The organism is Jiella flava (assembly GCF_017349315.1).
Taxonomy (GTDB): Bacteria; Pseudomonadota; Alphaproteobacteria; order Rhizobiales; family Rhizobiaceae; genus Jiella; species Jiella flava.
In genome coordinates this window covers 1-56732 of sequence record NZ_JAFMPP010000016.1, presented here as the reverse complement: position 1 = coordinate 56732, position 56732 = coordinate 1, and the positions used below count along the sequence as shown (strand labels likewise).

General features: G+C 64.4%; 51 protein-coding genes, 1 tRNA gene, 1 pseudogene and 1 riboswitch (1 of these 54 running past the window's edge). Of the genes and pseudogenes, 19 read left to right on the top strand and 34 right to left on the bottom strand.

The annotated features are described in order from the left end of the window. Both J1C48_RS16275 and rpsU read right to left on the bottom strand, forming a co-directional pair. Nucleotides 1-772 carry the 5' portion of a tetratricopeptide repeat protein gene (locus tag J1C48_RS16275; RefSeq protein ID WP_207259055.1) on the bottom strand. The gene continues 113 nt to the left of window position 1, outside the view, so the window shows 772 of its 885 coding nt (coding positions 1-772); its start codon is at nt 770-772; its stop codon lies beyond the left edge, outside the window. Between the two features lie 559 nt (nt 773-1331). After that, the gene (rpsU, locus tag J1C48_RS16270; protein WP_207259054.1) at nt 1332-1556 is read right to left on the bottom strand and encodes a 30S ribosomal protein S21; all 225 of its coding nucleotides are present in this window, start codon (nt 1554-1556) and stop codon (nt 1332-1334) included. 251 nt (nt 1557-1807) lie between these two features. Between rpsU and J1C48_RS16265 the strand changes: the two genes are divergently transcribed. Beyond that, nucleotides 1808-2617: a hypothetical protein gene (locus tag J1C48_RS16265; protein WP_207259053.1), complete on the top strand. Its 810-nt coding sequence runs from the start codon at nt 1808-1810 to the stop codon at nt 2615-2617. Between the two features lie 83 nt (nt 2618-2700). Further along, entirely contained in the window at nt 2701-3669 is a 969-nt protein-coding gene (locus J1C48_RS16260) for a hypothetical protein (RefSeq protein WP_207259052.1), read from the top strand. Between the two features lie 195 nt (nt 3670-3864). Here the strand turns inward: J1C48_RS16260 and J1C48_RS16255 are convergent, their stop codons facing one another. The 5 genes from J1C48_RS16255 to J1C48_RS16235 form a co-directional block, all read right to left on the bottom strand. Further along, nucleotides 3865-4584 carry a MotA/TolQ/ExbB proton channel family protein gene (locus tag J1C48_RS16255; RefSeq protein ID WP_207259051.1) on the bottom strand — a complete coding sequence of 240 codons (720 nt, stop codon included), beginning with the start codon at nt 4582-4584 and terminating at the stop codon, nt 3865-3867. 550 nt (nt 4585-5134) lie between these two features. Further along, nucleotides 5135-5683, bottom strand: coding sequence for a molybdenum cofactor biosynthesis protein B (gene moaB, locus J1C48_RS16250; RefSeq protein WP_207259050.1), 549 nt, complete (start codon nt 5681-5683; stop codon nt 5135-5137). Next, nucleotides 5680-6594: a 4-(cytidine 5'-diphospho)-2-C-methyl-D-erythritol kinase gene (locus J1C48_RS16245; RefSeq protein WP_207259049.1), complete on the bottom strand. Its 915-nt coding sequence runs from the start codon at nt 6592-6594 to the stop codon at nt 5680-5682. Before J1C48_RS16245 ends, moaB begins: the two co-directional genes overlap by 4 nt. A 40-nt stretch (nt 6595-6634) precedes the next feature. Then, nucleotides 6635-8485, bottom strand: coding sequence for a tetratricopeptide repeat protein (locus tag J1C48_RS16240; RefSeq protein ID WP_207259048.1), 1851 nt, complete (start codon nt 8483-8485; stop codon nt 6635-6637). A gap of 197 nt (nt 8486-8682) precedes the next feature. Next, nucleotides 8683-9699, bottom strand: a complete 1017-nt coding sequence (locus J1C48_RS16235) for a polyprenyl synthetase family protein (RefSeq protein ID WP_207259047.1) — start codon at nt 9697-9699, stop codon at nt 8683-8685. Between the two features lie 297 nt (nt 9700-9996). Here J1C48_RS16235 and J1C48_RS16230 point away from each other — a divergent pair, with 297 nt between their 5' ends. The 4 genes from J1C48_RS16230 to J1C48_RS16215 all read left to right on the top strand — a co-directional run bounded on the left by J1C48_RS16230 (nt 9997) and on the right by J1C48_RS16215 (nt 12467). Continuing rightward, nucleotides 9997-10224, top strand: a complete 228-nt coding sequence (locus tag J1C48_RS16230) for a putative signal transducing protein (protein WP_207259046.1) — start codon at nt 9997-9999, stop codon at nt 10222-10224. Nucleotides 10225-10232: 8 nt separating this feature from the next. Beyond that, entirely contained in the window at nt 10233-11051 is an 819-nt protein-coding gene (locus tag J1C48_RS16225; protein ID WP_207259045.1) for a tRNA1(Val) (adenine(37)-N6)-methyltransferase, read from the top strand. A 102-nt stretch (nt 11052-11153) separates the two neighbouring features. Continuing rightward, the gene (locus tag J1C48_RS16220; RefSeq protein ID WP_207259044.1) at nt 11154-12023 is read left to right on the top strand and encodes a S49 family peptidase; all 870 of its coding nucleotides are present in this window, start codon (nt 11154-11156) and stop codon (nt 12021-12023) included. Between the two features lie 249 nt (nt 12024-12272). Then, complete coding sequence (locus tag J1C48_RS16215; RefSeq protein ID WP_231081849.1) at nt 12273-12467, top strand: hypothetical protein; 195 nt, start codon at nt 12273-12275, stop codon at nt 12465-12467. A gap of 139 nt (nt 12468-12606) precedes the next feature. On the opposite strand, the gene J1C48_RS16210 is transcribed toward J1C48_RS16215, so the two are convergent. Further along, complete coding sequence (locus tag J1C48_RS16210) at nt 12607-13062, bottom strand: winged helix-turn-helix transcriptional regulator (RefSeq protein WP_425523516.1); 456 nt, start codon at nt 13060-13062, stop codon at nt 12607-12609. 196 nt (nt 13063-13258) lie between these two features. On the opposite strand from J1C48_RS16210, the gene J1C48_RS16205 reads away from it, so the two are divergent. Further along, the gene (locus J1C48_RS16205; RefSeq protein WP_207259043.1) at nt 13259-14104 is read left to right on the top strand and encodes an SDR family oxidoreductase; all 846 of its coding nucleotides are present in this window, start codon (nt 13259-13261) and stop codon (nt 14102-14104) included. A 287-nt stretch (nt 14105-14391) separates the two neighbouring features. Here J1C48_RS16205 and J1C48_RS16200 read toward each other — a convergent pair whose 3' ends face one another. From J1C48_RS16200 to J1C48_RS16185, 4 genes are read right to left on the bottom strand one after another with little or no spacing between them, the layout of a single operon-like run. Continuing rightward, nucleotides 14392-14754: a hypothetical protein gene (locus tag J1C48_RS16200; RefSeq protein WP_207259042.1), complete on the bottom strand. Its 363-nt coding sequence runs from the start codon at nt 14752-14754 to the stop codon at nt 14392-14394. A gap of 11 nt (nt 14755-14765) precedes the next feature. After that, on the bottom strand, nt 14766-15230 hold the full coding sequence (locus J1C48_RS16195) for a hypothetical protein (RefSeq protein WP_207259041.1): 465 nt from the start codon (nt 15228-15230) through the stop codon (nt 14766-14768). Beyond that, nucleotides 15227-16597, bottom strand: coding sequence for a hypothetical protein (locus tag J1C48_RS16190; protein WP_207259040.1), 1371 nt, complete (start codon nt 16595-16597; stop codon nt 15227-15229). Before J1C48_RS16190 ends, J1C48_RS16195 begins: the two co-directional genes overlap by 4 nt. 6 nt (nt 16598-16603) lie before the next feature. Beyond that, nucleotides 16604-16918, bottom strand: a complete 315-nt coding sequence (locus tag J1C48_RS16185; protein ID WP_207259039.1) for a PAAR domain-containing protein — start codon at nt 16916-16918, stop codon at nt 16604-16606. A 417-nt stretch (nt 16919-17335) separates the two neighbouring features. Here J1C48_RS16185 and J1C48_RS16180 point away from each other — a divergent pair, with 417 nt between their 5' ends. From J1C48_RS16180 to J1C48_RS16145, 8 genes are all read left to right on the top strand, one after another. Beyond that, complete coding sequence (locus tag J1C48_RS16180) at nt 17336-18358, top strand: glycine--tRNA ligase subunit alpha (protein ID WP_207259038.1); 1023 nt, start codon at nt 17336-17338, stop codon at nt 18356-18358. After that, complete coding sequence (locus J1C48_RS16175) at nt 18346-18726, top strand: hypothetical protein (protein WP_207259037.1); 381 nt, start codon at nt 18346-18348, stop codon at nt 18724-18726. The genes J1C48_RS16180 and J1C48_RS16175 overlap by 13 nt, the downstream gene beginning before the upstream one ends. Continuing rightward, nucleotides 18716-18907 carry a hypothetical protein gene (locus J1C48_RS16170; protein WP_207259036.1) on the top strand — a complete coding sequence of 64 codons (192 nt, stop codon included), beginning with the start codon at nt 18716-18718 and terminating at the stop codon, nt 18905-18907. The genes J1C48_RS16175 and J1C48_RS16170 overlap by 11 nt, the downstream gene beginning before the upstream one ends. 136 nt (nt 18908-19043) lie before the next feature. Continuing rightward, nucleotides 19044-22358, top strand: coding sequence for a helicase-related protein (locus J1C48_RS16165; RefSeq protein WP_231081848.1), 3315 nt, complete (start codon nt 19044-19046; stop codon nt 22356-22358). Nucleotides 22359-22496: 138 nt separating this feature from the next. Then, complete coding sequence (locus J1C48_RS16160; protein ID WP_207259034.1) at nt 22497-22943, top strand: RNA-binding S4 domain-containing protein; 447 nt, start codon at nt 22497-22499, stop codon at nt 22941-22943. A 214-nt stretch (nt 22944-23157) separates the two neighbouring features. Beyond that, nucleotides 23158-23496, top strand: a complete 339-nt coding sequence (gene fdxA / locus J1C48_RS16155) for a ferredoxin FdxA (protein WP_207259033.1) — start codon at nt 23158-23160, stop codon at nt 23494-23496. Nucleotides 23497-24101: 605 nt separating this feature from the next. Further along, on the top strand, nt 24102-24695 hold the full coding sequence (locus tag J1C48_RS16150) for a CarD family transcriptional regulator (protein ID WP_207259032.1): 594 nt from the start codon (nt 24102-24104) through the stop codon (nt 24693-24695). Between the two features lie 424 nt (nt 24696-25119). Beyond that, nucleotides 25120-25986, top strand: a complete 867-nt coding sequence (locus tag J1C48_RS16145) for an RNA polymerase factor sigma-32 (RefSeq protein WP_207259090.1) — start codon at nt 25120-25122, stop codon at nt 25984-25986. Between the two features lie 178 nt (nt 25987-26164). On the opposite strand, the gene J1C48_RS16140 is transcribed toward J1C48_RS16145, so the two are convergent. The 16 genes from J1C48_RS16140 to J1C48_RS16065 form a co-directional block, all read right to left on the bottom strand. Continuing rightward, nucleotides 26165-27301: a D-alanyl-D-alanine carboxypeptidase family protein gene (locus tag J1C48_RS16140; RefSeq protein WP_207259031.1), complete on the bottom strand. Its 1137-nt coding sequence runs from the start codon at nt 27299-27301 to the stop codon at nt 26165-26167. 154 nt (nt 27302-27455) lie between these two features. Beyond that, the gene (locus J1C48_RS16135; protein ID WP_343217706.1) at nt 27456-28931 is read right to left on the bottom strand and encodes a M48 family metalloprotease; all 1476 of its coding nucleotides are present in this window, start codon (nt 28929-28931) and stop codon (nt 27456-27458) included. Nucleotides 28932-29174: 243 nt separating this feature from the next. Further along, entirely contained in the window at nt 29175-29852 is a 678-nt protein-coding gene (locus J1C48_RS16130) for a thiamine ABC transporter ATP-binding protein (protein ID WP_207259089.1), read from the bottom strand. A 74-nt stretch (nt 29853-29926) separates the two neighbouring features. Next, on the bottom strand, nt 29927-31552 hold the full coding sequence (locus J1C48_RS16125) for a thiamine/thiamine pyrophosphate ABC transporter permease ThiP (protein ID WP_207259029.1): 1626 nt from the start codon (nt 31550-31552) through the stop codon (nt 29927-29929). 60 nt (nt 31553-31612) lie between these two features. Then, entirely contained in the window at nt 31613-32653 is a 1041-nt protein-coding gene (thiB, locus tag J1C48_RS16120; protein WP_207259028.1) for a thiamine ABC transporter substrate binding subunit, read from the bottom strand. Nucleotides 32654-32705: 52 nt separating this feature from the next. Beyond that, a riboswitch (TPP riboswitch) is annotated at nt 32706-32805 on the bottom strand. A gap of 62 nt (nt 32806-32867) precedes the next feature. After that, a complete protein-coding gene (gene edd, locus J1C48_RS16115; protein WP_207259027.1) occupies nt 32868-34685 on the bottom strand; it encodes a phosphogluconate dehydratase in 1818 nt (605 codons plus the stop codon). A 137-nt stretch (nt 34686-34822) separates the two neighbouring features. Further along, a complete protein-coding gene (gene pgl / locus J1C48_RS16110) occupies nt 34823-35527 on the bottom strand; it encodes a 6-phosphogluconolactonase (protein WP_207259026.1) in 705 nt (234 codons plus the stop codon). A 24-nt stretch (nt 35528-35551) separates the two neighbouring features. Next, nucleotides 35552-37030, bottom strand: coding sequence for a glucose-6-phosphate dehydrogenase (gene zwf / locus J1C48_RS16105; RefSeq protein ID WP_207259025.1), 1479 nt, complete (start codon nt 37028-37030; stop codon nt 35552-35554). 303 nt (nt 37031-37333) lie between these two features. Then, entirely contained in the window at nt 37334-39937 is a 2604-nt protein-coding gene (locus J1C48_RS16100) for an HWE histidine kinase domain-containing protein (RefSeq protein ID WP_207259024.1), read from the bottom strand. After that, on the bottom strand, nt 39934-40617 hold the full coding sequence (locus tag J1C48_RS16095) for a biliverdin-producing heme oxygenase (protein WP_207259023.1): 684 nt from the start codon (nt 40615-40617) through the stop codon (nt 39934-39936). The genes J1C48_RS16100 and J1C48_RS16095 overlap by 4 nt, the downstream gene beginning before the upstream one ends. 414 nt (nt 40618-41031) lie before the next feature. Next, entirely contained in the window at nt 41032-42315 is a 1284-nt protein-coding gene (locus tag J1C48_RS16090; protein ID WP_207259022.1) for an NAD(P)/FAD-dependent oxidoreductase, read from the bottom strand. A gap of 4 nt (nt 42316-42319) precedes the next feature. After that, on the bottom strand, nt 42320-43750 hold the full coding sequence (locus J1C48_RS16085) for a glutamine synthetase family protein (protein ID WP_231081845.1): 1431 nt from the start codon (nt 43748-43750) through the stop codon (nt 42320-42322). 261 nt (nt 43751-44011) lie between these two features. Beyond that, nucleotides 44012-44236 carry a ribosome modulation factor gene (locus J1C48_RS16080; RefSeq protein ID WP_207259020.1) on the bottom strand — a complete coding sequence of 75 codons (225 nt, stop codon included), beginning with the start codon at nt 44234-44236 and terminating at the stop codon, nt 44012-44014. A 346-nt stretch (nt 44237-44582) separates the two neighbouring features. Next, nucleotides 44583-45632 (bottom strand): threonine aldolase family protein, encoded by a 1050-nt coding sequence (locus J1C48_RS16075; RefSeq protein ID WP_207259019.1) that lies wholly within the window; start codon nt 45630-45632, stop codon nt 44583-44585. Between the two features lie 389 nt (nt 45633-46021). Beyond that, nucleotides 46022-46339 (bottom strand): hypothetical protein, encoded by a 318-nt coding sequence (locus tag J1C48_RS16070; RefSeq protein WP_207259018.1) that lies wholly within the window; start codon nt 46337-46339, stop codon nt 46022-46024. A gap of 168 nt (nt 46340-46507) precedes the next feature. Further along, the gene (locus J1C48_RS16065) at nt 46508-46834 is read right to left on the bottom strand and encodes a hypothetical protein (protein ID WP_207259017.1); all 327 of its coding nucleotides are present in this window, start codon (nt 46832-46834) and stop codon (nt 46508-46510) included. 9 nt (nt 46835-46843) lie between these two features. Here J1C48_RS16065 and J1C48_RS16060 point away from each other — a divergent pair, with 9 nt between their 5' ends. The 4 genes from J1C48_RS16060 (at nt 46844) to J1C48_RS16045 (ending at nt 53405) form a co-directional block, all read left to right on the top strand. Continuing rightward, entirely contained in the window at nt 46844-46999 is a 156-nt protein-coding gene (locus tag J1C48_RS16060) for a hypothetical protein (protein WP_207259016.1), read from the top strand. A 594-nt stretch (nt 47000-47593) separates the two neighbouring features. Further along, on the top strand, nt 47594-52252 hold the full coding sequence (gene gltB, locus J1C48_RS16055) for a glutamate synthase large subunit (protein ID WP_231081855.1): 4659 nt from the start codon (nt 47594-47596) through the stop codon (nt 52250-52252). A 96-nt stretch (nt 52253-52348) separates the two neighbouring features. Further along, complete coding sequence (locus J1C48_RS16050; RefSeq protein WP_207259014.1) at nt 52349-52981, top strand: glutathione S-transferase family protein; 633 nt, start codon at nt 52349-52351, stop codon at nt 52979-52981. A gap of 334 nt (nt 52982-53315) precedes the next feature. Next, nucleotides 53316-53405 (top strand) — tRNA-Ser (locus J1C48_RS16045). Here the strand turns inward: J1C48_RS16045 and J1C48_RS16040 are convergent. From J1C48_RS16040 to J1C48_RS16015, 6 genes and pseudogenes are all read right to left on the bottom strand, one after another. Continuing rightward, entirely contained in the window at nt 53367-55025 is a 1659-nt protein-coding gene (locus J1C48_RS16040; protein WP_231081844.1) for a recombinase family protein, read from the bottom strand. The two genes, J1C48_RS16045 and J1C48_RS16040, sit on opposite strands and share 39 nt — an antisense overlap. Next, on the bottom strand, nt 55022-55537 hold the full coding sequence (locus tag J1C48_RS16035) for a GNAT family N-acetyltransferase (protein ID WP_207259013.1): 516 nt from the start codon (nt 55535-55537) through the stop codon (nt 55022-55024). The genes J1C48_RS16040 and J1C48_RS16035 overlap by 4 nt, the downstream gene beginning before the upstream one ends. Beyond that, nucleotides 55534-55824, bottom strand: a complete 291-nt coding sequence (locus J1C48_RS16030; protein ID WP_231081842.1) for a type II toxin-antitoxin system TacA family antitoxin — start codon at nt 55822-55824, stop codon at nt 55534-55536. The genes J1C48_RS16035 and J1C48_RS16030 overlap by 4 nt, the downstream gene beginning before the upstream one ends. A gap of 46 nt (nt 55825-55870) precedes the next feature. Further along, nucleotides 55871-56119 (bottom strand): hypothetical protein, encoded by a 249-nt coding sequence (locus tag J1C48_RS16025; RefSeq protein WP_207259097.1) that lies wholly within the window; start codon nt 56117-56119, stop codon nt 55871-55873. Beyond that, a complete protein-coding gene (locus J1C48_RS16020; RefSeq protein WP_207259011.1) occupies nt 56112-56333 on the bottom strand; it encodes a helix-turn-helix transcriptional regulator in 222 nt (73 codons plus the stop codon). The genes J1C48_RS16025 and J1C48_RS16020 overlap by 8 nt, the downstream gene beginning before the upstream one ends. Before the next feature lie 304 nt (nt 56334-56637). After that, nucleotides 56638-56732 (bottom strand): annotated as a pseudogene (locus J1C48_RS16015) (IS3 family transposase); the annotation flags it as partial.

Here is a 56732-nt window from a genome sequence, read left to right as displayed (position 1 = left end):
GCGCCTGATTGGTCCAGTATTCGGCCTTGGTGCCGTCCAGCCGCAGGGCGGTGTTGAAGTCCTCGAAGGCGTCGTCTTCGTCGTTCAGCGCTAGATAGGAAACGCCCCGTGCCGAATAGGGCTCGGCAGCATTTGGCTGCAGCGAGATCGCGCGGCTGAAGTCGTCGATCGCCAGTTGCTGCTGACCGTCGCGCTGATAGAGCAGGCCGCGATTGTGATAGGCGCGTGGATCCGAATTGGTCAGCTGGATCGCCTTGTTGTATTGCGCCAGCGCCTGGCGGCTGCGGCCGGCCAGGCGGTAGACATTGCCGAGGCCGACATAGGCCGGCTCGTAATTCGGATTGATGCTGATCGCCTTCTGATAGTCGGCGACGGCCTGAGCCGGTTGGCTGATCTGCCGATAGATCAGCGCCCGGTTGGCATAGGCCTGATAGAACTGCGGATCGATCTGGATCGCCTGGCTGAAGTCGGCGATCGCGTTTTCATATTGCCCGGCGCGGCCGTAAGCGGTGCCGCGCACGTTGTAGGCCTCTGGATCATTGGGATGGGCGTTCACCGTCTGGGTCAATGAGCCGAGATTCTGCTCGGACCCGGAATTTGCGTCGAGCGAGATCGCCTGGATCGCGGCGACGTCCGGTCCGCTCTGGCAGCCGGCGATGAGGCTCATGCCGAAAACAGTAGCAAGGATGGCGCCGGAACGGCCTCTGACGGCGCCGCCAAAGGCGGTTTGCGACGAGACGGCGACAGTCGAGAGGCGATCAGAATTCCGCATATCGGTGAAGTTTCAACCGGTTTTGTTGTGACGACTTGGTTTATCTCGCACAAGCGACGAACATTTGGAATGCGTCCACGGCGCGTTGGCTCTAAGTGTCGAGACGATTGGGACTTTTCTGCAATAGATGCAGCGCGAGTATCGAACGCCGCAATCAAATCCGGTGCTGACGGGCGCGGCTTTGCAGCGAAGCTCGGCGGCGTTCAGTCCGGGCTGGCGCTTCGCGCGCACGATTGCGGCTAGTCGTCGGCGTCCGGGCACCTTCACGGTACGGCCGCATATGCTTTCGCGATATGAAAGGGCCGGCATGGCGTGGCCGCGCCGCGCGGTCTTCGCGAGGTTCGTGACACAAACTGCCACAAGGCCGGCCTTGCGGAGATCCTCAGGCGCAAACGCGCGGCCAACACAAACACCGGACCGAAGGATCACGACCAACGTTCGATTCGGGATGACGCCTGGAGCGCCCTGCGTCCCATCGGACGCAGAAAGGTCGCTCTCACTGATGGAAGCGACGCATCGGGCTTTGCCGACAATCGGCCCCGATTTTCGGGCTCGTGCGTTAGTGCGCGCGGCCGCCGCTGGCCAGGCCTTCGCGCTGGGCGCGCTTGCGGGCCAGTTTGCGGGCGCGGCGAAGGGCCTCGGCCTTCTCCCGAACGCGCTTCTCCGAGGGCTTTTCGTAGAAATTGCGCATTTTCATTTCGCGGAAGATGCCTTCGCGCTGCATCTTCTTCTTCAAAGCGCGGAGCGCCTGATCCACATTGTTGTCGCGGACGAGTACCTGCACTGGGTGTTCCGTTCGTAGCGCTTTGTGAGCGGGGATTCTATGGCTGATGAGAACTCGCGAAGACGTCCTCCCCGCAAGATGCGCCCCGTTATCAGATTGCCGGGTCATTGTCGAGTGAGTCGTCGGCGACGGTGATGCGGACCCGGCTGTTGAGCTGGCGCTGGCGTTTTCGCCTCGGGTTCGCTAGCACGGTTTTGATTTTATCGGATGCGGACGAAAGTGTTGTGACGTTGAACGCCAGGGACCGCACTTTGTGGCAACCCGCAGCCGCGCCGCTCAACGAGCGGCCGATCGCCTGGGACGCGATCGCCGCTGGCGTGCTGCTCGCCTTGGTGATCGAGTTCACCCTGTCGCTTTTTGGTTTCGGCATCGTTCGCGGCGATCTCGCCCTGGCGGAGACAATCGGTCTCGCTGCGGTGCTGACCCCTGCCGGATTGGCCTCGCTGGTCGGCGCGGTGTTCGGGCTGGGGATCGGTGGATTTGCCGCGGCCCGCTTTGCCGGGGCGACGGGCATCGGCAGCGCCGGTCTGCATGGTCTGTTGACCTTCGCCGCCGCGCTCCTCCTGGTCGTACTGTTGTTCAGCCAGCGTCCACCCGCCGTGGTCGCCTACGGTCTCGGCATGGCCAGCCCGGCGCTGGTGGCTCTGTCTGCGGCCCCCGCGCCGCAGCGTCCGGCGCAAGCGGTGGGACATCGCATCGTCGACACTCTTCTCGATCGCGCTGGCCTTGGCGAGGGCCGCGAGCGGCAGGTGGCGTTTGGCGCGCTGACAGCCGGGATCGACGAGACGGCGAGCGTCGCCGCCGCGACGACCGCCGCCGCGACGCTGGCCCGGATCGAAGGAATCGATGCGGCGGTGGCCGAGCGGCGGCTTGAGGATTTGCAAAGGGCCAACGATCGCGCTTTGCGCCGGGATCGGCGCAGCAGAGCGGCGGCGATCGAGACCGTCGCGGGCGACTGCTTTTCGACCTTCTTGGCCTTGGTGCTGGTGATGGCGGCCGCGCTCATCGGCGGTATGCTCGGCAAGACGCGCGAATCGCGGGGGGTCGCTCTCGGCTGGTGAGGGCGGCCGCGCGCGTGGCCTGAGGCCACAGGGTTTCATCGGGGCGACTGGGCGAAAGCCAAGCGCTGCAATGTTCAGGTTTGATGAGGGAGGCGACGATCGCTGATCTTTCGGGTGTCGGTCGCGACAAGAGCTACCGGGACGGCCGCATGAGCGACTTCGGGCGCGAGCGCGGCGCGGCGACCATCGGCATGATGCGGCGCATTTCCTGGGGCGCCATCCTGGCCGGGGCGATTCTTGCTCTGATGATCCAGTTCATGCTCGGTCTGTTGGGGCTCGGCATCGGCCTTGCCGGCGCCGACGGCAGTTTGGCGGGAATGACGTCCGTGCCGGGACTTTGGGCCTTCGCTGTCGTGCTGCTCGGCGTCTTTATCGGAGCGTTTGCGGCGGCGCGCTTTGCCGGCGTTCCCTCCCGCATCGACGGCATGTTGCATGGCCTCGTCACCTGGGCGGTCACCGGGCTGTTGGCGCTCTATCTTTTGACCAGTGGCACGGCGAGCGTCGTCGGTGGCGCCTTTGGTGTTCTCGGCCAGTCGATCGACGATCTGACCAGAACCGCCAACGCTTTGGCGTCTGGGACCGACGCCTTGTCGACGCTGGTCGAGCGTGATGCCGGTCGGCTGCTGGCGCCACCTGCCGCGCCTCAGCCGGTTCCAGCGCCGGCGGCGGCCGAGGGGGAGGACGCGCCGGTTGCACCTGCGGCAGCTCCCCAGCCGGCGACGTCGGCCGAGCGTCAGGCGGCGATCCGCGAGGTGGCGGCAGCCCTCGCGGCGGGAGGCGATACGACGGCGCAAGGTCCAGCGGTCGAGGCGATCAGCCGGACCGCGGGCGTCGGGCGCAGTGAGGCCGAGCGCCGCTATGGCGCTTTGAAGGCGCGTTACGACCAGACACAAGCCGATCAGAAAAGCGCCCGCCATGCGGCCGCCGGAGCGATGGCGAAGGCGTCACTGACTGCCTTCGCCGCGATGTTGCTCGGCTTTGTCGTCGGCGGCCTCGGTGGCCTTTTCGGGCGTCCCGGCCGACCGCGCGGGGAAACGGCGGCACGCGCGTAAGGGCATTCCTCCCGCAGGCCCTGAGCAGGGGGGCGGGGGCATTTGCGCGCCAAGCCTCCGACGGGACGCACAAAGGGCGCACACTCTGGACGCGTGCTCTGATTGAGTTGACGTATCGTGCTTTTGAGCATCGGCCCCCTCACATCGCCCCGCCGATCCGGTCGGCGCGGCGATCGATGTCGGCCATCCCTGGCGTCAGGATTGCTGTCGGCGGACTTGGCGAAGCGGCGGTTTGTGTTGGCGGCGCAACACAGCCGTCCCAGTTTCGATCGCCGGTGCGCCGTCGGCCTCATGCCCCTGGCCGCGATCGCCGGACACCCCGTCCGGGACCGTCGCCGCGATGAGTTCTTCGAGGGTTTTGGCCTCGCGCTCCAACGCCGCTTCGAGCCGGGCGGAGACGAAGAAGAACGGTACAGCGACGGCGACGCCGGCAATCGTTGTGGCAAAAGCCGTGAGGATGCCGGTGGTCAGTTGCGTCGGGTCGGTCACACCGCCAAGCGTCTCCGGAGTCGTCTCGATCGTCTTGATGAGGGCGTAGATTGTGCCGAGAATACCGAGGACCGGCGCTGAATAGACGATGGCGTCGAGGATCGGCAGGTGTCGCGAGAACCGCGTCAGCCCCTCGATCGCGGTTTCCTCGGCCAGCAACCGCGCACGCTGCCGTCCGAGCGGACCGGCGCCACCGCTGGCAAGGCCGGCCTGCGCGGCGAGCACCACGCGTTGCTTGAACGGCGCGGGCCTGCTCTTTGCGTCGGGCCGGGCTTCCTCGGCGCGGTCCTCTTGGCCAACGCCGTTTTTCCGAAATTGCCTTCGCTTGAGCAGGGAAATGACCAAGCCGGCGAGGGCCAGCAGCAACAGGGCCGCGAAGACCGCTCCCGCGCCCGTCTGGATTTGGGCGTGAATAAATTGCGACATGTCGTCCGCCAATTTGTCAGCTGTCGAAGACGCGTGTGAGGCGTCCAATGCATGTCGAGGAAAGCGGCGATCCATGATGGCAAGGAAGAATGCAAGTACGGATTGAATTTAACATTTGTCGATAATCAATCTTCGTTATAAATTCAATTGCAACTTTTGATAGTTTTATGCGTCGTGTCAACAGTCAAAAATAAATTGATATTTCAATTTTTGCCGATTCTTTGGTTTCGAGAGGCGAACCCGGTGTCGCGTCAGTTTCGTCCAAACGGCCAAAATGGTTTCGACGCTGCGGAGGAAATTCGTTGCGGCAAGCGCAAACACCCTGTCTCGGGCCGATGCGTGAATGGCACGGACCCTATCGGCTCCATTATGCTGGCCGCCGCTTATGTGCCGCGGGAAGGGACGACGGGGCTGCGGGACGCGCGCGGCGTCCCAGGGAGTGAGCTGAGAGTGGCCACTTTCAAGCCGACACGATGCTGCCGATCGCGCGGGTGAGCGGGGTCCATCGAACGCAAGGGCGCATTCGCGCCCCGGCTGTCTTGCGGCGGTTTCAGACGCTGCGGCCGCCCCGCCGCAGATGCTCGTCGAGCCGCGGCATGATCTCGACGAAATTGCAGGGGCGATGGCGGTAGTCGAGCTGGTCCTTGAGAATGTGATCCCAGCCGTCGCGGCAGGCGCCCGGCGAGCCCGGCAGGACGAAGACGAATGTCGCATCGATAACGCCGCCGGTCGCCCGCGACTGGATGGTCGACACGCCGATCTTTTCGTAAGAGACACGGTGGAAGATCGCCGAAAAGCCGTCCATCCGCTTTTCGAACAGCGGCTCCAGCGCCTCCGGCGTGACGTCGCGGCCGGTCAAGCCGGTGCCGCCGGTGGAGATCACCACGTCGATCGCCGGATCCTTGGCCCAGCCTGTCACCACCGCGCGGATGGCCGCGACATCATCGGTGACGATCCTGCGATCGGCCAGGCGATGGCCGGCTTCGGTCAACCGGTCGACAAGGGTCTGGCCGGAGCGGTCGTCGTTCAGGCTGCGGCTGTCCGAAACGGTGAGGATGGCGATCGAGAGCGGCACGAAGTTGCGGGTCTCGGTGGTCATGGCCGGTTCCTCTGTGTTGCCTGGCCGGGGTGGGACAGCCACCAGCCGGGTTCTTCGGCCGCGATCATCCGTGCAGCCTCGGCAAGGCTTTTGTGATCGTCGAACAGCCCAAAGACGGTCGCCCCGGAGCCGGACATGCGGGCGAAGATGGCACCGGCGGCAATCAGCCTAGAACGCACGGCCTCGATTTCCGGGGCGATCGATCCGGCCGCCAGTGCCAGATCGTTGCGGCTTTCGGCAAGAAAGGCAACCAATGCGTCGACATCGTCAAAGCCTGCGGCGGGCGCGGCGGTCATCGGTGGATTGTCCGGTCGCGCCAGCATGCGGAAGACTGCCGGCGTTTCGACAGCACGGCCGGGATTGACCAGCAGCATCGAAAGTCTCGGCATGGTGGCGATCGGGGTGACCTCTTCGCCGATCCCGGTGACCAGAGCCGGGCGGCCGACCAAACACATCGGCACGTCGGCGCCGAGGTGAACGCACGCCTCTGCCATCGCCCGGCGGGCCTCGGGCGGGGCCACGCTGCTCACCAGGGCCAGGAGCGCCGCAGCATCGGCCGAGCCACCGCCAATGCCGGCAGCGACCGGCAGATGTTTCGACAAGCCAATATCGAGTGGCGGCAGGTCGAGGCCGAAACGCTTCAGCTCGGTTCGGGCGAGGGCGGCGGCCTTGAGAACGATGTTCTCGCCCCCCATTGGCACGCGACGGGCAAACCGGCCGTCAATCGTCAGCCGATCGCTTTCGTCGTCGGCAAGCGCGCGCGCAGTGATCGTGTCGCCCGCGTCGCTGTCGAACACCACCAGGCTTTCGAGCCTGTGGTAGCCGTCCGGGCGACGACCGACGACATGCAGCGCGAGATTGACCTTGGCGGGCGCGAAGCGTGGTTCGGCCGGGACGATCAAGGCTTCCATCCGACCGGCTGCTCCGTGTTCAGGCCCGTATGCGGGGCCGTCAGTCGCTGGTCTTGCCTTTGCTCGCCGGCAGGATGCTGGTGCCCTTGGCCTCGGCATCCTTGTTCGGCGTCGCGGCCGCGCCTTCCTCGGCCTTGGCCTGGTTGGTCTCGTCGTCGCCATGATCGTGCAGGCCGTTCTGCAGCTTCGCCTCGATCTCCTTGCGGGCATCGGCGTCGGGGGCCGGTTGCCCGACGAGCGCACGCTCCCACTGGAACTTCGCCTCGCGCTTGCGGCCGACATGCCAATAGGCGTCGCCGAGATGGTCGTTGATCGTCGGATCCATCGGCGTGATCAGCACCGCGCGCTCAAGCTGCTTGACGGCGTCGTCATAGCGGCCGAGGCGATAATAGGCCCAACCCAGACTGTCGATGATGTAGCCGTCATTGGGCCGCAGATCGACGGCCCGCTTGATCATGTCCAGTCCCTCTTTGAGGTTCCGGTTCATGTCGACCCAAGAGTAGCCGAGATAATTCAGAACCTGCGGCTGGTCGGGGGAGAGCTTCAGCGCCTTTTTGAAGTCCGGCTCGGCCTTGTCCCACATCTTCTGGCGCTCATAAGCGATGCCGCGCTGGTAATAGAGGTTCCAGGTGTCGGCATCGTCGGCCTTGGAAAGCTTGATCGCCGTGTCGAGCTGCTCGGCCGCCTGATCGAACTGTTTGTCGGCCGAATAGATGTCGGCAAGCGCGGTGTGGGCGCGCACGTCGTCGGGATAGTCCTTGGCGGCCCGCTCCAGATGGGTCTTCGCTTCGTCCTTCTTGTCCGCATACCAAAGGTCGAGACCGATCTGCAGATCGGCGGTGCGTCGGAAGGCCGAATTTTCGGGGATCTCGCGGTAGTAGGCGATGGCGTCTTCAAGCTGTTGCGCCTGTTCGGCGATGCCGGCGAGAGCGGTGAGTAACGCCGGATTGCGCGGGGCGAGGGCCTTGGCGAGCTGGAAATAGAGCAGTGCCACCTGCTGCCCGTCGCCGCGATTGATCGCCTGGCCGAGGACGTAGAGCGTCTCGGCGGCGCCCTCCTGGGCCGAGGCGACGGCGGGTTCGATGGTCTCGCCGCGATTGATGCGATCGCGCAGCGCCTGCATTGGCGTGTAGTTCGGCGCAACGGCTAGGCCCGCGCCGGCAGCCTTCAGGGCCGCCTGCTTGTCGCCGGCACGCGCTTCCAGCCGGGCGAGCGCCTCGGCGGCGCCGAGATAGGCGTCGGGCGACGTTCGGGCGAGCGCCTGATCATCGAGAACCTTCTGCAGGGCCGCGCGCGCCGCCGTCGGCCGACCGGCGACGTCGGCGATGAGGCCCTTCTGGTAGTCGTTGAAAATGGCGTACCAGGGCGCGCCCTTGGTCTGATCGATGCGCGACAGAGCGTCGTCGACGCGGCCGGCGCCAAGCTCCGCCCAGGCGGTCAGATGGGCGAGCAGCAGGGCGTCGAGATCGCTTGGATTGACGATGTCGAATTCGGCAATGGCGGCGTTGAAATCGCCCTTGCGCAGGGCGTCGACCCCGAGGGTGATTCGCGCGACCTTGGAGACGTTGCTGTCGTCGCGCAGCTTGGCGGCGAGATCGACGCCATCCTTGAAGCGGCCATCCGCCAAATAGGCGAACATCGCATCCTGCTGCAGCGGCTCCGAGGTCGGATCGATCGACAGGGCCTGGGTGTAGAAGTCGGTTGCCGTCGCCAGATCGCCTCCGGCCTGGGCAGTCTTGGCGGCAAGATAGGCGCCGGACAGCGTTCCTGCCGCCGGCACGGCTGGCTTTTGCGGGGGCGTCGTATCGCCGGCCGCCCTGGCGGCGCCGACCGAGACGAGCGCCGCCAGGGCGGAAGCCGACAGGGTTCTGAAGAGGCGCGAAAGCGTCACGATCGATCCTTTCCTCCGGCATCGCCGGTGCGATTGTCGTTCCGGGTGTCAGCCGCAGGTCGGCCCGGAGCCGTTCGGCTGGCGGGAGGTGAAGCCAAACCCGCCCAATTTGCAAGTCTCATCGGCGTGTTGCACCGAGACCTTGTCGGCAATGCGACAGCGCCGCGCCGGTCCTCAAACGTCGTGTGGTGGGGCGTTCAGTTCAAGCGTTCGATGCAGAAATCGACGACGCCGAGCATCGCCTCCCGGGCCGGCGAGATCGGCAGGCTGGCAGCAGCACGATAGGCGTCTTCGCCGAAACTGCGGGCCCGGGCTATGGTTTCTTCCAGGGCGTCGTGGCGCTGCATCAACTCTTTCGCGTGGGCGAGAGCGGCATCGTCATTCTCGCCGTCCTCCATGGCCCGCTGCCAGAACGCCTTTTCCTCGGCGTCGCCGCGCTCGTAGCTGACGATCACCGGCAGGGTGATCTTGCCCTCCCGGAAATCGTCGCCGGTGTTCTTGCCGAGGGCCGCGGCCGAGCCGCCATAATCGAGAACGTCGTCGACGAGTTGGAAGGCGAGACCGAGCGAGCGGCCGTAACCGCGCATCGCCTGGCGCTCCGCCTCGCCCTTGCCGGCAATCACCGGGCCAACCTCCGTCGCGGCGGAGAACAGCGCCGCCGTCTTGGCGTCGATCACGGCAATGTAATCGGCCTCGGTCGTGGTCATCGTCTTGGCGGCGGCGAGCTGCCAGACTTCGCCCTCGGCGATCACCGCCGACGCCGCCGAGAGGATCGCCAGCGCGTCGAGCGAGCCGACCTCGACCATCATTTTGAAGGCCTGGCCGAGCAGGAAGTCGCCGACGAGAACGCTTGCCTGGTTGCCCCAGATGGTCCGCGCCGTGCGCTTGCCGCGGCGCATGTCGCTCTCGTCGACCACGTCGTCATGCAACAGCGTCGCCGTGTGCATGAATTCGACGCTGGCCGCGAGCTTGACGTGATGGTCGCCGTCATAGCCATGAGCGAGGGCCGAGGCGATGGTGAGCATCGGCCGCAGGCGCTTGCCGCCGGACGAGATCAGATGCCTGGCAATTTCGGGAATGAGTTCGACATTCGAGCCGGCCATCGCCAGGATCAACTCGTTGACCCGCGCCATGTCGCGCGCGCTCAGCGAGAGGATGGGATCAATCGATTCTTGGGGCTGCCGTCTTGCAGCTTGGCTGGCCAGGCTCACCATGCTTCTCCGTAGATTCAAACCCTTTGCAGAGGATCTGCATTGCTGCCATACGGCCTGCGGGCGCTGCCGGGCAAGGCCGGCGTCACGGAACCGACCGTTTTGCCGCCGCGAGATCGTCGCGGTGCCGGCCCTTCGCGAACATGGCGTCGCAAAGGCCGATAGAAAGTGCGCGCGCTGGTTTCCTCACTGCGCGCGTCGTGGTTTGCGGCGTTTTGCTCTCGACAAGATCGGCCGGGCGCACGAGATATGGGGCCAATGTGCCGAGGCCCGTTGCGGAGCCTTAAGGAAGGATGCTTCATGAAGGAACTTGTGCGCTCCAATGACGCGGTTCTCATATCCTTCGTTGACGCTCTTCTCAACGATGCCGAAATTCCCCACTTCGTTGCCGATTCGCACATGAGCATCCTCGACGGCTCGATTGGCGTCCTGCCGCGCCGGATTCTCGTCGATCCCGATCATTTGATCCAAGCGCGCCGGATCCTGCGCGATGCCGATCTCGGCCACGAGATCTCCGAAATGTCCTGACGGCGGTGATGAACGCGCGCAACGACCCACTGGAGTTGCCGACCCTGATCGAGGGTCGCGCGGTTTGCAAGGACGCGTTCTATGACGGTCGTTTCGCGGCCCTGCAGCCGCGCGGCTGGGGCTATCGCTCCGGCCTCGATGCGCTGCTTCTCGCCGCTTGCGTGCCCGCCGATTGCACGGGCCGGATCGCCGATCTTGGTGCCGGATCGGGCGTCGTCGGCCTTGCCGCCAGCCTCAAGGCGGAGCGCGCGACGGTGACCCTTGTCGAGCGCCAGGCGATCATGGCGGCGCTTTGCCAGGCCTCGCTCGCGTTGCCGGACAACGCCGCGCTCACGAGCCGGCTGACGGTCATCGAGGCCGATCTCGGTGCCAAGCGGGCGGTGCGCGAGGCGGCGGGGCTTTGCGACGGCGCGTTCGATCTGGTGCTGACCAATCCGCCGTTTCACCCGATCAGCTATCGCCGCCCGCCCGATCCCGTGCGCGACAATGCGCTGTTTGCCGCCGATGACATGACCCTCGATCGCTGGTTCGCGGTGTCGGCGGCGCTGATCGCCGCGCGCGGCCGGCTGGTGACGGTGCTGCGGACGGATCTGCTGGGTGCCGCCCTCGCGGGGCTCGGTTCCCGCTTCGGTGGCACGGCCGTGCTGCCGGTCCACACCCGCGCCGGTGCGCCAGCCGAGCGGATCGTGATCGCAACGGCCAAGGGCTCGCGGGCGCCGCTCAAACTGCTGCCCGGCCTCGCTTTGCAGACGGCCGACGGTCAGCCGAGCGATCTTTCGCGCGCGATTGCCGGCGGCCGTGCGACGATCGCCGGGCTCTGGCCTTGAGGCGCGTCGCCTTATCGCGAACCGTTTGCGAAGCGCTCGCGAGTGCCTACATCCGGCGAAAATTTTGCCGCCCGTCTCCGATATCGAACCGACAAAGGCACCATGGCCCATCTGATCAAGAAGCTCGTCCCCAAGCGTTTCCGCAAGGACGAAATCACCATCCCGGTCGTCAAGCTCGCCGGCACGATCATGGCGTCCGGATCGGTTCTGCGGCAGAACCTGTCGATCGCCGCCGCCGCGCCGGTGCTCGACAAGGCCTTCGCTTACAAAAAGGCGCCCGCCGTCGCCATCGTGGTCAATTCCCCTGGCGGCTCGCCGGTGCAGTCGCGGCTGATCTTTCAACGGATCCGGGATCTCGCCGAGGAGAAGAAGAAGATCGTCCTCGTCTTCGTCGAAGATGTCGCGGCCTCGGGCGGCTACATGATCGCCTGCGCTGGCGACGAGATCATCGCCGATCCGTCGTCGATCGTCGGCTCGATCGGCGTCGTTTCCGGCTCCTTCGGCTTCGTCGAGGCGATCGCCAAGCTCGGGATCGAGCGCCGGGTCCACACCGCCGGCCAGAACAAGGCGACGCTCGATCCCTTCCAGCCGGAAAAGCCCGAGGACGTCGCCCATCTGAAGGCGCTGCAGCTCGAGGTGCACGAGACCTTTATCGATCTCGTCAAAGACCGCCGGGGCGCGCGCCTGCAGCCGGACGACCAGCTCTTTTCCGGCCTGTTCTGGTCCGGCAAGCGCGGCCTCGATCTCGGCCTCGTCGACGCTCTCGGCGATCTGCGCGGAACGCTGAAGGCGCGCTATGGCGAGAGCGTCAAGCTGGAGCTCGTCAGCGCCGGTCGCAGCTTGTTCGGCCGCAAGCCGAAGGGGATCAGCGCTGGGTTCGAGCCGGATCTGGCGGCGATCGGCGCAGGGCTGGCGGATGGTGTGGTCTCGCTTGCCGAAGAGCGCTTGCTTTGGGGCCGCTACGGCCTTTAGCCGGGGCTAGGGCGCCCTGCTGCGTCCTATCGGACGCAGAAAGGTCGCTCTCACCCTTTGAATCGACGCATCGTGCTTTGCCGAAAATCGATTCCGATTGTCTCGCCGATGCTGTCGCGCCGCGCGGCCGGCGCAACCTGCGGCCCTGTCGCGCGTTTGTCATCGTCAAGCGTTGCGCCGCGCCGGCGAAGGTGAATTGCGGCATGGACCCGCTCGGCGCATAATGACGGCCGAAGGTGCTTTCTGGAGATGATCGAAGCGATGCCCCAGCTCATTCTTCTGGGTCTCGTCGGAGCCGCGGCGTGGCTCGGCTACAAGCAGATGGCGCGGGACGCCGACAAGGTCTCCGAGCGCAACCGCCAATCTGAGGCGGAAATCCGCAACGGCGCGCAAGGCACGCTGGTGCGCGGCTCGGACGGGGTCTATCGCCTGCGCAAGGACTGACGGGCGCACGGGCAGCGCCCGCTTGCAAGTCGCCAGCAATTGCCAGTCTGACATGTGCGGGTCCGCACGATGCATAGATTCATCGAGTTACAGCGTCCTGTCTGCGTCCGATAGGACGCAGGGCGCCGAAGGGTCGCCGTCAGCCGGCGGATGTCTCGGTCGCCTTCGCGCGGCGGTGCGCTTCGATCGCCGGCATCGCCCGCTCGATCCATTCCGCCAGCGCGGTGACGTGAACCGCCACCGCCTCGCCGAGTGGCGTCAGGCTGTATTCGACATGCGGCGGCACCACGTCATGGGCAAGACGCGCCACCATGCCGTCGGCCTCCAGCCACTGCAGCGTCTGCGCCAGCATCCGCTCGCTCACCCCGCCGATCTTGCGGCGCAGTGCGCTGAAGCGGTGGGTGCCGGTGCCAAGCACCATCAGCACGAGTACGCCCCAACGGCTGGTGACATGTTTCAACACATCCCGCGACGGACAGGCGGCGGCCAGAAGGTCGCCCTGTCGCAGCCGCTCGGCCAGCGGCAGCATGCGGTCGTTCGCCGCCCCGTCCGGCCTCTGGCTGCGGGGCTTTGCGGACTGTTCGCATTTCGACATGGGCCGGTTCCAATCCTTGCCTGGACGCGCCGCGCTTCATGCCCCAGCGCCCGATCTGCCCGGGCTTGCCGGCATCACGGCGGCGCTGCCCGACGACATGCGGCGGATTTTTTGATACTTACAAAAATGTATGTACTTATGAAAAATAAGCAAGCCGCCTATCTCCCGATCGCATCGACACTCAGGGAGACGAACCATGACGATTGCCATCACCGGCGTGACCGGCCAGCTCGGCCAACACGTCGTCGCCGCACTCAGAGATATGGGCCGGGCAGACGACGTCGTCGGCATCGCCCGCTCGCCGGAAAAGGCCGTAGATCTCGGCATTTCGATCCGCAAGGCCGATTACGAGGATCTCGCAAGTCTTGAAGCGGCCTTTGAAGGCGTTGCGACGGTGCTGTTGATCTCGTCGAGCGAGATCGGCAAGCGCGTGGCGCAGCATCGCAACGTCATCGCGGCAGCGGAGGCGGCCGGCGTCGCGCGCGTCGCTTATACCAGCATCCTGCATGCCGACACGACGCCGTTGATGCTCGGGCAGGAGCACCGGGCGAGCGAACTCAGCCTGATCGAATCCGGCCTCGCCTACACGCTCCTGCGCAATGGCTGGTACACCGAAAATTATGCCGCGGGCATTCCGGTTGCGATCCAGGCCGGCGCCTTCATCGGCTGCGCCGGGACCGGCCGGATCGCCTCGGCGACCCGCCGCGACTACGCCGAAGCCGCCGCGAAGGTTTTGACGGGCGAGGGCCATGAGAACCGGATCTACGAGCTGGCCGGCGACACCGCCTATACCCGCGCCGAGATGGCCGGCGAGGTCTCACGCCTCGCTGGAGGCGAGATCCCCTATCACGACCTCACCCAGGCAGGCTACGCCGAGGCGCTGGCATCGGCCGGTCTGCCGCAAGTTCTCTGCGATCTTCTCGCCGACAGCGATGCCGGCGCCGCCAAAGGCGGCCTCTTCGGCGACGAACGCCACCTCTCCCAACTCATCGGCCGCCCGACGACGCCGATGGCCGAGACGGTCAAGGCGATGATGCCGTAAGGGCGAGAGAGGCTCGGACGAACCAGCCGGCGCCCGCAGTGGCGCCGGTTCGGCGCCATCGAGCCGCGTATCGCGCCAGATAGTCGGCGATCCGATTCGCCGAGCGCGCCCTGCGCTTCGTCTCGATCGCCTCGATCTCGGCCTTCGTCAGCGCCAGCATGCCCGGCTTTGCTGGTGGCAAATCGGGCCTGCGGGCGGCCCGGTTGGGGAGGCGGCCGGAGGGGCCGCGATAGTCGGGCGCGGCGAAGAACACTCCTTCGGCGGGCGTCCTCAAAGATCTGGCTGACTTATGTGGAAATCGCCTCCCGCGTGAGCCTGTAGTCAACCAAATCTTCGGGCCAACGGTCGCCGCCGTAGGTGAAGCCTTCGAGCCAGACGAGCTTGCCCTTCTCGACCTTGAGCAGAAAGCCCACCGAGATACGGCCGTTGAGGATCGCGCCGATCCCGCCGAGACCCGTGGTGATGGCTTCGCCGCTGAGTGTGAAAATGTCGCGATCATGAAACTCTACGGAAATTCCGACACCCGTAAGGTCGCGATCGGCCACCGCCGCCGCGTAGACTTCACGCGACAGGGGAGACCGCAGAAACACGCTATTTTCGTTGAGGATTTCAACGATGGCGTCGTATTCGAGAGAGGCCATTTTAGTCATCAGACGTCCTTCTACGGTATAAAAGCAGTCGACAGCCGGGGCACACCGTTGACCACGGCGCCGCGTACGGTCACGTTGAAGCCGTTCGATCGAACAACTGTCTGGAACGGACCTGATGTCGCCCGTACGGCGTTCCGCGTAGCGTTCTGCAGCGCCCTGTAGGCTTGCGCCTTGTCTCCGTCGAAGCTCTCAAGATACTGGTCGAGCTTGTGCTTCTGCAGTTGTTTGTCACCGAAGATGTGATCAACCTTGTTTGGGTCTTTGCTGTCGTCGTCATCGTCAGGGCCATCAGGATGGCAATCCGAGCAAGCAGTCGTCGCGGACTGTGAGGAAAGCTGTTCGTCGGCGCTCTGGTCGGCATCCTCTCCGGTTTCGCTCATGACATAGACGGCGCCCGCCGTCGCAACCGCCAGAACGCCGAAGACCAGCCAGCCCGGCGGGCCGCCCAGCAGCAGCGGCAATGCCGCCGCGCTCATGACTTGCCCTGCAGTTGTTGTGCCCCAATCGTCACCGACTGGAGCAGGAGCGAGACCTTCTCGTCGGGCGATTTGCCGTCGGGCTGTCTGAGATACGCAGCCACATCGAGATTACGGGAGATTTGGCCGTCCGTCATCAGGCGGAGATAAGCCCATCGACCATGGGCGGCTTCCGATACCAGGCCGATGCGATTGGCATCGTCGATCGATTCGGCTGCGAACACCCGCAGTTGAGCCTTGCCTTTGCCGGCTTGCTCCGGCGCGTATCGCGCCAGATAGTCGGCGATCCGATCCGCCGAGCGCGCCCTGCGCTTCGTCTCGATCGCCTCGATCTCGGCCTTCGTCAGCGCCAGCATGCCGGGCTTTGCTGGTGGCAAATCGGGTCTGCGGGCGGCCCGGTTGAGGAGGCGGCCGGAGGGGCCGGGATAGTCGGGGGCGGCGAAGAACACTCCTTCGGCGGGGCCGAATAGGCGCGAGAGGTGTTCCGGCGTCAGGGCCGGCAGGACCTGGGCGAGAACGTTGCCGTCGCCGTGACGAAACAGGACGGCTTCCGTTCCTGTTTCCTGGCCGGTCTCCAAAACGTCAGCCGCAGACGCCGCCGACGGTGGCGGGATGTCGGAAGCGGCCTTGCCATCCGCCGCCTCGTTTGGTGGACCATCGACATCGACGCTGCTCTCCGAAAAGCCGGGACCGGAGACAGCGGCGTCCCTCGGGATCAGCACCTTGTTCAATCCGCGCAGATGCCGGTAGAGGGCCGCGTCGGTGAAATCCACGCCGCCCAGCCAGAAGACGGCGAAGGGGGTGGGCCTGAGGGCCGCGACCATCCTGTCAAGGCGGCCGGCGGCTGCGGTGAAATAGGCGCTGGCCGCGTGGCCGCCGGCCGGGGCGGCGGGCTCGGGCGAGGCCTCCGGCAACATTCCGCCGCCGGTCTCGTCGCCGGCCGCGAGCGCCTTCCGCATCCGATCGGCCAATCGGTCCGAGCGGGCGGCAAGGGCTTCGTCGGAAAGGTCGTCGCCCTCGCCTGCCTCGTCGGCGAACCCGGCGACGGCGACCGGATCGCGGTAGAGATCGACGAGAAAGGGGCCGGCCTCGATCAGCGCGCGGTCGGGGCCGCGATAGAGCGCGCGGTGGAAAACACCGGCCTGGCGCAAGAGCGCCGGAGCATCGTCGAAACCCGAGCCGTCGACGACGACACGCAGCCGCCGCAGCGGATCGGCAACGAGACGCCCTGCCTCGCCGATGAGAGCCGCGAAGGCGGAACCGAGGGCCCGGGGTCCTGCGGCGGCATCAGACGGAGAGCGCTCCGCCTTCAAAAAAGATGCGCCCGCCTGGCCGGCATCCGCCATTTCGTCGCCCGCCCGCCCCATCCGCCGTCAGCCCCTGACGAAGGGCGTCGACTGCCCCGCCATGGATTTCTGGCAGGATGCCCGCCCGCCGCCGGGCCCTTCGTCGCCGAGCCGGCCCGCTTTGCGGCCGTTGATGAAGACCGAGGCCGAGCCCTGGGCGAGGGCCCGGCCGTGCGGCCCGGCATGGCCGGCGACGCAAGAGCGGGGCGCGTAGGTGTCGCCCACCCGCATCTGCGGGCGGCCGTTCGTGAACACATCCGGACTGCCGCCGGTCGCCGCAGACGGGGGAAAATGACAGCCGTGGCCGGAGCCGATATCGCCTTGACGATGGGCTGGCGGCATCGCCTTCCTCCTCTTCGCATTGCGATCATCCCTGCGGGGCCGGGACAGGAACGCCGTCGCCACCCTCCGTTGCACATATTTAGGTAAGCTTACGATTTTGACAAACCAAAACGAGCCCAGGGCGTTTTCTGCCGGCCGCTGAAAAGGAGCCTCGGCCGTTCCGGCTTTAGAGCCGCAGGTCCGGTTTCCGCCGGTCCTTCCAGATCCTTGAAACGCTTGAGTGGGTCGAGCACGCTACGGCAGCTTCTCGGCTCAACCGCCCCAGAGCAGCCATTCGGCGTTCGGCCCGATCATTCCGACGATCCCTCGCACTCTTCCCCACGCCAAGCCTTGACCGGTCGCTCGCCTGCATGGCAACTCGCGGGCGATTGTTTTGCTCGGCGCTTGGGGCCGGGCCTTCTGCCGGATCGCTGCGCAATGTCAGACACGCCTCCCCATATGGACCCGCGCCGTTCGTTTCAGGCGTTGATCCTGACGCTGCATCGCTATTGGGCCGATTACGGCTGCGCGGTGCTGCAGCCCTATGACATGGAGGTCGGCGCCGGCACCTTCCATCCGGCGACCACCTTGCGCGCGCTCGGGCCGAAACCCTGGAACGCCGCCTATGTGCAGCCGTCCCGGCGGCCGAAGGACGGGCGCTACGGCGAAAACCCCAACCGGCTGCAGCACTATTATCAGTATCAGGTGATCCTGAAGCCTAATCCGTCGAACCTGCAGGAGCTCTATCTCGGCTCGCTGGAGGCGATCGGCATCGATACCGGGTTGCACGACATCCGCTTTGTCGAGGACGATTGGGAAAGCCCGACGCTCGGCGCCTGGGGGCTCGGCTGGGAGTGCTGGTGCGACGGCATGGAAGTCTCGCAGTTCACCTATTTCCAGCAGGTCTGCGGCATCGAATGCGCGCCCGTCGCCGGCGAGCTGACCTATGGGCTCGAACGCCTGGCGATGTATGTCCAGGGCGTCGACAGGGTCTACGACCTCAATTTCAACGGCCGCGAGGGCGCCGAGAAGGTGACCTATGGCGACGTCTTTCTGCAGGCCGAGCAGGAATATTCCCGCTACAATTTCGAGATCGCCGACACCAAGATGCTGCACCAGCATTTCATCGATGCGGAAAACGAATGCTGGGCGATCCTGGCGGCGGGCGACCCTTCGAGGCTCGCTCCGCCCGCACCTCAGGATGAGGCTTCGAGGCCGGTTGCCGCGGCGCCTCAGGGGGAGGGCTGCGGGACGAGCGGCGGGGCGGCCCTGCATCGCTGTGTGCTGCCGGCCTATGACCAGTGCATCAAGGCCTCTCACGTCTTCAATCTCTTGGATGCGCGCGGCGTCATCTCGGTGACTGAGCGCCAGAGCTATATTTTGCGGGTGCGAAATCTCGCCAAGGCCTGCGGCGAGGCCTTCCTCTCCACCGAGGCGGGCGGGGCGACTTGGACCCGCTGATCGGCCTGTCCGAGGTTGCTCGCAACCTCGCTTTGCCGGCGATCGGCAGCTTCGGCGTTTTGATCGCTTGTTGGCAGGCGCTGATGGCGCGGCGCAAGAACGGCTTGGACATCCTCGCCAAATCCGCCGAGCTGTTCGCCGGCGCCGATGCCGGCGGCAAGCGCGCCGCCTTCGCCTTGCTGCTCGATGCGGCGGAAAACCGCTCGACCCGCGAAATGGCACTGCCGCTGCTGTTGCACTATATCAGCGAGGAGGATGATATGGATGTGCTGCAGTCATGGCGCGATCTCGCCGAGGATCGTGATCTCGCTCGCTACGTGACCTGGCAGATCGATGGCTTGAAGGAGGTCGAGGCGAATGCTCAATGACGCGCTGTATGTGGCGGCGGTCGCGCTCGTCATCGTCGCCTTCATGACGATCGCCGCGATGTTCGCCGTCGGCTGGATCGGCCTGATCCGGCTGTATCTCAAGGAGCGCCGCAGCCGCCGCGCGGCCGATGCCTATCTGCGGGACGTCAACCGCCGACAGCTCGAGCGCCACGCCGCCTGACACAGCGCCGGGCGCTTTGGCCGGCCGCGCCGGCACCGCCTTGGCCGCGCCCTTTTCGTGGCCCTTCTCCCGCGGCGCTCGCCGCGACCTTCAGACCAACGGGCTCATGAGCCGATTGTCCCTTCCGCAAAGCACAATGGATCTCCCCGCCGACGCGACGGTCACTGCCGTTCTCGGGCCGACCAACACCGGCAAGACCCATCTCGCCATCGAGCGGATGATCGCTCATGGCTCGGGCACCATCGGCCTGCCGCTCAGGCTTCTTGCCCGCGAAGTCTATCAGAAGGTCTGCGACCGGGTCGGCGCCGGCCATGTCGCGCTGATCACCGGCGAGGAGAAGATCCGGCCGCCGAAAGCCCGCTATTTCGTCTGCACGGTCGAAGCGATGCCGCGCAAGCCGGGCACCGCCTTCGTCGCCATCGACGAGGTGCAGCTTGCCGGCGATCTCGAACGCGGCCATGTCTTCACCGACCGGATTCTGACCGCCCGTGGTTTTCAGGAAACGCTGCTGCTCGGCGCCTCGACCATGCAGGGGGTGCTGCATCAGCTGATCCCCGGCCTCGGTACTCAAACCCGGCCGCGCCTGTCGAACCTTATCTATGCCGGGTCGAAAAAGATCACCCGGCTGCCCCGGCGCTCGGCCATCGTCGCCTTTTCGGCCGAGGAGGTCTATGGGATCGCCGAGCTGATCCGGCGCCAAAGGGGCGGGGCGGCGGTGGTGCTCGGGGCACTGTCGCCGCGCACCCGCAACGCCCAGGTCGCGCTCTATCAATCCGGCGAAGTCGATTACCTCGTCGCGACCGATGCCATCGGCATGGGGCTCAATCTCGACGTCGACCATGTCGCCTTCGCCCAGGACTGGAAGTTCGACGGCTTTCAGTATCGCCAGCTGAGCGCCGCCGAATACGGCCAGATCGCCGGCCGGGCCGGCCGCCATGTGCGCGACGGCACGTTTGGCGTCACCGGTCAGGTCGATCCTCTGCCGGACGAACTGGTCGAGGCGCTGGAGGCCCATGCCTTCGCGCCGGTGAAGGTTATCCAGTGGCGGAGCGGCGATCTGGATTTTGCTTCGCTCGACGCCTTGAAGGACAGCCTGGAGCAACTGCCGCCGAACCCGTCCTTGACCAAGGCGCTGCCGGCGGTCGATCAGCGGGCGCTGGAATTTTTGTCGCGGGTGCCCGAGGTGGCGCAAAAGGCGAAGGGGGCCAAGCGCGTCGAATTGCTGTGGGAGGCCTGCAAGCTTCCCGACTACCGCCGCATCGCGCCCGCCCAGCATGCCGAGATCATCGCCTCGATCTATCACGACATCGTCGAAAACGGCCGGGTCTCTGAAGATTACATGGCCGCCCAGGTCAATCGGGCCGATCGCACCGAGGGCGATCTCGACACGCTGTCGCAGCGGATCGCCGAAATTCGCACCTGGACCTACATTTCCCACCGGCCCGATTGGCTGGCCGATCCGACACACTGGCAGGAAAAGACGCGCGACATCGAGAATCGATTGTCCGACGCCCTCCACGAGCGGTTGACGAAACGATTCGTAGACCGCAGGACAAGCGTCTTGATGAAGCGGCTGAGAGAGAACGCATTCATGGAAGCAGAGATCGCCAGCGACGGTACGGTGTCGGTCGAGGGCCATGCCGTGGGCGAACTGCAGGGTTTCCGCTTCTCCCCCGACACCAAGGCGGAAGGCGCGGACGGCCGGGCCGTGCGCACGGCAGCGCAAAAGGCGCTGGCGGGCGAGTTCGACAAACGTGCCGATCGATTTGCCAATTCGCCGAATGGTGACCTGGCGCTCGGCTCCGACGGGCTGGTGCGCTGGCTCGGCGCGCCGGTGGCGACGCTGACGAGCGGTGAAGATGCGCTGAAGCCGCGCGTCGTGCTGCTCGCCGATGAACAGCTGACCGGCCCGGCGCGCGACATGGTGGCAAGCCGCGTCGAGCGCTTCGTCACCTACCAGGTCTCCACCGTGTTGAAGCCGCTCGCCGATCTGAAGCAAGGTGACGGGCTCGAAGGTGTCGCCCGGGGCCTTGCTTATCGTCTGGTCGAGGAATACGGCATCTTGCAGCGCCGCGACGTTGCCGAAGAGGTGCGTTCGCTCGATCAGGCCGCCCGCGCGGCGCTTCGGCGCTTTGGCGTGCGCTTTGGCGCCTACCACATCTTCGTGCCGACGCTGATCAAGCCCGCGCCTGCCGGCCTTTTGACTCTGCTCTGGGCGATTCAGAACGACGGCCGCGACCGGCCGGGCTTTGGCGACGTCACCCATCTTCTGGCGACCGGCCGCACCTCGTCAGTGGCCGATACAAGCTATGATCCGGTGTTCTACAAACTGGCGGGCTATCGTCTGCTCGGTCGGCGCGCGGTGCGGGTCGACATTCTCGAGCGCCTTGCCGATCTGATCCGCCCGGCGCTCGCCTGGAAGCCCGGCACCGGCAAACGGCCGGAGGGCGGCTATAACGGCTCGCAGTTTTTGGTGACGCCGGCGATGATGTCGATCCTCGGCGCGACTGCCGAAGACATGGAAGAGATCCTGAAAGGGCTCGGCTATCGCCCGCAGGGCATCGAGGCGGACTCGGTCGAGGCGGAATTGAAACGGCTCGATGAGGACGCGGCTCGGCGTGATGCTGCGGAAAAAGCCGAGGCTCAGCGCAAGGCGGCCGAGGCTGCCGCCAGCGCCGCGGCACCGCAGGTTTCTCAGGCCGAGAGCACGAGCACGGCGGTTGCCGGCGACGCTGCGCCGACGTCGAGCGAGAGCACGGGCGAAGCGGTGACAGCGGACGTTGCGCCCGCGTCGGTACCGGTTGCTGAGGCTATGGCGCCGGTTGTGGTTGACGCTTCTGCCGAGCCTCATGGTGATGATAGGCCGACGGCAACGCCGGCTGCCGAGGCGCCGGACACGGCCGAGCGGGTTTCGGCTGAAGGCATCGTGAAGGGCGACGATGTCGCTGCTGATCCCATGGCCCAGCCGGACACGGCTTCGGCCGAGACTGACACCGACACGGCGCCGAAGGCTGACGACACGGCGGCGTCCGCGAGCGAAGCATCGGCGCAGGCCGCGGAGCCAGCCGAGCCACGGCTGATCCAGGTTTGGCGACCCCATCGCGGCGATCGCCATGCGGGTCAGAATCGGCACGGCCGGCGCGGCCGCAAGCCCGATCACGCGGGCCAAGGCGCGTCCGGCGAGAGCGGGGCCGGGGAGGGCAGACGCCGGTTCAACGATGGCGATGGCGAAGGGCGCGGACAGCGTCACGGCAAAGGCGGCGGCAAGGGCAAGCCGCGGCACGGCAAGGATTTTGACGATCGTCCCGATCGCGGGCCAGGTCGCGGTCCCCAGCGCGACAAGCGCGACAAGGGCGATGGCGGCAATCGGCGTGAAAAGGCTCCGCAGCGGATCGATCCCGATTCGCCCTTCGCCAAGCTCGCCGCGCTGAAGGAAAAGCTCGGCCGCTGAGCTGTCGGGCCGACGATCGCGATCGATGGTCGGCACGGCGCAGTGCCTGGAATGAAAGAGTGAGAGCAGCGTCGCAGCCGATTGCGTTCATGGAGCGCGCAGGATGCGACGAGGGGCGTCGGCGATGAGAGCCCGTTCATGAGTGAGACGGACGCGGTCCACCCGGTGGCCGGCGCAGGCAGCCAGCGGGTCGACAAATGGCTGTTCTTTGCCCGGATCGTGAAGTCGCGAACCTTGGCGCAGAAGCTGATCCTGGCAGGTGGTGTCAGGGTCAATCGCGACAAGATCGACAATCCCGCTCGCCAGATCCGGGTCGGCGATACGCTGACCGTTTCCTATGCGCGCTCGGTAAGGCTGCTGGAGGTGCGCCAGCCCGGCACCCGGCGTGGGCCGGCGAGCGAGGCTGCAATGCTCTATCTCGATCGCTCCCCGGCCGCAGCTGCAGACCTGGCGGGCGAGACGGCCGATGCGGCATCGGCGACACCGCCCTATGCAAAGGTGCCTGCGCCGGAAGCGGATGCCGGCCGGCCGTCCAAAAAGGATCGGCGAGCGTTGGTGCGGCTTAAGGGCGGCTTTCCGACTTGAGGCGGGACGGCGGCGCTGTGTCCTGCGCCGATCGGTTCGATCAGCATCATGGTGGAACAACTTTGCCGAAGCGGGGCTCTGGACAGCATGCTTTGCGCTTGCAAGGCGCTAGGTGAGTGGCTAGGTCCACAGGCAAAGGATGCCGCGCGTGTTTTGAACATGGCGCGCGACTGCCGCAGCGCCTTTTGGGGCGACGCGCTGATGAGGATGACCGATGACTTACGTCGTGACCGACAACTGCATTCGCTGCAAATATATGGACTGCGTCGAAGTCTGTCCGGTCGATTGCTTCTATGAAGGCGAGAATATGCTCGTCATTCATCCCGACGAATGCATCGATTGCGGCGTTTGCGAGCCAGAGTGCCCGGCCGAGGCGATCAGCCCCGATACCGAGCCTGGTCTCGACAAGTGGCTGACGCTCAATGCCGAATATGCCGCCAAGTGGCCCAACATCACGATCAAGCGCGATACGCCCGCCGATGCCGAAGAATTCGACGGCGAGGAGGGCAAACTGGAGAAATATTTCTCGGCCGAAGCTGGCCAGGGCGACTGATCTATCGCCGATACGCATGCCGGCTGCGTGCCTCGCGCATGGCTCGCCTGCCGGCATCAGAATCGAAAAGCGGTTGCCGTAGCATTGGTCTGTCGCGCGACCTTGGACATCCGCCCTGACGTTATTCTCAGCCTGACGCCGTCTTCGCATTGGCAAAGCTCTGCCATGCGGTGACTGCTCGAATCTTTTATTTCCTTATGGTGAAGACCGTTCCAGCGCGCTCGGACGGATCGTTCACAAATGGGACAATTCGGGCGCTGCGTTGCACAATTGCGGCATACCCCCGTAATTCTTGAATTTTCCGGTGGAATATTGTATGGTCGTGCCCACAGTCGGGTGCCACGGCACTGCAACATCCGCTGCCGACCATGGCATCGGATGGCTATCCGAAAGGGCGTCTCCCCCTCAGCAGCCATGTCGGCGGTTCTCCCAGCGAACCGGATTGTTTCATGCCGCTTGCCAAGAGGTCAGGTCGACGTCCCGGCGCCTCGCGACTGCGATCTGTCGATCCTTCTTCAGGGTCGTCGCAAATCGGTGGCATGTGAGCCACCGCCCGTGTCTAGCGGCTGTTTCGGCCCGGCACAACAGGGAGTTAGAAAAAGCGTATGAGCAGTCAGAAGAAGGCAACGGTCAGTCAGGGTTTCAAGACCGGCGAGAGCATCGTCTACCCCGCGCACGGCGTTGGTCAGATCGTCGCGATCGAAGAGCAGGTTGTCGCGGGAATGACGCTCGAACTCTTCGTCATCGACTTCGAAAAAGACAAGATGCGTCTGAAAGTGCCCGTTGCCAAGGCGAAGTCCGTCGGCATGCGCAAGCTGTCCGAGACCGATTTCGTCGATCGTGCGCTGAAGGTGGTTCAGGGCCGGGCCCGCGTGAAGAAGACCATGTGGAGCCGCCGGGCGCAGGAATACGACGCGAAGATCAATTCCGGTGATCTGATCCAGATTGCCGAGGTGGTGCGCGATCTCTACCGCGCCGAAAGCCAGCCGGAGCAGTCCTATTCCGAGCGTCAGCTCTATGAGGCCGCGCTCGGTCGCATGGCGCGCGAGTTGGCCGCCGTCAACGAAGTGTCGGAGACCGAGGCGGTCCGTCTGATCGAGGTCAACCTCAACAAGGGTCCGAAGCGGGGCCCGAAGGGCGCAGCCGAGACCGAGGTCGAGGCCGACGATGCCGACGAGGAGCAGGAAGAGGCTGCCTGAGGCGGTCGCAGCCGCAAAGCTGCGGATCACGACGGCACAGCTCCCCGACGGGTCGGCGCGTCCTTGAGCGCGGAGTGCGTTCCATAGGGTGTGCAACGAACGCGCGCTTTGATTGAGTCCCCGGCCCGGGCTTTGCCGAAAGTCGCTTTCGATGTTCGGGCCGATGCGGTCGCGATCTGAAAATCAAGGACCGGCCATTTTTCGAATGGCCGGTCTTTTTTTTGCCGTCGGGCAGTGTTACAAAATTCGAAGAAAGCGTTATCACCATGAAACGCTTGTCTTTTTCTGCCCTCCCCTACCTATGGCCAAAAAGTTTGCCCTTTTGGGAACGTTTGCGCTCGCGCTGCGTTCTCGAAGAACCCGGAGCGTGTGTTACGCGCACGCCAGAGGCACCAAAAGCCGTTCTGATCGACCGGAGGGTCCTATGAAGTCACAGTCTGCTCGTCGCACCATGATCCGCGCTGCCATGGCCGCCCCTTATCTCCAGCGGGAGGAAGAATACGAACTGGCGGTTCGGTGGAAGGAACAGGGTGATCAAGAGGCCCTTCATAAGATCACCTCGGCCCATATGCGTCTGGTGATTTCGATGGCTTCGAAATTCCGTCACTTCGGCCTGCCGATGAGCGACTTGATTCAGGAGGGCCATGTCGGTCTGCTGGAAGCCGCCGCGCGCTTTGAGCCGGAGCGGGAGGTGCGCTTCTCGACCTACGCCACCTGGTGGATCCGGGCCTCGATCCAAGACTATATCCTGCGCAACTGGTCGATCGTGCGCGGCGGAACGTCTTCGGCGCAAAAAGCACTGTTCTTCAATCTTCGTCGGCTGCGCGCCCGGCTGAGCCAAGGTTCCGAGAGCCTCTCCAGCACCGATATGTATCGCGAGATCGCCACCGCTCTGAAAGTCTCCGAGGGCGACGTGGCGTTGATGGATTCGCGCCTTTCTGGCCCCGATTCCTCCCTCAACGCACCGTTGATCGAAGACGAGTCGGGTAGCGCCGACCGCCAGGACTTTCTGGTGTCCGATGCGCCGCTGCCGGATGACATCGTCTCCAGCTCGATCGATGACGAGCGTCGGGTGACTTGGCTGAACAGCGCCCTTGGCGTGCTCTCTGAGCGCGAGTTGAAGATCATCCGCGAGCGGCGTCTGCAGGACGATGGCGCGACGCTGGAGGCGCTGGGCCTAAAGCTCGGCATTTCCAAGGAGCGCGTGCGCCAGATCGAGACCCGTGCGCTGGAAAAGCTGCGCGTGGCGCTGCTTGAGACCAACGGCGATCGCGCCGCTTACGTGAGCTGAGCGACGGCGATCCGATCGGTCTCAGCCTGCGACCGAGGCGATGGCTGACCCAGTCGTTCGGCTTGGCCGTACTCCGTTGCCGTTCGAATTATGAAATGTCGACTTGTTAGAGAAAAAAGGGCGTTCGTGACCGAACGCCCTTTTTTCGTTTATCGGAGTCAGCAGGCGTTTGAGCGCCTCAATGGGCGGGACGTGGCGTCGGTATGGCCACGTTTCCCGCCGTTGCCGCCGCAGGTGCCTTCGCCGGATCTTCCGCTTGCTTCGGCAGCGGGGCCTCCCAGGTCTTGATGGTGTGGGTCGTCGGCGTCGTCGCGGCGCTCAGATAGCTCTCATGGCCGGGCAGGCCCCAGGGGTAGAGCGCGTCGCGTTTCGCTTCATAGGCATCCGCCGATTTGGTGCAGAGCTTGACCCGCAGATCCTCCGGCTGTTCGGTGAGATTGTTCCCCAATTGCTCCAGCTTTTCGCCGGTGGGCTTCAAGGCCCCCGAAAAGGCATCGGTCAGGAACTTCGCCGCGCGTTCGGCGCGCTCGCGTTCGGTCGTCGCGCCAAGCAGCACGACCATGACCCGGCGCCCGCCGCGCTGCGCGATGCCGACGAAATTGCGGCCCGAGGCGCAGAGAAAGCCGGTTTTCATGCCGACCGCGCCGGGAAAGCGGGTGAGTAAGTCGTTGAAGGAATCGACCGCCTTCCCGTCGACGATGACGCGCGCCGTCGCGAAGATCGGGTGATATTGCGGAAAGCGCTGATAGACCGTGTTCGCAAGAATCGCGAGATCCCGCGCCGAGACGTGTTGGGACGGATCAAACAGGCCGTTGGCATTGGCAAAATGCGTCGCCGTCAGTCCGAGGCGACGGGCTTCTAGGTTCATCCGCTCGACGAATTTCGCTTCGCTGCCGGCGACCGCCTGCGACAGCGCGATCGCGACGTCGTTGGCCGATGCCGCGAAGGCGGCATAAAGCGCGTCTTCGAGCCGCATCGCGCGGCCAATCTTGAGGCCGGCGTGCAGCGACTTCTGCTTCATCGCCAGCGGCGACATCACCACCGGCGTGTCCAGCGTCACCTCGCCCTTCTGCAGCGCCTCGAAGGTGACGAGAGCGGTCATCAGCTTGGTGGTCGAGGCCGGATACCAGGGGTGACCCGCATCATCGGCGTAAAGGACGTCCTGCGTCCCCATGTCAACGACGAGGGCGGGTGTCGCGGCCGCGGGGCTTGCGGCCAAAAGCGGCGCGCTGACAAGCGTTGCGGCGAGCGAGATGATCAGCCGCCAGGAGCGGCGGGATGCCGAAGCGGCGAATGGCGTGCATTGGGCGGGCATGGAGACGGATAACGGCCTAGCGGGAGGTTGCGGGGAGCAGAGCAATCGGTGGCTCAGGCCCAGAAGCGAGCACGGCAAGGACCGAAGCCGAGATTTGCGGCGAAAACGCGTCGCATCCAGTGGTGGAATACCGTCGAGCGATTGCGTCGCCGGCCTACTCCGCAACAATCTTATAGCGTTCGCCGGCCTTGACCGCGTCGTCCGGTCCCAGTTCGTTGAGCAGCCGGAACATATCTTCCTTATTCTCGATCCCAATCATCTTCGCCGAAATCGTCTCGGTGGTGTCGCCGGGCCGGGCCTGAACGATGCGAATGCGCAGCGGCTTCAGCGCCGCCTGCTCTTCCGTGGACAGCTGATGGAAGCTGTCGGCGACCGATGCGGCCATCGCATTGGCGTCGAGGGTCGAGGTGCTCGGGACCGCCGTCAGGAAACGATAGACCTGCCCACCGAGACGGATGACCGTCACGTCGAAGGTGTAATCGCCGCCGCGGGCCGTGGCCGAGACCGCTTCCAGGCCATGAATGCGCTTTTCGCGCACGCTGTTCGGCTCAAGCCCGCCGATCCAACCGGACTTGACGTAGTCGACCAGGCTGCGGTTCTCCGGCAGGGCAACGCCGTCGAAGCGGATCGCCGTGTCGCCGGGGCCGGTCGCGAGCACCGCCTCGGCGGTGTTGTCGAGGGAAAAGCCCTCGGGCACGGTGAAGGCGATTCCGAGGCCCGGATGCAGGAAGGTGCGGCCGCGCACATAGCCCTCGACCGCCGAGTCGCCGAACAGCATGCCGTCGATGCCGGCGAGATAGCGATCACGGTCGCGCACGCCGGGGGAGCTTGCGCTCAGCGCGTGGGCAATCTTGTCGGCGCGCTTGATGCGTTCGGGCGCCGAGGGATGGGTCGCAAGGAAGTCGAGATTGGGATTTTTCGCCTGAAAGGCGTTGCGCATCCGCGAATAGGCATCCATCGCCTGCAGGAAACGCTCGGCGGCAAACGGATCGTAGCCGGCGCGGGCGATGTGATGGATGCCGAGATTGTCGGCCTGGAACTCCTGCTCGCGGGAGAAGCGGGCGAGGTTCAGTTTGCCCTTGGCAAGGGCGATTTGGCCGGCGGATTCGTTGTCCAGAACTTCGGAGACGACACGGCTCGCGAGCTCTGCCGCCTGTTCGCGCTGCTGGCGCTGAATGCCGTGATTGGCGGTGATGTGACCCATCTCGTGGCCGATCACCGCGGCCACTTCTGACGAATCATTGGCGAGCGCCAATAGGCCGCGGGTGACGTAGATGTAGCCGCCAGGCAATGCAAAGGCATTGATGTTCGGCGAGTTGAGAATGGTGATGCGGTAAGCGCGGTTCGGATCGTCGGTCGCGGCCGCCAGCTTGCCGACGATGCCGGCGATGGTCTGCTCCAGCTTCGGGTCGGAATAGGCGCCGCCATAGGCCGCGAGGATTTTGGGATGCTGGCTCTTGCCAATCACCGACTGCGGGTCGTCAGCCTGCGCCGTCTCGAAGGTAATCGGCTGACGCGTCGAGGCGTAATTCGTCTGGATGCTGTTCGACTGGGCGTCGGCCGAAAGACTGTCGAGCCCGGCGCTGATCGTCGTGCAGCCACTGGCCATCGTCAGTGCGGCCAAGGCCACGCCGCGCAACGACCACCGCAATCCCGACTGCGATTTTGAAGTGCCCAGAGCTGATGCCATCGACGCGATTGACGCCCCACCCGTCCTGACCGCGACTGTCAATTTGCCGCTGCAAAGTTACGAATACACCAATTGATGTCTGTCATGGAATGCCGAGCAGACAACAAAGCCGATGCTTCTGAGGAAACGGACCCCCTCCAATCCCTCCAATCGCCAGTAAACATGAATTTCGCCGGAAATGCGTCACACATTTTTTGTCCGCATGCCAAGATAATGTGAGATTCGCGGATCAGCCGCTCCGGAAAGCATGGCCGTTGTCGGGCCGATCGCCGCGATGCTGCCGGCTTCCAGATAGGCCACACGATCGGCATTGGCAGTGGCATCCTCCGGGTGATGGGTGACCATCACCACCGTCGCCGGCTGCGCGCCGTTTCGCTGCCGCAGCGCCGCCAAAAGATCAAGCATGTCGGAACGCAGTGCCGGGCCGAGGGCGGCAAAGGGTTCGTCGAGCAAAATCAACGGACGCTCGCGCAGGAAGGCTCTAGCGAGCGCGACGCGTTGGCGTTCGCCGCCGGACATCTGGCGGGGGAGGCGGGCGGCGTAGCCTTCCAGGCCAACAGCGGCAAGCGCCGCCTCCACCGCGCGGCGCTGCTCGCGGGAGACCCGCAAGCGGGGCGTGATGCCAAGTGCGACGTTGCGGAAGGCGTCGAGATGGGCGAACAGATTGTTGTCCTGAAACACCATCGACAATGGCCGCTCGGCCGGAGAGAGCGCGGTCACGTCGATGCCGGCAATAAGGATGCGGCCGCGTTCGGGCGCCAGAAACCCGGCAGCAAGATCGAGCAGCGTCGATTTCCCGGCGCCGCTTGGCCCGATCAAGGCCAGCCATTCGCCGGCCTTGACCGTCAGATCGAAGTGCATTGCCGTGCCGCCATGGGCGAATTCGACTCCGTCGACCACCAGGGCATCCGGTGCGAAGGCAGCGTTGGTTTGGGTCACGCTGTCCTCTCCCGAGAGCCGGTGAAGCCGCGCTCGACGGTCGCCATGAGGGCGACGGTGATCGCGCCGAGAATGAGCGCCAGGCCGGCCGCATCGGCGGTGCGGTAGCTGCCCATGCGCTGCAGCAGCAGATAGGGCAGGGTGGAAAAATCGTTCGAGCCGAACAGCGCGATCGCGCCGAGATCGCCAAAGGAGAGGGCGGCGGCAAAGGCGAAGGCAAGCGCCAGGGGCTGACGCATCGCTGGAAAGTCGACGAAGGCGAGCCGCGCCAGTCCGGTGAGGCCGAGGCTTTCGGCCAACCGGCCATTGTGCGTCTGGGCTTCCGCCAGCGCCGGGCCGACGATCCGCACGATGAACGGCATCGCCATGACGGCATTGATCGCCACCACGACATAAGGCGCGGCGGCGAGCACGTTGGTCACCTGGCGCAGCAGCAGAAACCAGCCGGCGCCGATGATCACCGGCGAGACGACGAGCACGAGACTGGTCGCGGTTTCAAGGCCGATCCGGGTGGCACGGCGGCCGGCACTGTCCCGTCCCGCCGGTCGCAGCGCCTCGATCGCCATCAGGACGAGGATGGAAACGACAAGCGACAGCGTGGCGGCGGCGAGCGAAACCGCAAGGCTCGTCAGTGCCGCTCGCCGGACCGCGACTTCGGTGACAAGCCGTGCAAGATCGGCGGCGAGCCCGGAGACGAGAATGGCGACGAAGGGGCTGGCGACAAACAGCGTGCCGATCACGACGATTAGCCCGTCCAGCGCGGCGCGCGTCGGGCTCGGCGAATCGAAGCGTCGCGCCTTGGCGCCGAAGCCGAAACCGCCCATCGGATCCCGGCCGAGCCGGAGCGCGGCGATGAGGACGAGAGTTGTCAGCGCGATCTGGATCACCGACAGGCCGATCGCCCGGCCCGGATCGAAGTCGTAGCGCAGGGCCTGATAGACCGCGATTTCCAGCGTCGTGGCGGCCGGTCCGCCGCCGAGCACCAGGACGATGGTGAAGCTGGTAATGCAAAGCATGAAGATCAGCGCCGCGGCGCCCGGCAGAACCCGCCGCAGCGCCGGCCATTCGATCAGCCGGAAGACGGCGAGCGGCGAAAGCGCCAGCTGGCCGGCGAGCTTCCAGCTTTCCGCCGGCACCCGGTCGAGCCCGGCGACGACCAGCCGGGCGGCAAGAGGCATGTTGAAGAACACGTGGGCGATCAGGATGCCGGTCAGGCCGTAGACGTCGAGGCGCGGCAGGCCGAGGGCGGCCAGGCCGCGCGAGACGAGGCCGTTTTGGCCCCAGATGGTGATCACCGCCAGCGCGCCGACCAGCACCGGCAGCGCCTGCGGCAGCAGGAACAGCCGCATGATCAGCCGCTTGCCCGAAATTCGGCTGCGATGCAGGGCGAGCGAAAAGGGGATCGCGAGGATGATCGACAGCGCGGTCGACAGGCCTGCCTGCAGCAGGGTGAAGCCGAGGATCGCGCGGATGTAGGGATCGTGGAGAAGCGCCGCGAGATCCGGTACCGCGCCGCCGACCGTCGACAGCGCCGCGACGCCGCCGATGAGAAAGCCAAGGGCGAGAAGCGCGGCGGCGATGCCGAGGCCGATCCGGATGCGGCGGTCGGTGCGGGTGGTCATCAAATCATCGCGCCGCAGGGTTGACGGCGCGGATCGCCGTCGGCCGCCCTCGCTCCGCGATCATCGGGCGCCGACGGCCTGCAGCCATTCGTCGGTCCAGGCGCGGCGGTTCTTGGCGACCGTGTCGGCATCGATCAGCAGCGGCTTGTCGACCTTCACGAGATGCGAGAATTCGTCCGGCAGCGTGACGTCGTCGCGCACCGGCAGCGTCCAGTTGGTGGTCGGCAGGATCGCCTGGGCCTTCCGGCTGATCACAAAGGCGAGGAACTTTTTCGCCAGCTCCGGATGCTTGCTGCCCTTCAGCGCGGCGGCGACCTCGATCTGCAGATACTGGCCCTCGGCAAAGCCGGCCGCCTGATAGCGATCGGTCTTTTCCTCGACCTCGTGATAGGCGGGCGAGGTCGTGTAGCTCAGCACCATCGGCACTTCGCCCTTGGTGAACAGGCCGTAGGCCTCGCTCCAGCCCGGGGTGACGGTGAGGATGCGCGGCTTCAGCGCCGTCCACTTCTCAGCCGCCTGATCGCCATAGACCGCCTTCATCCAGAGCAACAGGCCGAGGCCCGGCGTCGAGGTGCGCGGATCCTCGATGGCGAGCTTTTGGGCGGGATCGCCGGCAATCAGATCCGCCAGGCTCTTCGGCGGCGTCTTCACGGTTTTCGTATCGTAAACGACGGCGAGATAGGCATAATCATAGGGGACGAAGACCGGATCGGAAAAGCCGGTCGGGACCGTCAGCGCCGCGGTGTCGACGCCGCTCTTGGCGAAGAGGCCGGTCGCCTTGGCTTCCGGAATGAGATCGGTGGTCAGCCCAAGGGCGACATCCGCCTTGGTCGAGGGACCCTCCAGCTTCAGCCGGTTGAGGATCGAGACGCCGTCTTCGAGGCCGACGAAGTCCAGGGTGCAGTCGCAGGTCGCCTCGAAATCCGCCTTCAGCTTCGGCCCTGGGCCCCAATCGGCCGAGAAACTGTCATAGGTGTAGACGGTGAGGGTCGGCTTGCCGCTGTCGGCGGCGCTTGCTGCCGCGCTCGAAAGGACAAGGGCGGTGAGACACGCCAGCGCGCCGGCAAGGGCGGTGCGAATGGCAGATCGGCTGGCAGACATCGGCGGCACTTTCATCTCGCCGACGGATGTCATGCGCCGCGTCTCGGATCTGACCCGCCCGCGCCCGCAATCCCTCCGCCGGCATGATCCGGATCAGGTTCGACGGGTCGGCGGCTCGCCTCTCAGCCTCTTCGGCACCCCGTGTGAGCTACGGCCGCAAGGTAGCGGCCGGGGCCGCGATTGCAAGAGGGCAAAGGGCTGGCCTGCCAGCGCCTTAAAAGACGCTGGCACCGGCTTCGGCGTCTCCCACCGCCGCGCGGAAGACGGCGAAGAGTTCGCGGCCGAGGCCGATCTCGTTGGCGGACAGATCCGGCGTCGCCGGCGTGCGCTGATCGAGCGTCTCGGCGTCGACCAGCACTTCCAGCGTTCCCGTCTCGCCGTCGAGGCGGATCATGTCGCCGTCCTTTATCCGCGCGATCGGGCCACCGCTCTTGGCTTCCGGGGTGACGTGGATCGCCGCCGGCACCTTGCCCGAGGCACCGGACATCCGGCCGTCGGTGACGAGGGCGACCTGATGGCCGCGATCCTGCAACACGCCGAGCAGCGGTGTCAGCTTGTGCAACTCCGGCATGCCGTTCGACTTCGGGCCTTGGAACCGCACCACGGCGATGAAGTCGCGATCGAGCTCGCCGGCGTCGAAGGCGACCTTCAATTCGTTCTGATCGTGAAAGATCTTCGCCGGGGCCTCGACCACCCGCCGCTCCGGCTTGACCGCCGAGACCTTGATCACCGCTTTGCCGAGATTGCCCCGCAGCATTCTCAGACCGCCATTGGTCGAAAACGGCTTGTCGCCGGTGGTCAGCACCTTCGGATCGCCGCTTTTGCGCGGCGCGTCGCGGCGGACCACCTGCTCGCCATCGGCCGAGAGCTTCGCTTCGATCGCATAGGCGCGCAGACCACGCCCCCAGGCGGTGCGAACATCCTCGTGCAACAGACCGCGATCGAGCAACTCGCGGATCAAAAAGCCCATGCCGCCGGCGGCCTGGAAATGGTTCACGTCGGCAAGGCCATTCGGATAGACGCGGGCGAGCAGCGGCGTGACGTCGGAAAGATCCGAAATGTCCTCCCAGGTGAGCTGGATGCCCGCCGCCGCCGCGATCGCGACGAGATGCATGGTGTGATTCGTCGAGCCGCCGGTCGCATGCAGCCCAACGACGCCGTTGACGACGGCCCGCTCGTCGACGACAAGGCCGGCCGGGGTGTATTCGTTGCCGAGCGCGGTGATCGACAGCGCCCGCTTCGTTGCTTCCTTGGTCAAGGCGTCGCGCAAGGGCGTGTTCGGATTGACGAAGGATGCGCCCGGCGTGTGCAAGCCCATGATCTCCATCAGCATCTGATTGGAGTTCGCCGTGCCGTAGAAGGTACAGGTGCCGGGGCCGTGATAGGACTGGGACTCGGCTTCGAGCAGCTGGTCGCGGCCGACTTTGCCCTCGGCGTAAAGCTGGCGGATCCGGCTCTTTTCGTCGTTGGGCAGACCGCTGGTCATGGGACCGGCCGGAACGAAGATCGCCGGCAGATGGCCGAAGGTCAAGGCGGCGATCGCCAGTCCCGGCACGATCTTGTCGCAGACGCCGAGATAGACGGCGGCATCGAACATGTCGTGGGAAAGGCCGACGGCAGCGGCCATGGCGATGACGTCGCGGGAAAACAGCGACAGCTCCATGCCGGTCTGGCCTTGCGTGACGCCGTCGCACATGGCCGGTACGCCCGAGGCGACTTGGGCAGTGCCGCCGACGTCACGGGCAGCCTGCCGGATCAGCTCGGGAAAGCGCTCGAAAGGCTGATGGGCCGAGAGCATGTCGTTATAGGCGGTGATAATGCCGAGATTGGGCGTGCGATCGCCGGACAGGCGCTCCTTGTCCAGGGGGCCGCAGGCGGCAAAGCCGTGAGCGAGATTGCCGCAGGTCAGCGTCGAGCGCTTCGGTCCCTCGGCGCCTTTGGCGCGGATGCGCGCGAGATACGGCTCACGGGTCGGCGCGGAGCGCTCGCGGATGCGATCGGTAACCTCTTCGATGCGACGGTCGGCATTCATGGCGCTGCCCTTTGTCAAATTCTGTGGTGATAACAATGCCCGGACGGCGTTAACGCCCAAGGCTCAAAAATCGTCGTTTACGTTCGAAACTAGCGCACGCGGCCCGGCCCGCGAGCCGTCACGCGCAAAAGGAATGATCAGGGCGCCCAGAAGATATTCAAAGGCTCCGGCCGGTCGGCCCGCAGGATCGCGCGCACCGGCATGTCCTCAACCGATCCAGCCGCCTGCGCGGCTTGGAAGGTTGCAAGCTTTTCCTCGCCCTCGATATGCAGGGCAAGCAGCCGCGCATCGGCGAGCATCGGGAAGGTCAGCGTGACCCGCGGCTCGTCCATGTCCTTTGGATGGACGATGCCGACCGAGAGGTCGCCCTTCGGGTCGAGACAGTCGGCCAAGCCGGGTGCATTGGGGAACCAGGAGGCGGTGTGGCCGTCGGTGCCCATACCGAGGATCACGACGTCGAAACGGCGGCCGATCCGCTGGAACCGCTCTTCCAGCGTTTCATGCACCTCTTCCGGCCTGGCACTCGGCTCGTAGAAGGGCACGAAGTGAGCGGCAGCGGCCGGCCCCTGCAACAGATGGCGCCGCAGCATTGCGGCGTTGGAGCGGGCGCTTTCCTCTGGGACCCAACGCTCGTCGACGAGCGTGATCGTCACCTCCTGCCAGTCGAGCCCGATCGCCGAAAGCCGCTCGAAGAAGCGCTTCGGCGTCGAGCCGCCCGACACCGCCAGCCGCGCCGCCCCGGATGTGGCGATCGCGCCGGCGAGCACCGCCGCAACGCCCGTCGCCAGGGCTTCGGCGAGATCCTCGCGATTGGCGTAGCGGTGAAAGGTCGGCTCGGCCATGATCAGCTCTTTCGTTGCAGGGGCTCAGTCCGGCTCGTGCCAGGTGCGTCCGTCGCGCTCGATCAGCGCGACCGAGGACGACGGTCCCCAGGTGCCGGCGGTGTAGCCCTGGGGGCGAACGCTCTTCTCGTCCCAGGCTTTCAGGATCGGATCGATCCATTCCCAGGCCGCCTCGACCTCGTCGCGGCGCATGAACAGCGTCTGATTGCCGCGAATGACATCCATCAGCAGGCGCTCATAGGCGTCCGGATTGCGGGTCATGAAGGACTCAGCAAAGGTCATGTCGAGCGGCACGTGCTTCAACCGCATGCCGCCGGGGCCGGGATCCTTGATCATCAGCCACTGCTTGACGCCTTCGTTCGGCTGCAGCCGCATGACCAGCTGGTTCTGAACGATGTTGCCGGCAACGTTCTGGAAGATGTTGTGCGGGATCGGCCGGAAGGTCACGACGATTTCCGACATCCGCTCCGACAAGCGCTTACCGGTGCGCAGATAGAACGGCACGCCCGCCCAGCGCCAATTGCCGATCTCCGCCTTGATCGCGACGAAGGTCTCGGTGTCGCTGTCATGGCTGCCGAGATCGTCGGCATAGCTCTTGACCGCGGCGCCGCTCGAGGCGCCGGCCTTATACTGGCCGCGCACGATGAGGCTCTCGACATTCGAGGTGTCGATCGGCTTCAGTGCCCGCAGCACCTTCAGCTTCTCGTCGCGCAGCGCATCGGCGTCCATCGCCGAGGGCGGTTCGAGCGCCACCAGACAGACCAGCTGCAGAATGTGATTCTGCACCATGTCACGCAGGGCGCCGGCCTTATCGTAATAGCCCGCGCGGCCTTCAAGCCCGACCGACTCGCCGACGGTGATCTGCACGTGGTCGATGTGAGTGGAATTCCAGATCGGCTCGTAAAGGGCGTTGGCAAAGCGCAGCGCCATCAGATTTTGCACCGTCTCCTTGCCGAGATAATGGTCGATGCGGAAGATCTGCTCTTCGCGAAAATGCTGGCCGATCATCTCGTTCAGCACATGGGCCGATTCGAGGTCGCGGCCGACCGGCTTTTCGACGACCAGCCGGGCATGCTCGTTGGCCAAGCCCTTGCCGCTGATCCGCTCGGCGATCGGTCCGAACAGCGAGGGACCGACGGCGAGATAAAAGGCGCGGATCCGCTCCTGGCCGGCCTCGTCGAGAAGCGCGCGCAGCTCGTCCCAGCCTGCATCGGATTGGGCCTCGACGGTGCGGTAGTGAAGCCGTGAGAGAAAGCGGTCGAGGGAGGTCTGGTGGATGTCCTCTGGCTTGACGTGCTTGGTCAGCGCCTCCGCAGCGAATTGCCGGAAGGATTCGTCGGACAGGTCGCTGCGCGAGGCGCCGATGATCCGGGATTCGGCCGGGATTTGGCCATCGCGGTCGCGATGATAGAGCGCCGGAAGCAATTTGCGTTCGGCAAGATCGCCGTTGCCGCCGAAGACGACGTAGTCAAACGGATCGACGGGAATGATTTGGCTGGACATCGAACTCTTCCTGACCGCGATGGACGCTGCGATTAAGGCCGACCGCCGACCGTAGCAGCGCCCCTTGGCCGAGCCTCTAATCTAATCGATTGAATTTTTCCAGTGCCGGTAAAAAATACCACCGGCGCGTCGCCGGATCGCGGCGACAAAGCGCTGTGCAGTCTCTCACCGCGATAGTGCGTTCGTTGTGTGTTCTGTCGGGCGCACGGCGCTCTGTAGGCATTCATTGCAGCGATGGGAAATACAACCGCGGTCGACACGCCGCTCTCAAAATTATCGCAGAGCTTGGCGGCGTCTTGGTGATCAACCTTCGCGCCGCGCCAGCGCGCGGTCCAGTGCCGCGACCAACTGCTCGGTCGCAAACGGCTTTTTGACCGCCTCGGTGCGCGGATCGACGTGATCCGGCAATTCGAGCTTCTCGCCGTAGCCGGTCACAAAGACATAAGGGATCGCCTTGGCTTCGAGCGCCGGCACCAGCGAGAAGCTGGTCTCGTTGCCGAGATTGACGTCAAGCAGCGCAATGTCGATCGTATGGCGGTCGACGATGCGCTTCGCCTCGGAAACGCTCATCGCCGTGATCACGTCCTTCGCTCCCTTTTCGAGCAGCATCTGCTCGGCGTCGAGGGAGATAATCATGTTGTCTTCGAGGATCAGTCCGGTTTTGCCCGCAAGTCTCGACTGTAGCAGGACGTCCTGGCCCTTATAACCTTTGTGCACGTAGTCGGTCTCCTCAATATTTGCCTCCAACTCGCTCTTGAGTTGAAAAACCTGTGAGGGCAGGACGAAGCGGGCCTTGAGCCCCGTGAGGTGATATTCCACCGACACTTCGCCGCCCAGATCATGGGGAATGGAGCGTTCGATGATGGTCGATCCGAAGCCGCGCCGGCTCGGCGGCTTGACCGGTGGACCATCGCTTTCGCGCCAGAGGATTTCGCAATTCTCGTTGTCGTCGATCCGCCAGCTGACACGGACGTTGCCGCGTGAATCGGACAGCGCGCCATATTTAGCGGAGTTCGTCACCATTTCGTGGAACACGAGAGCCAGCGTTGAAAAGGCCTTGGCCTCGACGAGGATGACCGGCCCGTCGAGATGCACCCGGGACGCTTTCGGGCCGATATAGGCCTCGATCTCGGTCTGCATGATCGCGCGCAGGCTCTGGGCCTTGTAGTTGTCGTCGGTGATCTGGTCGTGGGCGCGGGCGAGGGCCTGGATGCGACCGCCGATGATCGTTGAGAAGTCGTCGACGCTCTCGGCACTCGCCCGACTCTGCACGACCAGGGCGCGCATCAGGCTCAAAATATTGCGAACGCGATGGTTGAGCTCGGCGATCAGAAGTTCCTGATGCTGGCTCGCGAGCTTCTGCTGGCGTTCGGTCTCCTCGTTGAAGCGCAGCAGCACTTCCAGGATCGAGACCCGCAGCGCCTCGGCGGCCTTCAACCTGGCGGGGGACCAGGGTCGGCATTTGCCGCGCACGGTCTCCTGCCATGCTTCGAAGCTCTTGCGCGGTGTCAGCCGCGGCCCGTTTGGTCCGAATTCGACCGGCTTTTCGTCCGGCCGGCCGGCCCAGGTCACGGTCTCGACGATCTCCTTGCGGAAGAAGAGCAGATAATCACGCGGCGCCCGGGAGATCGGAATGGCGAGCAGCCCCGCCGCCCGGTCGACGAATTCGGCGGCCTTCGGATAGACCGAGGACAGCTCGTCGGTCGCATAGACGCGGCTCGATGCGGCGCGGTTGAGGAACCGTGCCAGACCCGGCATGTCGTCCGGGAACGGACATTGACCGACCGTGCGCACAACGTCCTTGGCCCAGACCGCGAAGCCGTCGCAGGGGATGAGTTCGCGAAAATCCTCGGCAAAGTCGATCAGCTCGGCCATCGTCGGTGAGGTCGAGATCAGCTTGGCCACGACCCGGTCGTTGAGGTCGCGTGCCTCTTCCTCGACCCGGCGGGTTTCCTTGCCGAGCCGGCCTTCGATGATCAGCGAGGCCATTTCGCCGAACAGCTCCATCGTGCTGCGCATTTCCATGCTCAGCAGCCGCGGCGTGTAGTTGTGCAGCGCGAACAGGCCCCACAGTTTGTCGTCGATCACCACCGAAATCGACAGGGAGGCATGGACCCCCATGTTCTTCAGATATTCGACATGGATCGGCGAGACTGCACGCGTGACGGACAGCGACAAGTCGAGTGGCGCCCCGCTCGGATCGGTCTGGGGAACGATGTCAATATTCTGGCTGTCGACATCGGCGATGATCCGGATACGGTTGCGCAAATAGAGCTGGCGGGCCTGGCGCGGGATGTCCGTCGCCGGATAGTTCAGGCCAAGGAACGGCTCGAGATTGCGATTGAGCGACTCGGCGACGACTGCGCCCGAGCCGCTCTCGGCGAAGCGGTAGAGCATGACCCGGTCGAAGCCGGTGACCGCGCGCAGCTGTCGCACGCACTCGCGAAACACCGCCGTGGTGAAGTCGCAGCGCTGAATGCGTGCGACCATCGCTTTGAGAAGCATGCCGGGATTGCCGTTGCTTGCGGCATTGCTCTCGGAGCGCTCGAGTTCGATGACGATCGAGGTGTTGGAGATGTGCACGGCAATGTCGAAGTAGCGACCGTCGCCGAAAAAATCGATGCTGAAAACCCGTTCGCAGCCTTCATTCGGCGCGATCAGCTGCAGCTTGCCGCGAATGAGATGCAGCGAACCGTCAGGCAAGATTTCGGCGAGCGGGCATCCCAGCATGTCGTCGGGCTGGCGGCCAAACAGCTCCTCGATATTCGCCGAGACGTGCTGAACAATCCAATCCATGGAGACCGCGACGAGATAGCCGAAGTGCTGGATCTGTCCAAGCAGATGGATCGGCTCGCGGTCGCAGTTCGACAAGTCGAGCTGATCGGAGATGGCAAGTGGCGTTGTCATTGACAGATCTCCAGCGGAGCGTCCGTGTCGACGACGTGATCGGCCCGTCGCCCGAGCGCCTGATCCAGGGCGTGTGAAAACAGCGTAAATGTTGAAAGGGCCGCGGTTAAGGCGCGCGTAGAGGCCCGATCGCCAATGATGTCCGGCGCAAGGCGAGCGAAGCTGTGCGATTCGTGATCGCGATCGAAAGCACCGGCGAGGAACTCGGCAGAAAGCTTGGTGGAGGGCACGAAGAACTCGGACTTCTGCAGCTGACGATGGACGAAGCGTGCGCCAGCTCTGGCGCCTTCGAGCACATAGGCAAGGCCAGCCTGTTCCGGCGTGCCGAAGCTTGGCATCGAAAAGGTTGGTGTCTCGATCGCGGGTAAGGCCATTGCCGCCGCGTCGATTTCCAGGTGGTGGCGATTGCCGCGCAGCCAGACGAAGAACAAATCGGTTGTGTTATGCATATACTGACTTAAAAATGTTTCCAGAGCGCGATAGGCGGCTAGATTCATCAGTATGAAGTTGTAATAATCATCTATTTTCATCTCGCCGTTGCCGATCGACGCCAAGCGGCGATCGAGACTCGTATGGCTGTCACGGGTCTGCTGTCGCAGAAAATCGCGCAGACTGGTCTCTTTTTCGGGAGCCGCAAGCCTTGGATCGAAAGCGTTTTGTGGGATCGAAGAATCGGTCATGGTGTTTTGAGATGCGTTTGATCCCATGGACTTGCAAGAGGCAATCCACCCGGGACGAGGCTCCGTGTGCGCATAAGGCGCAGATCACGGGGCACTGTCGGATCCTTCATCACGGCCACAGACGGGCAGCTCCCTACGAACGAATCTCTGGGCACCGGCGACCAGAGTTCTTAAGTTTTAGCCCAAGAAAGATGCGATAAAATCTAAATTTGTTAAGCCGTGATCAGAATTTTTTTTGCAAAGACGCCCATGATGTTGAGGCGGCAAACCCATGATCCAAATTGGTCAACTTTTCCCCCATCATTGTTGGAAACGGCAGATCCATTTGCAACGGTTTCGATGCCTGTAGCATGAACACCCGGTTGCCGGGGGAACGGCCGGGTTTGCCTTGTGCAATCGCGGACCTTGGTCCGGTCAGAACCGGTCGCGTAGCGAAAACCAGGTCATGGCGAGGAACAAGAGTGGCGCGCGCATGCGGCTGCCGCCCGGAAAGTTCGGGATCTGCAGTGCCTCGAATTCGGCGAGACGATCGCGATTGCCGGCAACGCGTTCGGCATAGAGCCGCCCGGCGAAGTTCGCCAGCATCACCCCGTGGCCCGAAAAGCCGCCGATCGTCGTGATGCCCGGCTCCAACGTGCGCACGAAGGGCAGCCGCTGCATGGTGATGCCCACCGAACCGCCCCAGGCATGGGTCATCCCGACGCCCTTCAATTGCGGGTAGACCTCGGCGATCTGCTTGCGGATGTGGCGGGTGATGTCGCCCGCGGCAGAGGTGTAGGCTTCTCGGCCGCCGAACAGCAGGCGGTTGTCGACGCTCTTGCGGAAATAGCGCACGACGAAGCGGGAGTCGTCGCAAGCTTCGCCGCCGGGCAGGACGCCGGCGCTCTCCGGCAACGGCTCGGTCGCGCCGATGAAGGAGTTGATCGGCATCACCCGCGCGTCAATCGCCGCGCTGAGGCCGGGGCCGTAGGCGTTGACGGCATAGAGCAACCGTTCGGCCGTGATCTCGCCGGTCTCGGTCACGGCAACGATGCGCCCGTCCGTGCGGCGGGCGGCGAGCACCTTGGTCTCCTCGAACAGCTTGGCACCGCTTGTCGCCGCCACCTTGGCGAGGCCGACAACCAGCTTTAACGGATTGACGTGGCCGGTGCCGGTGTCGCGGATGCCGCCGAAGAAGCGGTTCGAGCCGATTCGCTCGGCGGTCTCCTCGCGGTCCATATAGCTGACGCCGTGATAGCCGTAGCGGCTCGTCAGCGACTCCACCTGGCCGCGATATTCGGGCAGATAGGAGCGTTTGTGGGCGAGCGAGAGCTGCCCCATCCGCAGATCGGCGTCGATGCCGTTGGCCTCGATGAACTCGAACAGATGGGTCTTGGCCTCCTCGGCGAGGTCGAACAGCGCCTTGGAGCGCTCGAAGCCGTAAAGCGCCTCGACCTCTCCAGGCCAGATCCGCTGGCCGGTGCCCATTTGTCCGCCGTTGCGGCCGGATGCTCCGTCGCCGAAACGGTGCGCTTCCACCACGGCGACGTCGACCCCGCTTCTCGCCAGATGGATTGCCGCGGACAGGCCGGTAAAACCCCCGCCCACGATCAGAACATCGACCTTCAGCCCGCCATCGAGACGCGGAAAGCACGGCCGTTCGACCGTGTCCTGATAATAGGATCGGCCGGGCGCAATCGGTGAAAGATGATCCTTCATGCGGTCAGACCTGCAGCAGAAGGAATTCGCGCTCCCAGGGACTGATCACCTGCATGAAGGTCTCGTGCTCGCCGCGTTTCACGCCGGCATAGGTGCCGACGAATTCCCGGCTGAAGACGTCGTGAAAGTCTTCCTCAGTCTCGAAGACCGCCAGCGCTTCGAGGAGACCCCGCGGCAGGGCGATCCCGCCGTCCTCATTGACCGTCTGATCGGTTGGCTCGTCGGGTTTGAGGGCCTTCACCATGCCGAGATAGCCACAGGCCAGCGAGGCGGCGATGGCAAGATAGGGATTGGCGTCGGAAGAAGGCAGCCGGTTTTCCACCCGCCTTCCCGCCGGATCGGACGTCGGCACGCGGAACGCCGTGGTGCGATTGTCGAACCCCCAGGCGGTGTTGGTCGGCGCGGCCATGCCATAGGTCAGGCGGCGATAGGAATTGACGTAAGGCGCCATCATCAACAGCGCCTTCGGCACGTAGCGCTGCATGCCGCCGATGAAGTGGTAGAAAAGCTCCGAGGCGGTGCCGTCCTCGTTGGAAAACACGTTGCGGCCGCTGGTTGCCTCGGTCACCGACTGGTGGATGTGCATGGCCGAGCCCGGCTGGCCCTGGATCGGCTTGGCCATGAAGGTGGCATAGATGTCCTGGCCGAGCGCCGCTTCGCGGATCGTGCGCTTGAACATGAACACCTGGTCGGCCAGCTCCAGCGGATCGCCGTGGCGCAGGTTGATCTCGAGCTGGGCAGCGCCTTCCTCGTGGATCAGCGTATCGATTTCGAGCCCTTGGGCATCGGAGAAGTCGTAGATGTCGTCGATCAGCTCGTCGAACTCGTTGACTCCGCCGATCGAATAGGACTGGCCGGACTGGATCTGCCGGCCGGAGCGGCCGATCGGTGGCACCAGCGGATAGTCCGGATCGACATTCTTGGAGACCAGATAGAATTCGATTTCCGGCGCGACGACCGGTTTCCAGCCCTGATTTTCGTAGAGCGCCAGAACGCGCTTCAAAACATTGCGGGGGGTATAGCCGACGGCGGATCCGGAGTGATCGACGAGATCGCAGATCACCTGTGCCGTCGGATCGTTCTCCCAAGGCACCAGCGACAGCGTCGACAGATCAGGCACCAGCTTCAGATCGCCGTCGTTCGGCGAATAGCGGAAGTCACCGCTCTCCTCCGGATACTCGCCGGAGATGGTGTGCATGAACAGTGCGGAGGGGAGGGCGAGCGAGGTGTTGTCGGCAAATTTCTTGGCCGGCATCATCTTGCCGCGCGCCACGCCCGCGAGATCAGGGGTGATGCATTCGAGATCGTCGATGCCGCGAAACTGCAGCCATTCGCGCGCTTCGTCCATCGAACGCACGCCACGCTTGGATTCCAGGAAGGCGCGGGTTTCTTCGGCGGAGAGCTTCAGCTTGGCGAGGTCACGCTTGACGGACATCGGGGCGCCCTTGATCGTGCTGGCCTCGTGGCTGCCGGATGGCCGGCGGCGCGGATCGATCCGTTCCGGGGTGAGCGGACGTGATGATTTCGGTTTCTTCGGTGCGGACATGGAAGCCTGACTGGAGGGCCTGTTGGGGGCGCCCGCGCAGGATATAGGCACGCGTGAGGTGTGGAAAGAGCGATGCGGCAGTGCGCGCAAACGCCGTGCGGCAAGGCATCGACCTCGCCGCACGGCTGAGGGGTGATGCCGGCTTCACGGTCAGGATTCGTGCGCTGTTGGGTGATCGATGCGGCCGGCGCGGCGGGCGTCGCGCATCAGGCCGGGACGCGGGGCGCTGCCCGCTTGCGGCGCGGCGTTGCGCGCCTCGGTCCAGCCGTCCATCCATTGGGCTCGAAGATCCGAGCCTTGGGGATAATCACAAGCGGACATCGGGTGGTTTTTGGCAAAGGCCAGCCGGCCCTGCTGATGGGCATCCGTGATCATTGGTCTTCTCCCATATTCGGCGCCGGCGGTTCTTGCCTTTGCGTCAATACGCCTCGCAACGCGTCGAAGACGGAACTCTGTCGATCGCTCCGGTCGCCGGATCACTGTCTTGCCGCCATGGGAACTGACGCGATCGTGGCGGCCTGCGAGGCCGGCATGCCGACGGCTCTTTCAACGCGAAGACGGGTGGTGGGCGCCGCTGTCGAAGGCGCGGCACTCGAAAAGTCGCCTTCGCTGAAAGAAGATTTGGGGTCGCGCCCGCCGAAAAATCAACTGCGGCGATCAAAAGTGATCGGTGCCGCTCCACAGCCGGCTCGGCGAGATCGGAAGGCGCAGGCGGCTCGATTCAGCGCAGGAAGCTGGCGAACTGCGCCACGTCGTCGTCGCTGTTCGACCAGCTGGTGACGAGCCGGACCAGGGTTTCGCCCTCGCCGACGAGATCGGGCATCGCGTGGGGCTTGTTCCAGTCGTAAAAGACCGCGCCCGCCTCGCGCATGCGGGCGGCCAGATCCGACGGCAGCACGGCAAAAATCTCGTTGCAGTTCGTCTCCCACGCCTCGCGGGCGGCGTTGCTCTCGGCCAGCGCTTGGCGCAGCTGGTCCGCCATGCGGTTCGCGTGGCCGGCGAGATCGAGCCACAAGCCGCCGTCGAAATAGGCCATGAACTGGGCGGCGACGAAGCGGGTCTTGGAGAACAGCTGAGCGCCACGCTTGCGGATATAGGGAAACTGCTCCGCCTTGGCCGGATCGAAGACGACAATCGCCTCGGCGCACCAGCAGCCGTTCTTGGTCGCGCCGAAGGAGAGGATGTCGACGCCGCGCTTCCAGGTCATTTCGGCCGGCGTCAGGCCGGTCGCGACCAGCGCATTGGCAAAGCGCGCGCCATCCATATGCAGCGTCAGCCCGCGATCGTGGGCGATGGCTGCAAACCTCTCGATCGCGTCGGTGGAATAGACCGTGCCGGCCTCGCTCGGCTGGCTGATTGAGATCGCCATCGGCTGGCCGGCATGGACGCGGCCGGGTTTGAAGCGGGCGAGTTCATGCAGGAGATTTTGCGGATCGATCAGCCCGTTCGGCCCGTCGACCGCCGCCATGCGGGCACCATGGGTGAAGAATTCCGGCGCGCCGCATTCGTCTTCCAGAATATGCGCCTCGCGGTGGCACAGCACCACGCCGCCCGGCCGCTTGACCGAAGCAAGAGCGAGGGAGTTCGCCGCCGTGCCGGTGCCGACGAAGAACACCGCGACCTCGCGCTCGAAAATGTCATTGAACCGGGCTTCGACCTTTTTGTCGAGATCGCTGGCGCCATAGGCCTCGGCCATGCCTTCGCCATGACGAGCAAGAGCCGCGTTGACGGCGGGATGGGCGCCGGACCAGTTGTCGGATGCGAAGATCATGCGTCGAGGCGTAGCTCGCGCCGGCGCGAAGGGCAAGCGAGCGGTCCGATTGAATTGGCACTGTGCCAAACTCTCGGCCCACTGCGGCGACGCCACGACCGGTGGACTTTTTGAGGGGGCGGCCCTGCGTTCAATGACGGTGATGGGACCAGTTGCGGAGCGCGAACGAGCGATCAAGCCGTCGCGAACTCGTCGGTCGATCCGCCTCTCCCATCGCGTGTCGATCCATCCGCACCCAGGATGAATATATCTGTCCGGCGAGAGAGGCGTCACGAAGGCTCTGGGGGCGCGGATCGTTCGGTGGAGTTTGTCGGTCGGCGGGGCTGACCGGGCCGACTGCAAGGCAGTCTTGCCCGATCAGCCTCTATTCGATGCTGTATCGCGTTAAATCACTGGCTGCATGACGGCGTGATATTCATGCAGGCGCCAGGGGCCTGTTTTGCCATGATCTTGGGCGGCGAAGACGTGAGGTCGAGCGAATAATTGCAGCCCGACGGGACAGAGCCCAGTGTCGAAGAGCCCATTTTGCAAGTGTAGCCGGCAACCTTGACGACGATCGTGTTACCGGCGGGTTTGAAGCCGACAGACTTTTCGGTCTTCAGCGGCACTGTCGTGCCGCCTGCATCAACGACAGTATCGACGATCGCATCGACGGAGTCGGCCAGGGCCGGGCCACCGACGAGACAAACGGCAGCGGCGCTGAACATGGCAAGGTAGAAATATGATCTCATAGGAGTTTCCTCGTTTTTAGGGGGTGTCGGACATCCCGATCATGGGTCACCGACATGAAAAAGCTAAAATTTAAACGTGCAAAATACAACCAGAAATTTATCACGAAGGTGCATTCAGTATTTTATTTGGCCAGTATCAAGAGATCACTGCCGCGCTTGCGTGTCTGCGCTTCGAGAGACGTGGCGCGGCGTCGCGATCTCATCGCCAGATACGGCCCTCACTTGGCAATTGTCTCGCACGCCTGCATCGCTTGATCCGACGTCGCATCGAGCATGACGGCCTGGCCCCTGTTCGCCGATCGCGACCAACAGGCAGTGCTTGATGGGTTTGGCCTGCGTCATCATATGACTGAGCGCTTGGTGCGACACCGTTGCATTGCCGGTGTGGCCATCGGACATGATTACCACGATCTCGTCGCCCTGCATCATCGCCGTCGAGCCCGCGTGTATCGCCATCGTTTCGGGTGCCATGGACGGCGCATGACCATGGTGTCCGATGGCATCGTTCGGGAGCCCATGGTGCCCATTGCGCCCATTGAGCCCATGCCGCTCATGGTCGAGCTGGTGTCGTGGGCGAAGGCGGGAGCGCGGGTCGTGGCGGTCGCGTCGGCGATGGCGATGTTGAGCGTTGCGTGACGCATGATTGATCTCCGTTGAACGGGGCGTCGCGGAATCGATGAAACGGTGCGCTCGCGGGCGGTCCTTCGTTCGACGAAAAAATCGACTGTGGCACCGCGTGACCCGTGCCAAAAACGGCAGCGTCGCGGCTGGCCATTCTCCGGGAACGCTTGAATTCCATGAGCTTTAAAGCGGATGATGACAGATCCGCGACGCTCAATCACGATCTTGGCATTCGCGTGTTGCCGGGTGTTACAGCCTGCGCCGATGTGCCTGTGACCGGCCATCTTGCCCCGCCTTGCGACTTCTGCCATATTGCCACGGATAGGACAGTGGTGCTGCCATAAATGCAGCGGCCAGAGCATGAAGAAATGGGCTCCGCGCCCGTGGCGCGACAGGTTCTATCCTGACAGAGCCGAGTATGGCACAAGGCCAACTCGAAAAGAATGGATCCGGCAATCCGGCATAGGCGCGCGCATTCAGCGCGTCTTTCGGACGTGCAGCGGGTCGAATTTGCGCGGCCAAATGGCGCCGACGCACCGATGGGGAGACGACACGATGACGAATGCGACCCGCGAGCGGACGCCATCTGACGCCAAAGCTGCGGCCGAAATGGCTGCGCCTCACCGGATCGGCTTGCCGAAAAAGATCGGCCTCTACGACCCGCGCAACGAGCACGATGCCTGCGGCGTCGGCTTCATCGCGCATATGAAGAACGTCAAGTCCCACGCGATCGTCGAGAAAGGCATCGAGATCGTCGAGAACCTGACTCATCGTGGCGCGGTCGGCGCGGATCCGCTGATGGGCGACGGTGCGGGCATGCTCGTCCAGGTTCCCCATCGCTTCTTTGTCGAGGAGATGGCGTCGCAAGGCGTCACATTGCCTGAGCCCGGTCATTACGGTGTCGGCCATATCTTCATGCCGCAGGACGCTGACCAGCGAGCCCATATCGAAGCGGTGTTCGAGGAGGTGGTGCGCGAAGAGGGGCAGACGGTGCTCGGTTGGCGCGACGTGCCGGTCTCGAACGAGTCCCTTTCCAAGGCGCCGGACATCGTCGCCACCGAGCCGGTGCATCGGCAGATCTTCATCGGCCGGTCGGCCTCGATGGCGGATCAGGAGGATTTTGAGCGTCGCCTCTTCATCCTGCGCAAGGTCGTCTCCAACCGGATCCAGGCCGAGACCAACGGCGAGGACATCGGCTTTTACGTCGTGTCGCTGTCGACCAAGACCATCGTCTATAAGGGGATGTTCCTTTCCTATCAGCTCGGGGCCTATTACAAGGATCTGAAGGACGAGCGCTTTGAATCGGCGCTCGCCCTCGTCCACCAGCGTTTTTCGACCAACACCTTCCCGTCTTGGAAGCTTGCCCATCCCTATCGGATGGTCGCCCATAACGGCGAGATCAACACGCTGCGCGGCAACGTCAACTGGATGGCCGCCCGCCAGGCCTCGGTCGATTCCGAGCTGTACGGCAATGACATCTCCAAGCTTTGGCCGATCTCCTACGAAGGCCAGTCGGATACCGCCTGCTTCGACAACGCGCTCGAATTCCTCGTCGAGGGTGGCTACTCGATGACCCATGCGATGATGATGCTGATCCCGGAAGCCTGGGCCGGTAACAAGCAGATGGCCAACGAAACCAAGGCTTTCTACGAGTATCACGCGGCGCTGATGGAGCCCTGGGACGGCCCGGCGGCGGTCGCCTTCACCAATGGTTCGCAGATCGGCGCGACGCTTGATCGCAACGGCCTTCGCCCGGCCCGCTATGTCGTCACCGACGACGACCTGGTCATCATGGCGTCGGAGGCCGGCACGCTTGCCGTCGACGAGACCAAGATCGTCAAGAAGTGGCGGCTGCAGCCCGGCCGCATGCTGCTGATCGACCTTGAAAAGGGTCGGATCGTCGACGATGAGGAGATCAAGCGCGAGATCGCCGCGGCCAACCCCTATCGCGACTGGCTGAAGAACACCCAGATCATCCTGGAGGATCTGAAGCCCGTGGCGCCCCGGGCCTCGCGCTCGGACGTCTCGTTGCTCGATCGCCAGCAGGCCTTCGGCTACACCATCGAGGACACCCGCACGCTGATGGCGCCGATGGCCACCACCGGTCAGGAAGCGATTGGCTCGATGGGCACCGACACGCCGATCTCGGCGATGTCGAAGAACTCGAAGCTGCTCTACACCTATTTCAAGCAGAACTTCGCCCAGGTTACCAACCCGCCGATCGATCCGATCCGCGAGGAATTGGTGATGAGCCTCGTCTCCTTCATCGGGCCGCGGCCGAACATCTTCGATCTCGAAGGCTCTTCCCGCAAAAAGCGGCTTGAGGTGCGCCAGCCGATCCTGACCAATGGCGATCTCGAAAAGATCCGCAACATCGGTCACACCGAGGATCGCTTCGACACCAAGACGATCGACATGACCTATCCGTCCGAACAGGGCGCGGCGGGCATGGCGGGCGCGTTGGATCGGCTGTGCGAGCGGGCCGAGGCGGCGGTCGTCGGCGGCTACAACATCATCATTCTGTCGGATCGGCAGGTCGGCGCCGATCGGCTGCCGATCCCGGCGCTGCTCGCCTGCGCGGCGGTGCATCACCATTTGATCCGCAAGGGGCTGAGAACCGCCGCCGGTCTCGTCGTCGAATCCGGTGAGCCGCGCGAGGTGCATCACTTCGCCTGCCTTGCCGGCTACGGCGCGGAAGCGATCAACCCCTATCTCGCCTTCGATACGCTGATCGAGATGCACCGGCGCGGCGACTTCCCGCCGGAGGTCGACGCCCATGAAGTGGTGACCCGCTACATCAAGTCGATCGGCAAGGGCATTCTGAAGGTCATGTCCAAGATGGGCATCTCGACCTATCAATCCTATTGCGGCGCGCAGATCTTCGACATCGTCGGGCTGAAGTCCGACTTCGTCGCGCATTTCTTCACCGGCACGGCAACGACCATCGAGGGCGTCGGGCTCGACGAGATCGCCCGCGAAAGCGCCGAGCGGCACACGCTGGCCTTTTCCGATGATCCCGTGCTCAAGCGCTCGCTGGCGGTCGGCGGCGAATATGTCTACCGCATGCGCGGCGAGAGCCACATGTGGTCGCCGGACGCGATCGCCACTCTGCAGCACGCCGTGCGCACCGGCTCCTTCGACAAGTATGAAGACTACGCCAAGATGGTGAACGAGGCCTCGGTCGAGACCTCGACGATCCGTGGCCTGTTCCGCATCAAGTCGGCCGAGGAGGTGGGCCGCCAGCCGGTGCCGCTCGACGCGGTCGAGCCGGCCAAGGAGATCGTCAAGAGGTTCTGCACCGGCGCGATGTCCTTCGGCTCGATCTCGCGGGAAGCGCACACCACCTTGGCGCGGGCGATGAACGCCATCGGCGGCAAGTCGAACACCGGCGAGGGCGGCGAGGAGTCGGATCGCTTCCTGCCGCTGCGCGACGGGACGGCGAATCCCGAGCGTTCGGCGATCAAGCAGATCGCCTCCGGCCGCTTCGGCGTGACGACCGAATATCTCGTCAATGCCGACATGCTGCAGATCAAGGTCGCCCAGGGCGCCAAGCCCGGCGAGGGCGGCCAGCTGCCCGGTCACAAGGTCGACGCGACCATCGCCAAGACGCGGCATTCGACGCCGGGCGTCGGCCTGATTTCGCCGCCGCCGCACCATGACATCTATTCGATCGAGGATCTGGCGCAGCTGATCTACGATCTGAAGAACGTCAACCCGGCGGCCGACATCTCGGTCAAGCTGGTCTCCGAGGTCGGCGTCGGCACGGTTGCCGCGGGCGTGGCCAAGGCCCGGGCGGATCATATCATCGTCGCCGGCTATGACGGCGGCACCGGTGCCTCGCCGCTGACCTCGATCAAGCATGCCGGCAGCCCGTGGGAAATGGGCCTCGCCGAAACCCAGCAGACGCTGGTGCTGAACGGTTTGCGCTCGCGCGTCTGCCTGCAGGTCGACGGCGGGCTGAAGACCGGCCGGGACGTCGTGATCGGCGCGCTGCTCGGCGCCGACGAGTTTGGCTTCGCCACGGCACCGCTCATCGCCGCCGGCTGCATCATGATGCGCAAGTGCCACCTGAACACCTGCCCGGTGGGCGTGGCCACCCAGGATCCGGTGCTGCGCAAGCGCTTCAAGGGCACGCCGGAACACGTCATCAACTTCTTCTTCTATGTCGCCGAAGAAGTCCGTCAGATCATGGCCTCGCTGGGCGTGACCCATCTGTCGGAACTGATCGGCGAGACCCAGCTGCTCGACAAGAAGGCGCTGATCGACCACTGGAAGGCCAATGGCCTGGATTTCACCGGCGTGTTCTTCAAGCCACAAGGATCGCCGGAGAAGCTGCGCTGGACGGAGCTTCAGCAGCATCCGATCGACGAGGTTCTCGACCGGAAGCTGATCGCCGAGGCCGAGCCGGCGCTGACCGCCCGCCAGAGGGTCGAGATCGAAACGCCGATCACCAATGTCGACCGCTCGGCCGGCGCCATGCTGTCGGGCGCGGTCGCCAAGCGCTTCGGTCACAAGGGGCTGCGGGACGACACCATCAACGTCAAGCTGACGGGCACCGCCGGCCAGAGTTTTGGCGCCTTCCTGGCTCGGGGCGTCACCTTCGAACTGACCGGCGAGGGCAATGACTATGTCGGCAAGGGCCTGTCCGGTGGCAAGCTGATCGTCAAACCGATGCCGGACAGCCGGATCGTGCCGGAAGACTCGATCATCGTCGGCAACACGGTGCTTTACGGCGCGATCGCCGGCGAGTGCTATTTCCGGGGTGTCGCCGGTGAGCGCTTCGCGGTGCGCAATTCGGGCGCCGTTGCTGTCGTCGAGGGCGCCGGCGATCACGGCTGCGAATATATGACCGGCGGCGTCGTCGTCATTCTCGGCCAGACCGGCCGCAACTTCGCGGCCGGCATGTCGGGCGGCGTCGCCTATGTCTATGACGAACTCGGCGATTTTGCCGAACGCTGCAATATGGCGATGGTCGATCTGGAGCCGGTGCCGGAGGAGGACGACCTCCTCGAAAAGCTGCACCACCACGGCGGCGATCTGCAGCACAAGGGCCGGGTCGACGTCTCCTCGGACATGACCCGCCACGACGACGAGCGGCTGTTCCAGCTGATCTCCAACCATTTCCACTACACCGGCTCGACCCGGGCCAAGGAGATGCTGGACAATTGGGAGCAGTATCGCCCGCGCTTCGTGAAGGTGATGCCGGTCGAATATCGCCGGGCCCTGCGGGAAATGGAGCGCATGCGCATGGGCGTTGCGGCGGAATGACGCTTTTGCCGGGTTGAACGGCCTCTATCTCGGTCGAGGACAAGGCGGGCGCCATGCGGCGCCCGATCACCACTTCGACCGGAAAGAGATACCGCCATGGCCGACATCACGCTTTGGGGCTTCGACGGCTCCACCTATGTGCGCACCGTCAAGATGCTGCTCGCCGAAAAGGGCGTCACCGCCTACGAGCAGGTGCCTGTCAACGTGTTAAACGGCGAGCCGAAAAGCGCCGACCATCTGAAGCGCCACCCATTCGGCAAGGTGCCGGTGCTTGATCACGGCGATGTTCGGGTCATTGAGACGGCGGCCATCTGCCAGTATCTCGACACCGTCTTGCCGGGGCCATCGCTGATTCCGTCCGATCCGAGGGCGCGGGCGAAGATGGACATGGTGACCAACATCATCGGTTCCTACGGCTACGGACCGATCGTCGCCGGCATTGCCGCCTATCATCTGTTTCCCGATTTCGTCGGCGGCAAGGACGAGACCAAGCACGAAGAGGGGCTGAAGAATGGCCGCAAGGTCGTGACCGAGCTGATGGCGATCAAGGGCGATGCGCCTTGGCTGGCAGGTGCCGAGATGTCCGTCGCCGACCTCTATCTCGCGCCGCTGATGGCCTATGTCGCCAAGACGCCGCATCTTCCCGAATTTCAAGAGATCGACGGGTTTTCACCTTGGTGGGAAACGATCTCTCAGCGCCCGAGCTTCACGACGACACAACCGGGATGACGCCGGTGATGCGGCAAAGACCTGCGGCAACGACGTTCCGGCCGCCGCGTCGCCGGTCTCGGATGCGCCGATGACGGCGAGCCGCAACGCGGCACGACGGCCGCGGAGGCGTGATGCTCTGGCACGGGCCTGTGCGGCGCCATTTGCAAGAAATCTTGGCCGAGGCCCGTCTTTCGCCTTGTCACGCAGAGGCGGGCTTTGATAAGAGACCGTCGCGCCGGTGACGTTCGACCCTCGTCCCGGCGATGGTCGGTTGCGTGACATCGTCATGACGGCAATCGACCCGGTCGACCGCCGTTTCGCCCTGCGAACCACCGGTTGCCTTGGCCCCGATGGAGAGGTGGCAGAGTGGTCGAATGCACCGCACTCGAAATGCGGCATACCTTCACGGGTATCGGGGGTTCGAATCCCCCCCTCTCCGCCACTTCAGTCCCTGAGTGGGCACTGAATTTACGCTATTTTTCCCGGTAAGCGCCTGTAGCAGCCGGGACTTCGATCCCATGATACGAACCTCGCCCTCGGCGACCTCGACGCGCTGTGCGAGCGCGCGCAGGTGGTCGCGGCGGTAGCCGCCGCCTTCGAAACGGATGCGCTGGCGGGCGGTGCTGGCGAAAGCCCGAACCATCTGCGGGGTGACGGCCTTGGAGCCAGAGTTGTCGAGCATGGCCTGCGCCCGGTCGGAATCGACCTTCGCCTGATCGCGGATGGCCTTGAGACCGTCGATGCGGTCTTTCAGGGCCGGATCGTCGATGTCGGCCACGCCTGCCTCTATGGCGTCGTAGAGGCGCTTGAGGCGCAATTCCGATTCGGCGGCGCGCTTGTTGAGTTCGGCGATATGCTCGCGGCGGCGCTCGGACTGCTCCTGCCGCCGGTCGAGCACGCTGGCGAGGATGGTTTCCAGCCGCTCGGGCTGGAGAAGCTGCTGCTCAAGGTGATCGGCGACCAGATCGTCCAGCTTCTCCATCGGCACGGCCATGCCGGTGCAGGTGGTCGGCCCCTGCCGCGCCCTCATGGAGCAGGCATAGTAGCGATAGCGCCCGCCCTTGCCGGTGCGGATGGTCATGGCTCCTCCGCATTTGGCGCAATGGATAAGCCCGGTCAGCATGGTCGGGCCGCTGATGACGCGGGCGGGCATGACCTTGGGATTGCGCGCCTTGAGGCGGGCCTGCACGGCGTCGAACGTCTCCGTGTCGATGATCGGCGGGACCGGAACCGTCACGATCTCGCTGACGGGTTTCAGTTCCTTGGTCTTGGTCCGCTTGTTGAACTCATGCTCGCCCATATAGGTGCGGCGGGTGAGAATGCGGTGCACCTGACCGATGCCCCAGCGCCCGCCGTCGCGAGTGAAGATGCGGCGCTTGTTGAGGTAGGAGACGATGTTCTTGACGCCCATCTGGCCTGTGGTGCCGTCGCCCTCCAACGCAAGGCGGTAGATCAGCCGCACGGTGTCGGCGTGGAGCGGGTCGATCTCCAGCTTCTTCTTGGTCTTGGCTCCGCGCTGCTCGGCGGCGACCACACGGTAGCCGATAGGGGGAAGCGAGCCGTTCCAAAAGCCTTGGCGGGCGTTCTCCTTCAAGGCCCGCATCACATGCTTGGCGTTTTCCTTGGACTGATATTCATCGAACAGGGCCATGATCTGCCGCATCATGACGTGCATGGGATCGTCGCCCATTTCCTGCGTGATGGAGACGAGCTTGACGCCGTTCTTCGCCAGCTTCCTGACATAGAACTCAAGCTCGAAGTGATCGCGGAAGAAGCGGCTGAACGAATGAACCACGACGATATCGAAGGGCGCGGGCTTGGACGTTCCCGCCTCGATCAGGCGCTGGAACTCCGGGCGGCGGTCATTGGTGGCCGATGCGCCCGGCTCCACGAAGGTTTCGACAAGCTGATAGCCACGCGCGGCGCAATAGGCTTCGCCCTGCCGCTTCTGGTCGGGGATCGAGACATCGTGCTCGGCCTGCCGCGCCGTCGAGACGCGGAGATAGAGCGCGGCGCGCTGCATAACCTGAGGCTGAGAAACGCCATTGCTTGAAGTTGTCATGACGTTTCTCCCGACAAAAGGTGCTGTGCGGTAGCAACAGGCAGATAGAGGGTGTTGGGCCGGTCAGTCAGTGGCGTGAATCCGAAGGCCGCATAGAAGGCTGCGGCCTTCCCGTCGATGGCGTCGGCGAATATGGCGTGAGCGCCTATCGGCGCTTCGGCGACGGTCTTGATAGCGTCGAACAGAAGCGCCTCGCCGAGACCAAGCCCGGCATAGGACTGATCGCGGCCAAGCCAGCCGATCAACACGGCCGGGACGGTCGGATAGCGCGGCAACCGGCCCGCCAGCGGTTCGGGGACAGCGGTCAGCGGCACGTTGCTCGATGAAAGCGTGTAGAAGCCTGCGATCCGCTCCGCCTCAAGGTCTCGGGCGACAAAGCAGGTCGCATATCGGCGCTTCATGTCCTGCGTCACCGTCTCGCGGAAATAGCGGTCTATCCGCTCGTTGCCACACGAGAACGTCTTTCGTTGATGGGCCTTGGTCAGAGCCTCTATCGCAAACCTTGCACTCACCGGGGCGCGATCAGGTCGGCATGGCGCTTGGCGGCACGGGCGAGACGGGCGTTCGGCGCGGGTGGGTCGATCAGCGCCTTGGCAAAGCGCATCTGGTCCTCGGCAGCCAGACGCAACACGTCGGCTTCCTCGACCGTGCGGCGCGCATCCTCGCCTGCTGTCGCAAGGAGATAGCCGGTCAGCGTCATGCCGCGCAGCCGTGCGGCGCGCTGCATCTGCTCATAAACGTTGACAGGGACGCGCGCCTCAAGGCGGGCGGTTTCGACTTCGCTTGCTGGTCTGGGCATGGCTGAACTCCTTTGTTTGATTATATACGGCATATTGCCGGATTCATCAAGTGTCGGATGAACCGAAGAGTTCATCGAAGAAATCGCCGAACCACTGCTCGAACACGGCGATCTCGGCGTCGGTGACCGGTACGGAGTCGGGCCAGTCATCGGTGACGGTCCAGGTGGACATGTCGTATTTGGGCGGTCGGCCCATGGGGACGCGGTAGCCGAGCAAGGCTTCAAGCTGCTCCGATGCCGTGGGCGGCCTGACGCGCCGGACGCGGGACGCACCGTTTCCGGGATCGTCAGTCATCGAAGTCGAACGCGTTGTAGGTCTTCTTGCGCCACGCGACGGGGTTTTCGATCCAGCGGTTGATATCGGACTCATGCCAGCCGGTGCCGTTGGTGCTGATCCTGAGTTTGGCCGGGAACGTTCCCTCGGCGATCTTGCGGTAGATGGTCGAGCGGGAGAGACCGGTCCGCGCAAGGACGGTCTTCATGCGGATGATACGGTCTGGCTGATGCATGGCTGAGGTGCCTCCTGCTGGTGATTATTGGATGTTGCTGAACCAGACAGAAGAAGAAATTAGCGTTGCACAAGAGAGTATTAGGCGTTGTCGTACTACAGCGAATAATCGGCGGTAAAAAGGATGGTTCTAATATCCGATATTTTGCAGGTGAGACGTAAGAGAGGTAAAAAGATGGAGGAAGTCGACTGGTCAGACCGCGCGTTCTACGATGATGGCGAATGGGTAACGTGGTCCGAAATCGATGAGCAACTGCGCTACAAGGAGTGGGGCGTGAGCTGCTGCCGGTTTTTCGGACACGCAGTTAAGCTAACATAGCTTTCTCCTCGAACTCGACGGGGCTCATATAGCCCAATGTCGAGTGCCGTCGCTGGGGATTGTAGAAGCGCTCGATGTAAT

Bases quoted from the DNA above. Each gene is read 5' to 3' on its own strand.
- J1C48_RS16260 (WP_207259052.1), top strand. From the start codon at position 2,701: ATGAGGGAGGCGACGATCGCTGATCTTTCGGGTGTCGGTCGCGACAAG.
- J1C48_RS16255 (WP_207259051.1), bottom strand. From the start codon at position 4,584: ATGTCGCAATTTATTCACGCCCAAATCCAGACGGGCGCGGGAGCGGTC.
- moaB (WP_207259050.1), bottom strand. From the start codon at position 5,683: ATGACCACCGAGACCCGCAACTTCGTGCCGCTCTCGATCGCCATCCTC.
- J1C48_RS16245 (WP_207259049.1), bottom strand. From the start codon at position 6,594: ATGGAAGCCTTGATCGTCCCGGCCGAACCACGCTTCGCGCCCGCCAAG.
- J1C48_RS16235 (WP_207259047.1), bottom strand. From the start codon at position 9,699: ATGGTGAGCCTGGCCAGCCAAGCTGCAAGACGGCAGCCCCAAGAATCG.
- J1C48_RS16230 (WP_207259046.1), top strand. From the start codon at position 9,997: ATGAAGGAACTTGTGCGCTCCAATGACGCGGTTCTCATATCCTTCGTT.
- J1C48_RS16225 (WP_207259045.1), top strand. From the start codon at position 10,233: ATGAACGCGCGCAACGACCCACTGGAGTTGCCGACCCTGATCGAGGGT.
- J1C48_RS16220 (WP_207259044.1), top strand. From the start codon at position 11,154: ATGGCCCATCTGATCAAGAAGCTCGTCCCCAAGCGTTTCCGCAAGGAC.
- J1C48_RS16215 (WP_231081849.1), top strand. From the start codon at position 12,273: ATGATCGAAGCGATGCCCCAGCTCATTCTTCTGGGTCTCGTCGGAGCC.
- J1C48_RS16210 (WP_425523516.1), bottom strand. From the start codon at position 13,062: ATGTCGAAATGCGAACAGTCCGCAAAGCCCCGCAGCCAGAGGCCGGAC.
- J1C48_RS16205 (WP_207259043.1), top strand. From the start codon at position 13,259: ATGACGATTGCCATCACCGGCGTGACCGGCCAGCTCGGCCAACACGTC.
- J1C48_RS16200 (WP_207259042.1), bottom strand. From the start codon at position 14,754: ATGACTAAAATGGCCTCTCTCGAATACGACGCCATCGTTGAAATCCTC.
- J1C48_RS16195 (WP_207259041.1), bottom strand. From the start codon at position 15,230: ATGAGCGCGGCGGCATTGCCGCTGCTGCTGGGCGGCCCGCCGGGCTGG.
- J1C48_RS16190 (WP_207259040.1), bottom strand. From the start codon at position 16,597: ATGGGGCGGGCGGGCGACGAAATGGCGGATGCCGGCCAGGCGGGCGCA.
- J1C48_RS16185 (WP_207259039.1), bottom strand. From the start codon at position 16,918: ATGCCGCCAGCCCATCGTCAAGGCGATATCGGCTCCGGCCACGGCTGT.
- J1C48_RS16180 (WP_207259038.1), top strand. From the start codon at position 17,336: ATGTCAGACACGCCTCCCCATATGGACCCGCGCCGTTCGTTTCAGGCG.
- J1C48_RS16170 (WP_207259036.1), top strand. From the start codon at position 18,716: ATGCTCAATGACGCGCTGTATGTGGCGGCGGTCGCGCTCGTCATCGTC.
- J1C48_RS16165 (WP_231081848.1), top strand. From the start codon at position 19,044: ATGGATCTCCCCGCCGACGCGACGGTCACTGCCGTTCTCGGGCCGACC.
- J1C48_RS16160 (WP_207259034.1), top strand. From the start codon at position 22,497: ATGAGTGAGACGGACGCGGTCCACCCGGTGGCCGGCGCAGGCAGCCAG.
- fdxA (WP_207259033.1), top strand. From the start codon at position 23,158: ATGACTTACGTCGTGACCGACAACTGCATTCGCTGCAAATATATGGAC.
- J1C48_RS16150 (WP_207259032.1), top strand. From the start codon at position 24,102: ATGAGCAGTCAGAAGAAGGCAACGGTCAGTCAGGGTTTCAAGACCGGC.
- J1C48_RS16145 (WP_207259090.1), top strand. From the start codon at position 25,120: ATGAAGTCACAGTCTGCTCGTCGCACCATGATCCGCGCTGCCATGGCC.
- J1C48_RS16140 (WP_207259031.1), bottom strand. From the start codon at position 27,301: ATGCCCGCCCAATGCACGCCATTCGCCGCTTCGGCATCCCGCCGCTCC.
- J1C48_RS16130 (WP_207259089.1), bottom strand. From the start codon at position 29,852: ATGCACTTCGATCTGACGGTCAAGGCCGGCGAATGGCTGGCCTTGATC.
- J1C48_RS16125 (WP_207259029.1), bottom strand. From the start codon at position 31,552: ATGACCACCCGCACCGACCGCCGCATCCGGATCGGCCTCGGCATCGCC.
- thiB (WP_207259028.1), bottom strand. From the start codon at position 32,653: ATGTCTGCCAGCCGATCTGCCATTCGCACCGCCCTTGCCGGCGCGCTG.
- edd (WP_207259027.1), bottom strand. From the start codon at position 34,685: ATGAATGCCGACCGTCGCATCGAAGAGGTTACCGATCGCATCCGCGAG.
- pgl (WP_207259026.1), bottom strand. From the start codon at position 35,527: ATGGCCGAGCCGACCTTTCACCGCTACGCCAATCGCGAGGATCTCGCC.
- zwf (WP_207259025.1), bottom strand. From the start codon at position 37,030: ATGTCCAGCCAAATCATTCCCGTCGATCCGTTTGACTACGTCGTCTTC.
- J1C48_RS16100 (WP_207259024.1), bottom strand. From the start codon at position 39,937: ATGACAACGCCACTTGCCATCTCCGATCAGCTCGACTTGTCGAACTGC.
- J1C48_RS16095 (WP_207259023.1), bottom strand. From the start codon at position 40,617: ATGACCGATTCTTCGATCCCACAAAACGCTTTCGATCCAAGGCTTGCG.
- J1C48_RS16090 (WP_207259022.1), bottom strand. From the start codon at position 42,315: ATGAAGGATCATCTTTCACCGATTGCGCCCGGCCGATCCTATTATCAG.
- J1C48_RS16085 (WP_231081845.1), bottom strand. From the start codon at position 43,750: ATGTCCGTCAAGCGTGACCTCGCCAAGCTGAAGCTCTCCGCCGAAGAA.
- J1C48_RS16080 (WP_207259020.1), bottom strand. From the start codon at position 44,236: ATGATCACGGATGCCCATCAGCAGGGCCGGCTGGCCTTTGCCAAAAAC.
- J1C48_RS16075 (WP_207259019.1), bottom strand. From the start codon at position 45,632: ATGATCTTCGCATCCGACAACTGGTCCGGCGCCCATCCCGCCGTCAAC.
- J1C48_RS16070 (WP_207259018.1), bottom strand. From the start codon at position 46,339: ATGTTCAGCGCCGCTGCCGTTTGTCTCGTCGGTGGCCCGGCCCTGGCC.
- J1C48_RS16065 (WP_207259017.1), bottom strand. From the start codon at position 46,834: ATGGCACCCGAAACGATGGCGATACACGCGGGCTCGACGGCGATGATG.
- J1C48_RS16060 (WP_207259016.1), top strand. From the start codon at position 46,844: ATGACCATGGTGTCCGATGGCATCGTTCGGGAGCCCATGGTGCCCATT.
- gltB (WP_231081855.1), top strand. From the start codon at position 47,594: ATGGCTGCGCCTCACCGGATCGGCTTGCCGAAAAAGATCGGCCTCTAC.
- J1C48_RS16050 (WP_207259014.1), top strand. From the start codon at position 52,349: ATGGCCGACATCACGCTTTGGGGCTTCGACGGCTCCACCTATGTGCGC.
- J1C48_RS16040 (WP_231081844.1), bottom strand. From the start codon at position 55,025: ATGACAACTTCAAGCAATGGCGTTTCTCAGCCTCAGGTTATGCAGCGC.
- J1C48_RS16030 (WP_231081842.1), bottom strand. From the start codon at position 55,824: ATGCCCAGACCAGCAAGCGAAGTCGAAACCGCCCGCCTTGAGGCGCGC.
- J1C48_RS16025 (WP_207259097.1), bottom strand. From the start codon at position 56,119: ATGACTGACGATCCCGGAAACGGTGCGTCCCGCGTCCGGCGCGTCAGG.
- J1C48_RS16020 (WP_207259011.1), bottom strand. From the start codon at position 56,333: ATGCATCAGCCAGACCGTATCATCCGCATGAAGACCGTCCTTGCGCGG.